This is a genomic window from Pedobacter cryoconitis (genome assembly GCF_014207135.1).
Taxonomy (GTDB): Bacteria; Bacteroidota; Bacteroidia; order Sphingobacteriales; family Sphingobacteriaceae; genus Pedobacter; species Pedobacter cryoconitis_D.
In genome coordinates this window covers 346,028-403,698 of sequence record NZ_JACHCC010000005.1, presented here as the reverse complement: position 1 = coordinate 403,698, position 57,671 = coordinate 346,028, and the positions used below count along the sequence as shown (strand labels likewise).

Annotated in this window: 48 protein-coding genes and 1 tRNA gene (1 of these 49 cut by a window edge); 25 read left to right on the top strand and 24 right to left on the bottom strand. The window is 40.5% G+C overall.

What is annotated here, in order from left to right; translation table 11 throughout:
• On the top strand, positions 1 to 1,049 hold the 3' portion of the coding sequence (locus HDF25_RS11490; RefSeq protein ID WP_184624901.1) for an efflux RND transporter periplasmic adaptor subunit. Its footprint begins 97 nt before the window's first position; only the last 1,049 of its 1,146 coding nucleotides appear in the window; its start codon lies beyond the left edge, outside the window; it ends in the stop codon at positions 1,047 to 1,049.
• A gap of 62 nt (positions 1,050 to 1,111) precedes the next feature.
• Here the strand turns inward: HDF25_RS11490 and HDF25_RS11485 are convergent, their stop codons facing one another.
• Positions 1,112 to 3,376, bottom strand: coding sequence for a family 20 glycosylhydrolase (locus tag HDF25_RS11485; RefSeq protein WP_184624900.1), 2,265 nt, complete (start codon positions 3,374 to 3,376; stop codon positions 1,112 to 1,114).
• 16 nt (positions 3,377 to 3,392) lie between these two features.
• Complete coding sequence (locus tag HDF25_RS11480; protein WP_184624899.1) at positions 3,393 to 4,265, bottom strand: 1-aminocyclopropane-1-carboxylate deaminase/D-cysteine desulfhydrase; 873 nt, start codon at positions 4,263 to 4,265, stop codon at positions 3,393 to 3,395.
• Between the two features lie 289 nt (positions 4,266 to 4,554).
• Between HDF25_RS11480 and HDF25_RS11475 the strand changes: the two genes are divergently transcribed.
• Complete coding sequence (locus tag HDF25_RS11475) at positions 4,555 to 5,586, top strand: RluA family pseudouridine synthase (RefSeq protein WP_184624898.1); 1,032 nt, start codon at positions 4,555 to 4,557, stop codon at positions 5,584 to 5,586.
• 4 nt (positions 5,587 to 5,590) lie between these two features.
• Positions 5,591 to 6,430: an aminotransferase class IV gene (locus tag HDF25_RS11470; protein WP_184624897.1), complete on the top strand. Its 840-nt coding sequence runs from the start codon at positions 5,591 to 5,593 to the stop codon at positions 6,428 to 6,430.
• A gap of 8 nt (positions 6,431 to 6,438) precedes the next feature.
• Here HDF25_RS11470 and fmt read toward each other — a convergent pair whose 3' ends face one another.
• Positions 6,439 to 7,347, bottom strand: a complete 909-nt coding sequence (gene fmt, locus HDF25_RS11465) for a methionyl-tRNA formyltransferase (protein ID WP_184624896.1) — start codon at positions 7,345 to 7,347, stop codon at positions 6,439 to 6,441.
• A 99-nt stretch (positions 7,348 to 7,446) separates the two neighbouring features.
• Here fmt and HDF25_RS11460 point away from each other — a divergent pair, with 99 nt between their 5' ends.
• Positions 7,447 to 8,496, top strand: a complete 1,050-nt coding sequence (locus HDF25_RS11460) for a DNA topoisomerase IB (protein WP_184624895.1) — start codon at positions 7,447 to 7,449, stop codon at positions 8,494 to 8,496.
• A 10-nt stretch (positions 8,497 to 8,506) separates the two neighbouring features.
• Here the strand turns inward: HDF25_RS11460 and HDF25_RS11455 are convergent, their stop codons facing one another.
• A complete protein-coding gene (locus HDF25_RS11455; RefSeq protein ID WP_184624894.1) occupies positions 8,507 to 9,256 on the bottom strand; it encodes a DeoR/GlpR family DNA-binding transcription regulator in 750 nt (249 codons plus the stop codon).
• A gap of 87 nt (positions 9,257 to 9,343) precedes the next feature.
• On the opposite strand from HDF25_RS11455, the gene HDF25_RS11450 reads away from it, so the two are divergent.
• Complete coding sequence (locus tag HDF25_RS11450) at positions 9,344 to 9,895, top strand: 5' nucleotidase, NT5C type (protein WP_184624893.1); 552 nt, start codon at positions 9,344 to 9,346, stop codon at positions 9,893 to 9,895.
• A gap of 20 nt (positions 9,896 to 9,915) precedes the next feature.
• Here the strand turns inward: HDF25_RS11450 and HDF25_RS11445 are convergent, their stop codons facing one another.
• Positions 9,916 to 11,142 carry an exo-beta-N-acetylmuramidase NamZ domain-containing protein gene (locus HDF25_RS11445; protein WP_184624892.1) on the bottom strand — a complete coding sequence of 409 codons (1,227 nt, stop codon included), beginning with the start codon at positions 11,140 to 11,142 and terminating at the stop codon, positions 9,916 to 9,918.
• Between the two features lie 79 nt (positions 11,143 to 11,221).
• Between HDF25_RS11445 and HDF25_RS11440 the strand changes: the two genes are divergently transcribed.
• Positions 11,222 to 12,442: an ABC transporter permease gene (locus HDF25_RS11440; protein WP_184624891.1), complete on the top strand. Its 1,221-nt coding sequence runs from the start codon at positions 11,222 to 11,224 to the stop codon at positions 12,440 to 12,442.
• A gap of 59 nt (positions 12,443 to 12,501) precedes the next feature.
• On the opposite strand, the gene HDF25_RS11435 is transcribed toward HDF25_RS11440, so the two are convergent.
• Positions 12,502 to 14,910 (bottom strand): alpha/beta hydrolase family protein, encoded by a 2,409-nt coding sequence (locus HDF25_RS11435; protein WP_184624890.1) that lies wholly within the window; start codon positions 14,908 to 14,910, stop codon positions 12,502 to 12,504.
• 185 nt (positions 14,911 to 15,095) lie between these two features.
• Between HDF25_RS11435 and HDF25_RS11430 the strand changes: the two genes are divergently transcribed.
• Positions 15,096 to 16,400 (top strand): DEAD/DEAH box helicase, encoded by a 1,305-nt coding sequence (locus HDF25_RS11430; RefSeq protein WP_184624889.1) that lies wholly within the window; start codon positions 15,096 to 15,098, stop codon positions 16,398 to 16,400.
• 126 nt (positions 16,401 to 16,526) lie between these two features.
• A complete protein-coding gene (gene bla / locus HDF25_RS11425) occupies positions 16,527 to 17,405 on the top strand; it encodes a subclass B3 metallo-beta-lactamase (RefSeq protein ID WP_184624888.1) in 879 nt (292 codons plus the stop codon).
• On the opposite strand, the gene HDF25_RS11420 is transcribed toward bla, so the two are convergent.
• From HDF25_RS11420 to mnmD, 5 genes are all read right to left on the bottom strand, one after another.
• Positions 17,383 to 18,225 (bottom strand): phospholipase, encoded by an 843-nt coding sequence (locus HDF25_RS11420; protein ID WP_184624887.1) that lies wholly within the window; start codon positions 18,223 to 18,225, stop codon positions 17,383 to 17,385. The genes bla and HDF25_RS11420 overlap by 23 nt on opposite strands.
• 6 nt (positions 18,226 to 18,231) lie before the next feature.
• Complete coding sequence (mazG, locus tag HDF25_RS11415; RefSeq protein ID WP_184624886.1) at positions 18,232 to 19,038, bottom strand: nucleoside triphosphate pyrophosphohydrolase; 807 nt, start codon at positions 19,036 to 19,038, stop codon at positions 18,232 to 18,234.
• A 92-nt stretch (positions 19,039 to 19,130) separates the two neighbouring features.
• Positions 19,131 to 20,243 (bottom strand): AI-2E family transporter, encoded by a 1,113-nt coding sequence (locus tag HDF25_RS11410; RefSeq protein ID WP_184624885.1) that lies wholly within the window; start codon positions 20,241 to 20,243, stop codon positions 19,131 to 19,133.
• Positions 20,244 to 20,330: 87 nt separating this feature from the next.
• Complete coding sequence (locus tag HDF25_RS11405; RefSeq protein ID WP_184624884.1) at positions 20,331 to 21,287, bottom strand: aldo/keto reductase; 957 nt, start codon at positions 21,285 to 21,287, stop codon at positions 20,331 to 20,333.
• A 102-nt stretch (positions 21,288 to 21,389) separates the two neighbouring features.
• Positions 21,390 to 22,073, bottom strand: a complete 684-nt coding sequence (gene mnmD / locus HDF25_RS11400) for a tRNA (5-methylaminomethyl-2-thiouridine)(34)-methyltransferase MnmD (protein ID WP_184624883.1) — start codon at positions 22,071 to 22,073, stop codon at positions 21,390 to 21,392.
• A 47-nt stretch (positions 22,074 to 22,120) separates the two neighbouring features.
• Between mnmD and HDF25_RS11395 the strand changes: the two genes are divergently transcribed.
• Both HDF25_RS11395 and HDF25_RS11390 read left to right on the top strand, forming a co-directional pair.
• Positions 22,121 to 22,459 (top strand): MmcQ/YjbR family DNA-binding protein, encoded by a 339-nt coding sequence (locus HDF25_RS11395; RefSeq protein WP_184624882.1) that lies wholly within the window; start codon positions 22,121 to 22,123, stop codon positions 22,457 to 22,459.
• 10 nt (positions 22,460 to 22,469) lie between these two features.
• Entirely contained in the window at positions 22,470 to 23,495 is a 1,026-nt protein-coding gene (locus tag HDF25_RS11390) for a hypothetical protein (RefSeq protein WP_184624881.1), read from the top strand.
• Positions 23,496 to 23,562: 67 nt separating this feature from the next.
• On the opposite strand, the gene HDF25_RS11385 is transcribed toward HDF25_RS11390, so the two are convergent.
• A complete protein-coding gene (locus HDF25_RS11385) occupies positions 23,563 to 25,602 on the bottom strand; it encodes a M13 family metallopeptidase (protein WP_184624880.1) in 2,040 nt (679 codons plus the stop codon).
• Positions 25,603 to 26,030: 428 nt separating this feature from the next.
• On the opposite strand from HDF25_RS11385, the gene HDF25_RS11380 reads away from it, so the two are divergent.
• From HDF25_RS11380 to HDF25_RS11360, 5 genes are all read left to right on the top strand, one after another.
• Positions 26,031 to 28,184 (top strand): S9 family peptidase, encoded by a 2,154-nt coding sequence (locus tag HDF25_RS11380; RefSeq protein ID WP_184624879.1) that lies wholly within the window; start codon positions 26,031 to 26,033, stop codon positions 28,182 to 28,184.
• 4 nt (positions 28,185 to 28,188) lie between these two features.
• Positions 28,189 to 28,734, top strand: a complete 546-nt coding sequence (locus tag HDF25_RS11375; protein WP_184624878.1) for a GNAT family N-acetyltransferase — start codon at positions 28,189 to 28,191, stop codon at positions 28,732 to 28,734.
• 50 nt (positions 28,735 to 28,784) lie between these two features.
• On the top strand, positions 28,785 to 31,457 hold the full coding sequence (locus tag HDF25_RS11370) for a valine--tRNA ligase (protein WP_184624877.1): 2,673 nt from the start codon (positions 28,785 to 28,787) through the stop codon (positions 31,455 to 31,457).
• A 142-nt stretch (positions 31,458 to 31,599) separates the two neighbouring features.
• The gene (locus HDF25_RS11365; protein WP_184624876.1) at positions 31,600 to 32,406 is read left to right on the top strand and encodes an AraC family transcriptional regulator; all 807 of its coding nucleotides are present in this window, start codon (positions 31,600 to 31,602) and stop codon (positions 32,404 to 32,406) included.
• 66 nt (positions 32,407 to 32,472) lie between these two features.
• A complete protein-coding gene (locus tag HDF25_RS11360) occupies positions 32,473 to 33,912 on the top strand; it encodes an alpha/beta fold hydrolase (protein ID WP_184624875.1) in 1,440 nt (479 codons plus the stop codon).
• Between the two features lie 15 nt (positions 33,913 to 33,927).
• On the opposite strand, the gene HDF25_RS11355 is transcribed toward HDF25_RS11360, so the two are convergent.
• On the bottom strand, positions 33,928 to 34,389 hold the full coding sequence (locus HDF25_RS11355; protein WP_184624874.1) for a type I restriction enzyme HsdR N-terminal domain-containing protein: 462 nt from the start codon (positions 34,387 to 34,389) through the stop codon (positions 33,928 to 33,930).
• A gap of 54 nt (positions 34,390 to 34,443) precedes the next feature.
• On the opposite strand from HDF25_RS11355, the gene holA reads away from it, so the two are divergent.
• Positions 34,444 to 35,469: a DNA polymerase III subunit delta gene (gene holA, locus HDF25_RS11350; protein WP_184624873.1), complete on the top strand. Its 1,026-nt coding sequence runs from the start codon at positions 34,444 to 34,446 to the stop codon at positions 35,467 to 35,469.
• 115 nt (positions 35,470 to 35,584) lie between these two features.
• Positions 35,585 to 35,989 (top strand): EVE domain-containing protein, encoded by a 405-nt coding sequence (locus HDF25_RS11345; RefSeq protein ID WP_184624872.1) that lies wholly within the window; start codon positions 35,585 to 35,587, stop codon positions 35,987 to 35,989.
• Here the strand turns inward: HDF25_RS11345 and HDF25_RS11340 are convergent.
• Together HDF25_RS11340 and HDF25_RS11335 are read right to left on the bottom strand one after the other, a co-directional pair.
• Positions 35,986 to 37,176: a sodium:proton antiporter gene (locus HDF25_RS11340; protein ID WP_184624871.1), complete on the bottom strand. Its 1,191-nt coding sequence runs from the start codon at positions 37,174 to 37,176 to the stop codon at positions 35,986 to 35,988. The two genes, HDF25_RS11345 and HDF25_RS11340, sit on opposite strands and share 4 nt — an antisense overlap.
• Positions 37,177 to 37,195: 19 nt before the next feature.
• Positions 37,196 to 37,717, bottom strand: a complete 522-nt coding sequence (locus HDF25_RS11335; protein ID WP_184624870.1) for an acyl-CoA thioesterase — start codon at positions 37,715 to 37,717, stop codon at positions 37,196 to 37,198.
• A 76-nt stretch (positions 37,718 to 37,793) separates the two neighbouring features.
• Here HDF25_RS11335 and HDF25_RS11330 point away from each other — a divergent pair, with 76 nt between their 5' ends.
• Positions 37,794 to 39,284, top strand: a complete 1,491-nt coding sequence (locus HDF25_RS11330) for an alpha-amylase (RefSeq protein WP_184624869.1) — start codon at positions 37,794 to 37,796, stop codon at positions 39,282 to 39,284.
• Here HDF25_RS11330 and HDF25_RS11325 read toward each other — a convergent pair.
• Positions 39,281 to 40,546 carry a DUF5103 domain-containing protein gene (locus HDF25_RS11325; RefSeq protein ID WP_184624868.1) on the bottom strand — a complete coding sequence of 422 codons (1,266 nt, stop codon included), beginning with the start codon at positions 40,544 to 40,546 and terminating at the stop codon, positions 39,281 to 39,283. The two genes, HDF25_RS11330 and HDF25_RS11325, sit on opposite strands and share 4 nt — an antisense overlap.
• The gene (locus HDF25_RS11320; RefSeq protein WP_184624867.1) at positions 40,546 to 42,462 is read right to left on the bottom strand and encodes an ABC-F family ATP-binding cassette domain-containing protein; all 1,917 of its coding nucleotides are present in this window, start codon (positions 42,460 to 42,462) and stop codon (positions 40,546 to 40,548) included. The genes HDF25_RS11325 and HDF25_RS11320 overlap by 1 nt, the downstream gene beginning before the upstream one ends.
• 155 nt (positions 42,463 to 42,617) lie before the next feature.
• Here HDF25_RS11320 and HDF25_RS11315 point away from each other — a divergent pair, with 155 nt between their 5' ends.
• Positions 42,618 to 43,646 (top strand): quinone-dependent dihydroorotate dehydrogenase, encoded by a 1,029-nt coding sequence (locus tag HDF25_RS11315; RefSeq protein WP_184624866.1) that lies wholly within the window; start codon positions 42,618 to 42,620, stop codon positions 43,644 to 43,646.
• A gap of 79 nt (positions 43,647 to 43,725) precedes the next feature.
• Here the strand turns inward: HDF25_RS11315 and HDF25_RS11310 are convergent, their stop codons facing one another.
• The 3 genes from HDF25_RS11310 to HDF25_RS11300 form a co-directional block, all read right to left on the bottom strand.
• Positions 43,726 to 43,908: a spore protein gene (locus tag HDF25_RS11310; RefSeq protein WP_184624865.1), complete on the bottom strand. Its 183-nt coding sequence runs from the start codon at positions 43,906 to 43,908 to the stop codon at positions 43,726 to 43,728.
• A 35-nt stretch (positions 43,909 to 43,943) separates the two neighbouring features.
• A tRNA-Cys gene (locus HDF25_RS11305) sits at positions 43,944 to 44,017 on the bottom strand.
• Between the two features lie 48 nt (positions 44,018 to 44,065).
• Complete coding sequence (locus tag HDF25_RS11300) at positions 44,066 to 44,815, bottom strand: TrmH family RNA methyltransferase (protein ID WP_184624864.1); 750 nt, start codon at positions 44,813 to 44,815, stop codon at positions 44,066 to 44,068.
• On the opposite strand from HDF25_RS11300, the gene HDF25_RS11295 reads away from it, so the two are divergent.
• Entirely contained in the window at positions 44,800 to 47,181 is a 2,382-nt protein-coding gene (locus HDF25_RS11295) for a BamA/TamA family outer membrane protein (RefSeq protein ID WP_317618203.1), read from the top strand. The genes HDF25_RS11300 and HDF25_RS11295 overlap by 16 nt on opposite strands.
• 166 nt (positions 47,182 to 47,347) lie before the next feature.
• On the opposite strand, the gene HDF25_RS11290 is transcribed toward HDF25_RS11295, so the two are convergent.
• The 3 genes from HDF25_RS11290 to HDF25_RS11280 all read right to left on the bottom strand — a co-directional run bounded on the left by HDF25_RS11290 (position 47,348) and on the right by HDF25_RS11280 (position 50,889).
• Positions 47,348 to 47,878 carry a hypothetical protein gene (locus tag HDF25_RS11290; RefSeq protein WP_184624863.1) on the bottom strand — a complete coding sequence of 177 codons (531 nt, stop codon included), beginning with the start codon at positions 47,876 to 47,878 and terminating at the stop codon, positions 47,348 to 47,350.
• A 12-nt stretch (positions 47,879 to 47,890) separates the two neighbouring features.
• Entirely contained in the window at positions 47,891 to 50,209 is a 2,319-nt protein-coding gene (locus tag HDF25_RS11285) for a patatin-like phospholipase family protein (protein WP_317618202.1), read from the bottom strand.
• 74 nt (positions 50,210 to 50,283) lie between these two features.
• Positions 50,284 to 50,889 carry a TspO/MBR family protein gene (locus tag HDF25_RS11280; protein ID WP_260409362.1) on the bottom strand — a complete coding sequence of 202 codons (606 nt, stop codon included), beginning with the start codon at positions 50,887 to 50,889 and terminating at the stop codon, positions 50,284 to 50,286.
• Between HDF25_RS11280 and HDF25_RS11275 the strand changes: the two genes are divergently transcribed.
• Entirely contained in the window at positions 50,884 to 51,435 is a 552-nt protein-coding gene (locus HDF25_RS11275) for an acyl-CoA thioesterase (protein ID WP_184624862.1), read from the top strand. The genes HDF25_RS11280 and HDF25_RS11275 overlap by 6 nt on opposite strands.
• Position 51,436: 1 nt before the next feature.
• Here the strand turns inward: HDF25_RS11275 and HDF25_RS11270 are convergent, their stop codons facing one another.
• Positions 51,437 to 52,213 carry a DeoR/GlpR family DNA-binding transcription regulator gene (locus HDF25_RS11270; protein WP_184624861.1) on the bottom strand — a complete coding sequence of 259 codons (777 nt, stop codon included), beginning with the start codon at positions 52,211 to 52,213 and terminating at the stop codon, positions 51,437 to 51,439.
• 281 nt (positions 52,214 to 52,494) lie between these two features.
• Here HDF25_RS11270 and HDF25_RS11265 point away from each other — a divergent pair, with 281 nt between their 5' ends.
• From HDF25_RS11265 to HDF25_RS11250, 4 genes are read left to right on the top strand one after another with little or no spacing between them, the layout of a single operon-like run.
• A complete protein-coding gene (locus HDF25_RS11265; RefSeq protein ID WP_184624860.1) occupies positions 52,495 to 54,081 on the top strand; it encodes a glycerol-3-phosphate dehydrogenase/oxidase in 1,587 nt (528 codons plus the stop codon).
• 43 nt (positions 54,082 to 54,124) lie between these two features.
• Positions 54,125 to 55,639: a glycerol kinase GlpK gene (gene glpK, locus HDF25_RS11260; protein ID WP_184624859.1), complete on the top strand. Its 1,515-nt coding sequence runs from the start codon at positions 54,125 to 54,127 to the stop codon at positions 55,637 to 55,639.
• Positions 55,640 to 55,662: 23 nt separating this feature from the next.
• Positions 55,663 to 56,391, top strand: coding sequence for an MIP/aquaporin family protein (locus tag HDF25_RS11255; RefSeq protein WP_184624858.1), 729 nt, complete (start codon positions 55,663 to 55,665; stop codon positions 56,389 to 56,391).
• Between the two features lie 26 nt (positions 56,392 to 56,417).
• On the top strand, positions 56,418 to 57,194 hold the full coding sequence (locus HDF25_RS11250; protein ID WP_184624857.1) for a hypothetical protein: 777 nt from the start codon (positions 56,418 to 56,420) through the stop codon (positions 57,192 to 57,194).
• The last annotated feature ends 477 nt before the right edge of the window (positions 57,195 to 57,671 follow it).

Genomic DNA, 57,671 nt, shown 5'->3' with positions numbered 1-57,671 from the left:
ATGAAAATAAGAATGTAAATAAAGATGTGGTAGAGCTGACACCTGAACAGATTAAGAATGCAGGGATCGTGACAGGAACACCACAGGAAAGAGAAATGCATTCCATATTAAAAGTTAATGGAGTTATAGATGTACCACCGCAGAATATCGTTTCTATAAGCGTACCAATGGGTGGATATGTGAAAAAAGCGACTTTGTTACCTGGCCAGAAAGTTCAGAAAGGTACTTTGCTGGCTGTTTTGGAGGATCAGCAATATATTCAGTTACAACAGGATTTCCTGACAGCGAAAAACAGGCTGGTTTTTCTGGAAGCAGATTTCTACCGTCAAAAGGAACTAAACATAACCAAAGCGAGCAGTGACAAATTATTCCAGCAAGTAAAAAGCGATTACATGAATCAGAAAGTTATACTGAAAGCTTTGGGCGAAAAACTCCAGATGATTAATATTAATCCTGCTAAATTAAATGAAAATAACATTAGTAATAAGATCAGTATTTACGCGCCGATTGGTGGTTATGTAACCAAGGTTAATGTAAATATGGGCAGGTATGTAAACCCGACTGACATCTTATTTGAATTGATCAATCCGGGAGACTTGCATCTGAAACTAACTGTGTTTGAAAATGATGCAGCGAGCTTAAGTTCGGGACAGAAAGTGTTATGTTACACTAACAAAAACCCGGCAGTGAAATACAATGCGACTATTCATCTGATAACGCCGAATATAGGTGAAGAACGCAATACTGAAGTACATTGCCACCTGGATAAACTCCCTAAAGAGTTAATTCCCGGAATGTTTATGAATGGTGAAATCCAGTTGAATAATGCAAAGGTATTAAGTGTTCCTGAAGAAGCTATTGTTAAATCAGATAATAAATACTACCTGTTTACTGAAGAAGCACCACGCAGGTACAAATTGATACCTGTTCAGGTCGGAGTCTCGATGAGTGGATTTACAGAAATCAAATCACCCTTGTCATCCAGTACTATAGTCACTAAGAATGCTTATACACTGTTAATGAAAATGAAAAACAGCGAAGAAGGCTGATAATTAATTTTCCATCCCTTTGGCAAGTAAATATATTGCCTGCCAAAGGGATAATATATCAGCTAGTAGATCACTACTTCGTCAGTAAAGACAAATCCTTTCTGTTCGTTTTTTCCGGTTATCCTGATATACCTTGCAGATACTCCTTTTAAATTAAAGACAAAGGTTTTGAACCTCAGAGATGAATCAGAGACCGGAACATCATTTTCCAGTTTTCTGATGGGTCTGAAATCTTTCCCGTCTTCTGAGACTGAGATTGAAACATCCGAAGGAATATAAACGCCGGGCCCGGTGAGTTGCATAAAACGGATTTTTAATTCATTCAGCGCGGTTCTGGTATCCATATCTATGGTGACATCGAAATTACCCAGAAAGCCCTGCCATTGACCATCACCATAAGTCAGGTCACCCGTTTCTCCGTTCACCAGAGTCAGTTCTTTTTGTGCAGGATACCCACTACTCCATGGATTATTATAAATCACTTTTTTACCAATAGCCTTATGGATATCAACCATTAACTCCTGTGTTTTTCCCTGTTGTATCTTGTTTTTGAATATCCCGGCCTTAACAACAGATGTGACATTTAGTTCAACAGGGGCTTTATACACAGCCGAACTGACAGAAGGAGAGCTCCCGTCAATCGTATATCTTATTTCAGGATGAAATTGCTCAGAACTGATACTGACACTGGCTTTCCTGCTCACCATGTCAAATTTAGACAGAATGCTCAATTCGTTTGAAGGAACATAATAATGGATACCAAAACGTTGTAAAAGTAAATAGTGTTTTTGCAGGCGTAACTGGAAATCATCCCAGTTTTTATTCTTCTCAGCTGTCCATCCAATCTCGGCCAGTGCAATCGCTCTGGGGAAAACCATATAGTCAGTCTGATTCTGTGTGGGCATGTATTCTGTCCATACATTAGCCTGAATCCCCAGGATATGTTTCCTGTTGGCCGCGCTTATTTCGGCAGGGACAGGGAAATAAGAGTAAACCTTCTTTAAAGGTAAATAACCGCCAATTGCTTCAGGCTGCCCGATCGGATTAGTTTGATAAGCATCAAAATACAGGTAAGCCCCTGGGGTCATAATCACATCATGTCCGGTATTTGCCGCTTCGATGCCTCCTTTTTCTCCGCGCCAGCTCATTACTGTTGCTGCAGGGCTAAGTCCCCCCTCTAATATTTCATCCCATCCAATCAGTTTTTTACCCTTGCTGGTTAAATAAGTCTCCATCCTTTTAACAGCATAACTTTGCAATTCATTTTCATCTTTCAGATGGAGATCTTTAATCCTTTTCTGGCATTTTGGACATTCTTTCCAGGCTGTTTTATCAGCCTCATCTCCACCAATATGGATATATTCCGAAGGAAAAATAGCAATTACTTCGTTGATGACATTTTGTAAAAAGGTAAATGTATCCTCATTCCCTATGCAGAATTCGGAGTTCTTGTAAGGTTTTCCAGAACAGGACAGGTTGGGATATACAGCCAGGACTTCCTCACTGTGTCCAGGCATCTCTATCTCCGGGATAATCGTAATCCCTCTTTTTGCAGCATATCTTACTAAATCTTTTGCTTCTTCCTGTGTGTAAAATCCACCATGCGCTTCAGGAGATCCCATCTCGACATACTGTCGTCCGCCGTCCCACCATTTCTTCCAGTTATCATCAGTTCTCCAGGCAGCCTTATTGGTGAGTTCCGGATATTTTTTAATTTCCAGTCTCCAGCCTGCACCATCAGTTAAATGCCAGTGGAAGGTATTCAACTTATATAAAGACATGATATCAATATACTTTTTCAGAAAGCTGATTGGATAAAAATGACGGGAAACATCGAGCATCAGTCCGCGATAACTGAACTGAGGCTGATCCTCAATGTATACCGCAGGGATTGTACGCCCGTTTTTCCGGGTATAAGCTATCTGCCTTAAGGTAGCAATTCCATTGAGCATAGCAGCCGGCTGATGCGCTGTAATTATAATCCTTCTGGTATCTACCTGCAGGCGGTAAGCATTTGGCGCAAGCGGATCTTTCCGGTCTGCCATGATCAGTATGATCCCTTGTTTAGGGATTAGCTGACCAGGCAGGAGTAATTTGGCTTTCTGGAAATGTATATACGGATGCTCGTGAAGTAAATCGGCAGTAGCCAGAAATGTTTTAGTGGCATATACTTCTTCCAGATTTGGATACAGATAAAATCCGGGTCTCTCCGTTTGTAATTGAGGTTTTGGAATTATAAACAGCGAATCCTGGGCAGAGGCCAGTTTTGGGATCAACTGAAAAAGCAGTAGGAATGAAAATATAAACAGGTGTTGCAGTTGTTTCATTTGGTTCAGGTTGTTTCTAAATAAGCTTATCTTTCATTCCCATTATTCCCAGCAATCCCCCGGTATGCAGAGCGATTATCTTTTCTCCTTCCCTAAAGTAATTTTTCTCTGCTAAATCATAAATAGCGAAGAATAGTTTAGCCGTATAAACAGGGTCGATCAATATACCATGTGCAGCAGTGAAATCCCTGATAAATTTCAGTAAATCTGGTTTTGTTTTAGCATAACCACCAAAATGATAATCTGTATGTAAAACCAGCTGGTCAGTTACCGGAACATACTGAGCAATTTCGTCCCGTATAAATTCGCCGCCTTTTAATACCGGAATGACATGAAGTTTAGCCGTCAGTCCTGCCTTTTGGATACCCTGCAATAAACCAGCAGCAGTAGTACCCGTGCCAGCAGCACAAAATAGATGAGCGGTATCCCCTGGTAATTCTGTAATGATTTCGGCACAGCCTCTGACTGCTTCGGCAGATGCTCCTCCTTCATCAATGAAATAAGTATCAGCGTGTTTCTCTGCATAAGCAGTATAACAGGCAGTTTTATCCTTATACGTTTCGCGGTCAGTAAAGATAAGTTCCATGCCATACAGTGAACAGAGCACCAGCATTTCATTATTCACCTGTTCTCCTCTCACAAAGGCGGTTGCTTTCAGTCCTGACCTGGAAGCAGCTGCTGCGGTAGCCACCAGGTGATTAGAATAAGCGCCACCAAAGGTAACCAGGTGATTTTTCCCTTTTGTACTGGCATCTTCCAGAATGTACTTCAGTTTACGCCACTTATTTCCGGAAATATAAGGATCTATTAAATCATCCCTTTTTATCCACAATTGTGATAAACGGGCGTGTCTTAACTGTTGTAAAGGACTGTACAGATCTGTAAACATAATACAAATATAAATCCTTTTGTGCTGCCGGAGGGATTCAGCTGGATTTGAAGGAGGAATAAAATGGCTCTTTTCAATGTCATTTTTAATTATATCTGTATAATAAGCTCTTCAGCCCTAATTTCTTTCAAAAATGTAATTGTTAAAGATTAGTTTTGTAAAATGGAATTATTATGGACTTGAAGCTGATAGCGCATCATAGACCATATTTCATCAAAATAACTGAGATCACAATTAACAGAAAAGCCGGTTGATGCAATGCTGTTAACAATAAAAAAATATACCCTAAATGGAGAACAATAACAACGGACTGGAATTAGAAGAGCAGGATTTATACGAACATTTTAATATTGTTGTAGATAAAGGGCAGTCCTTATTACGTATTGATAAATTTTTGATGCATCGTTTGGAGAATGCTTCAAGAAACCGCATCCAAAATGCAATTGAGGCTGGTAACGTATTGGTGAATAAAGCTACGGTAAAGGCAAGTTATAAAGTTAAACCAGCTGATGAGATTTCGATCGTATTTCCTCATCCACCAAGAGATACTGAAGTTTATCCGGAAGATCTTCCTCTGGATATTATTTATGAAGACGATGATTTACTGATTGTCAATAAAGCAGCCGGGATGGTTGTTCACCCCGGATTTAACAATTATACAGGTACACTGGTTAATGCACTGGCTTTTCACTTCGAACAATTGCCGCAATTACCCGGTAATGAAGGCAGGCCAGGATTAGTTCACCGGATTGATAAAGATACTTCCGGTTTACTGATTATCAGTAAGAACGAAATTACCATGACTAAACTGGCTAAGCAGTTCTTTGACCATACAATCACCAGAAAATATATTGCGCTGGCCTGGGGGGATATTAAAGAAAGTGGTACTGTTACCGGTTTTATCGGCCGCAGTGCTAAAAACAGAATTGTCATGGACGTCTATGATGATGAGGAAAAAGGAAAATGGTCAGTGACACATTATACTGTTCTGGAGCGTCTGGGTTATGTAACCCTGATTAGCTGCCAGCTTGAAACAGGACGTACCCATCAGATCAGGGCACATATGCAACATATTGGCCATCCATTATTTAATGATGCCAATTATGGGGGAGATAAGATCCTTAAAGGAACAACGTTTACAAAATATAAACAATATGTGGCAAACTGTTTTACCTTATTACCAAGACAGGCTTTGCATGCGCAGACTTTAGGTTTTATACACCCGACAACAAAAGAATATATGGAGTTTGAAGCGCCGCTTCCTCCGGATTTTGATTCTGTACTTAACAAATGGAGAAACTACATCGTACAGCCACACTAATTTAATGCAACAGGAATATATTTTACATAACGACCAATTCATTGCGATAGACCAGACTATCCTGACAGCCAGAAACAGAGGTTTCAGGTATGGTGACGGGTTATTCGAATCTATGAGGATGTCAGGTGGTAAACTGAAGTTTGCCGATTTGCATGCTGATCGTTTGCAGGCGGGAATGAATGCATTAAAGATGGATGGGGGAATATTGTTTGACGATTATTTCCTGAGACAGAAGACCGCAGAACTATGCAAAAAGAACAAATTAAAGGATAATGTAAGATTCCGGCTTTCTGTCTACCGTGAAGGAGATGGATTATATACCCCGGACAGTAATAAATCAGGTTATGTACTGGAAGCCGGAACCCTGGCACCGGGTGGTTATGAGCTGAATAAAAAGGGACTGATCATTAATGTTTATGATGAGATCACCAAACCAGTGAATAAGTTGTCGAGTTATAAAACCAGTAACTCTCTATTGTACGTCATGGCTGGTTTATTTAAACAGCAGAACAGACTCGATGAAGCTTTGATCCTAAATCAGCATGGCTTTCTTTGTGAGAGCATCAGTTCTAACGTATTTGTTATATACGACAAACATATTTATACCCCGGCTCTTTCAGAAGGCTGTATTGCCGGGGTGATGAGAAATGTGGTGATGCAGGTAGCGAAGACTAATCAGATCCCGATTACAGAAGCACAGATTAATCCTGAAGTACTTAACGAAGCTGATGAAGTGTTCATTACAAATGCCACATCCGGTATCCGCTGGGTGATGGGTTATGGCCGGAAGCGTTATTTTAACGAAGTCACCAAAACTTTAAGTTCTTTACTCAATGCGTTATAGCTTTTAAGCTATAAACGCATTCCTCTTAAAAATTCATCAATCATCATCCTTTTTTTGCCTTCATACTGTACATCCAGTAAAGTAATAAAGCCATCACTGGCTGCGAACTTTAAAAAAGTTTTACCATCGGTCAGATAGGAACCCGGGGTGATTTCTGGGGCTATATCTTCATATCCCGCTTTGAATATTTTGATTGTCTTTTCATTCAGTTCTGCGAATGCTGTCGGATAGGGGCTAAGGCCTCTGATCAGATTGTAAATAGTTTTTACTGAATTGTTCCAGTCTATTTTACAGAAATCTTTAAATATTTTGGGTGCATGTTTCAGCTCGGCCGAAAATAACTGAGGCTGCTCACTGTAGTCATTGGCCTGGATAGCTTTTACTGTTCTGACCAATAATCCGGCACCAGTCTCCATCAGATGATCGTGAAGGTCACCGGCAGAATCATCTGCTGCAATAGCTACTTTTTCTGAAAAAATAACATCTCCTGTATCGATTTCATGTTTCAGGAAGAAAGTTGTTACACCACTTTCAGCTTCACCATTAATGATAGCATGGTTAATCGGCGCTGCACCACGGTATTGCGGTAAGAGCGAAGCATGTAAATTGATAGTTCCTTTAGCAGGCATATTCCAAACGATCTCAGGAAGCATGCGAAAAGCCACGACAACCTGTAAATCTGCATTTAATGCTTTCAGTTCTGCGATGAAATCAGGGTCTTTTAATTTGAGTGGCTGTAACACTTTTAAACCCTTTTCGACTGCATATTTTTTGACAGCACTCTCCTGTAATTTTTGCCCTCTTCCAGCCGGTTTATCCGCTGCGGTAACTACACCCGCTATTTCAAACCCAGCTTCTACCAGTGCATTTAAAGAGGCAACGGCAAAATCGGGTGTTCCCATGAAAACTATTCTCATCTCTGTTTGTTTTTTTATCTGAATATTGAAGGGGTTACCCATCCTTTGGTTCAGCTAGCAAAATAACTAAAAATTTAACGTTAATTCTGCTTAATCTATATGGTACAGACACCAGAAGAAATTAAAGAAATAGGTTTAGTGTACGTTACTGACAGTATGCCTGGGTTTTACAGGAAAGGAAGAGCCCAGAACTTCTACTACGAAGATCAGCAGGGAAAGAAGATCAAAGATGAAGTTCAGCTAGAAAGGATCCGGGCATTGGTATTACCCCCGGCCTGGACAGAAGTGTGGATTGCTCCTGTAAAGAATGCCTATTTGCAGGCAACCGGCATTGATGCAGCTAAACGTAAGCAATATCGTTACCATCAGAAATGGACCTCACGCCAGTCTGATCTTAAATATTACCGTTTACTCGAATTCGGGCATGCTTTGCCTCAAGCCAGAAAAAGAATTGCCCTTGATCTCAAACGACCGGTCTATGATGAAAGAAAAGTTTTAGCCATCTGTGTACAGCTTATGCAGAAAACACTTATCCGGGTTGGCAATGAAACCTATGCACAACTTTATGGCAGTTATGGTTTGTCAACACTAAGAAACAAACATGTGAGGGTAAATGAAAATGGTCTCAAACTGAAATTTGTGGGTAAAAAGGGAGTGAAGCAGGAAGTGAATCTCAGTGACCGCAGTCTCGCCAGGATGGTGAAAAGGTGCATGGAGATCCCGGGCCAGGAACTGTTTCAATATTATACAACCGGTCAGGAGCATCGGGGGATAGATTCGGGAATGATCAATAATTATATCCGCGAAATTACCGGAGGCGACTTTACGGCTAAGGATTTCAGGACCTGGGGGGGAACTCTCGAAGCTTTCCGGCAAATGGCCGTTTGTACCGCAAATGTAGAAGAAGACCGGCCCAGGAAAAAAATCATTACAGCAATATTGAAATGTGTAGCAGGTAAACTGGGAAATACTCCGGCTGTATGTAGAAGTTCCTACGTATATCCATTATTGCTGGAGGCCTTTGAAACCGATCAGCTGGCTAAGTTCCTGAAAAGGATATCAGTTGGTAAACCCGGTACTGTAAAGGCGATGGAAAATGAGGAAAGGGTATTGATGCAGTTCCTTAAAGTATCGCAAAAACAAAAATAGTTAAGCCTTTTTACTCCAGTTTGATCCCAATACCCTTGTAATTTTGAAGTGTTTCATGATCCGGATCAGTATCGGTGATAATAATATCAATATCGCTGATACTGGTAATATAGTAAGGTTCTGTTGTATTCAGCTTTTCTAAAGTGGCCAGTGCAATGATTTGTTTCGAAGTTTCGACCATGGCTTTTTTGACCTGGCTGTCTTCATAACTTATTCCAGTCACACCTGATGTCAGGTCAATGCTGCAGATACCCAGGAAACAAACGTCTGGCCTGAATTCTCTGATCACTTGTATAACCTCAAAACCGGAGGTAGAAAAGGATGATTTATTTAACCGGCCACCCAGAAAGATAACCTCTATCAGTGGGTGATCTTCCAGTACGCTGGCTACAGGAAAGCTATTTGTAATCACTGTAATCTGTAAATCGCGCGGCAGGTGTGTGGCAATGGCCAGAACTGAGGTTCCCGAATCAAATAATACTACTTGTCCGTTTTTTAAGAATTTGACTGCTTTTAAAGCGATAATTTCTTTATGGCTTACGTCATAATGCTCTCTTTCCCGGAAATGAAGTGGAATAGGGGAATGCGAAATGGCCCCACCGCGAACAGCTTTGAGTAATCCCTGATCTGATAATTCTTTGATATCACGTCTTACAGTATCTTCAGAGACCTCTAATAGGGTACTGAGGTCTCCTAATAAGACTTTTCGCTCTCTGCGTATATGTTCAATAATCAGTTGTAATCTTTCAGCCTTAATCATATTGATGCAAATATAAGCAATCTTATGAAGATAAATGTTGCATATTATTGCATAATATTGCTACATTTGTTGCAATAAACTGCCAATATGAATAAAGATAGAAAAACAATAGCCATCGATATGGATGGTGTCCTTGCTGATATAGAAGTCCAGTTTATGGATTGGTATGAAAGTGAATATGGAATCCGGGTACGTGCAGATGAAAGACTAGGTGTACCAGAGCCCGAAGGTTTCCCTGATCAGAATGCCATCAAAAGATATGTATATACCCCAGGATTTTTCAGGACTATACCCCTGATGGAGGGAGCAGTTGAAGCTGTCAGAACCTTAATGGAAGATTACGAGATTTTCATCGTATCTGCAGCCATGGAATTTCCGCAGTGCCTGTCCGAAAAAATGGAATGGTTACAGGAACATTTTCCTTTTATCAGCTGGAAGAATATTATTTTTTGTGGAGACAAGCGTGTTATAGCGACTGACTATATGATTGACGATCATTGTAAAAACCTGGATTTTTGTATGGGCAAACCCATTCTGTTCCATGCTTCACATAATGTAAATCAGCATCACCACCTCAGGGTTAGAAGCTGGAATGAAGTGTTGGATATATTTGAAAAAGAGAACGCTGCAAAAGCGTAGGTTAATATTTGCTGTATCCCTTAAGGATACAGCAAATATTTTTTTCTCATCAGCTTATACTGACTTAGTCCGGGTTCCCAGCTGGCCCTGATTTCTTTTTCTGATTTACCTGCAATAATCTGCTCCTTTAAGCTGTAAACTCCTGCAAGTTTATCAAAATTGTTCATCTGTTTACTCAGTTTATAATTGAAGAAATCTGCTTTGTCGGGATAAACACGGTAAAGTTCAATCAGCCATTTGAGCTGGAGTTTTTTTTCCTTTCTGATTGTTTCTGAATTATAATTTCTTAAGTCCAGACCGTAACATTCCTGATCCTGGTGTAAAGGAGTTTCTGCCATTCCTTTAATACTTTTGGGTGTAAACGAGAATTTATACTTTCCTTTCAATGCCGGCGCACCTAAAAGCGTAAACGGGTACCGGGTGCCCCGGCCCTGGCTGATATAAGTGCCTTCAAACAGGCATAAGGTAGGATAAAGCAGGATAGACTGTTGGGTATTCAGGTTCGGAGATGGTTTAACAGGTAATTCGTAAGCCATATCGTGGTTATAATTAGCTACCTTGATAATGGTCAGTTTACATTGTTTTTTGTCTTTCAGCCAGCCTTCACCATTAAGCATCTGTGCATATTCGGCAACAGTAAGTCCATGTACAATCGGGATTGGCTGTATACCTATGCCCGATACCAGTCTTGCATCGAGAATCGGACCATCTATATAAAAACCATTAGGATTTGGTCTGTCCAGGATGATCAGTTCTTTGTTATTTTCTGCACAGGCCTGCATGACAAATTGCAGGGTGTTGATATAAGTGTAAAAACGAACACCAACATCCTGAATATCAAAAACCATGATGTCTACATCTTTCAGGTCTGCCTGCGTTGGAGTCTGATGTTTGCCATACAGGGATATTGCTTTAATACCCGTTTTCTGATCTGTTGCATCATCTACTTTTACCCCGGCACTGGCATCTCCCCTGAACCCGTGTTCAGGCCCGAATATTTTGACAATATTTACCCCGCGTTTTAAAAGACTGTCTACCGAAGTAGTTTGTCCGATCACAGAAGTAGGGTTTACGACCATACCAATACGTTTTCCTTTGAGTAAAGGCAGATACTTTTCTGTCTGGGCAGCTCCTGTCAGAATTTCTGCAGGGGGAGTCTTTTTTGCGGCAGGTTTGGGATTAGCACAAGCCTGAATACTCAATATAACCAGGTAAACGGGTATTATTATTGTAGTTGATAGTTTCATATTGAGCTTTTTTTTCTAATTATGATTGATTTAAAAATCAAATAACCATTTTTGCTAAGTTACAGTTTATTAAAAAAATTTGAATACAGAATATTTTATAGCCTCGCGCATTGCCATAAAATCAGAACGTACATTTTCTAAGTTAATCGTCCGTATAGCTATTGCGGGTGTGATGCTTAGTCTTGCAGTAATGATGCTGTCCGTTGCTATCATCAAAGGTTTTAAAACAGAGATCCAGGAAAAGGTAAGAGGTTTTGTCGGTGATGTAAGGATTTTTAAACTGGATTTAAATAACTCATTTGAACAGACACCATTCATTCCCGCCGCCAAAACTATAACCGATCTTCAGAAAAACAAGGATATAGTCTATTTTCAATCCTATGCTACAAAACCAGCCATCATTTCTGCAAATGATGAAGTAGAAGGAATCAATTTCAAAGGTATAGACAGTACCTATAACTGGGATTATATCCGTAAACATTTAGTCAGTGGCAGGGTTATTAATTTTGCTGATAGTACCAAGGCAACCAGGGAGATCCTGATTTCATCGTTTACTGCGAACCGGTTGAAATTAAAAACCGGGGATAACTTTATTATGTACTTTGTACAAAACCCTCCGCGTAAACGTCCTTTCAAAATTGTAGGAATTTATGATATCGGTGTAGAAGAAATTGATAAAAGCTTTGCGCTTGGAGACATCAATATCATCAGGCGTTTAAATAACTGGAAACCGAACGAAATCGGCGGCATAGAAATTAAACTGAAGGATTTCAACAGGCTGGACCCCGTATCTGATCAAATTTATGCTTCGATGGAGATTAACCTCAAATCAGCTTCGGTAAGAGAGTATTTTCCTAATATATTTACCTGGTTATCCCTGCTGGATGTAAACACCAGGGTATTACTCATTCTGATGATGATTGTGGGTGTGATTAATATGATTACAGCTTTACTGATTATGATCCTGGAAAGGACTAATATGATTGGAATGTTGAAGGCTTTCGGGATGACTGATTACAGTGTAATGAAGATATTCCTGTATAATGCTATGTACCTGGTTGGAATAGGTTTATTGCTCGGTAATATCCTGGGCCTTGGATTAGGGTTTTTACAATACTACACCCATTTCTTTAAGCTGAATCAAAGTTCCTACTATCTGGCTTATGTACCTATCGAATTGCACCTGACTGATGTACTGCTATTAAATGCAGCTACACTGGTTATTTGTATGATCGTTCTGATTCTGCCTTCCTTACTGGTGAGCAGGATATCTCCGCTGAAAGCAATCCGTTTTAAATAAAAAACGGATTGTACCATTTGGTACAACCCGTTTTCAGATGTCCGTTCCCGGACTGGTTTTTACTTTGCTTTTTTTACATATTGATCTAACCAGGAATTCATTTCCCATAACATGTGCAACAGGTTTTCTTTACCACGGTAGCTATGTGCTTCATAAGGTAAGGATACAAATCTTGTCGTACCACCAAATCCTTTAATCGCGCTAAACAAACGCTCAGAGTTGATGGGGAAAGTTCCCTGATTATCATCAGAATCACCATGTATCAATAATAAAGGTGTTTTGATTTTATTCGCATAACTGAATGGGCTCATTTCATAATATAATTGAGGAACATCCCAATAGGTACGGTCTTCGTTCTGGAAGCCAAATGGGGTCAATGTTCTGTTGTAAGCACCACTGCGGGCGATACCAGCTTTAAACAAATTGGTATGCGCAAGTAGGTTGGCAGTCATGAAAGCTCCATAACTATGTCCGCCTACTGCCATTCTGTTCCTGTCTCCCACACCTAGATCTGACAACTTATTGATCGCGGCTTCTGCATTTAACTGCAGCTGCTCTACAAAAGTATCATTCGGTTTTTTACCTTCTTTTGCAACAATTGGCATTTCGGCATTATCCAGAACAGCATAACCTTGTGTTACCCAGAAAATAGGGGAAGCCCAGCTAATGGTCGTAAAGCGATCTTTTGAACCTCTGATCTGTGCTGCATCAGCAGCCGAGTTAAATTCACGTGGATATGCCCATATCAGTGTAGGTAGTGGGCCGTCTTTCGCTTTATCATAACCTTTTGGTAAATACAGGTCTCCTGTCAGATCTACCCCGTCGGCACGTTTATAAGCTATTTTCTCTTTGGTAACTCCTTCCAGACCTGGATAAGGATTAGTGAAATCAGTCACCTTGCGGTCTGCTATTCTTAAAATCAGGTTTTTGATATAGTAGTTAGGTACCTCTTTCTGAGATTCTTTTCTGGTGAACAAGATTAATTTCTCCGGATCAATTACGTCGGCAACATATTCATAAGTGCCTTCGGTACTACGCCAGATAATTTCATTCTTTTTAGTGGCCAGATCAAATTTTGCCAGGAATGGAAGATCTCCTTTTGGTGAAGAACCAGTCATGTTGTTCAACAATAATTTAGTTCCGTGATCAACTGTCTGAATAACCTGAAGACCAAATTTGTTTTTTTCAGTTACAGGATCTCCCGGGTTATTGTATTTGTCAGTCTCGTTCAGCTCGTATAAAGTTTCTATAGTTCCGGCTTCAGGATTATAACGGCTTACTTTAATCGTTTGTTTACTGCGTAATCCTTCTCTGACTAAGGCTAGCGTTGCATTGCCCCAGGTTGTGCTCTGGTAACGGTTTTGTGTTTTAAATAGTTCTTTAGCTTGTCCTGAAAAAGGTGCGCTTAAAGCATAAACAGCATCATGAAAAGGAACCTGTTTTTTGATTAGTCCACTGTCTAAAGGCAGAGCCCAGGTAATGGTCGCAGCTTCATCGTCTCTCCAGTCGTAGCTGCGCGGAACATTCTGAGTATTGTCATAACCCGATGGGGTGCTCTCCCTTGAAGGAAGTTTAGCGAGTGTTTTAATCGGTTTACCAGCCAGATCAGTAATTTTTACAGTTGATGGGAAACCTGAATAAGGTACCTGGTAAGAAAAAGGCTTATCGATAGTTTTTTCCAGCAGGTATTTTTTATCAGGAGAAACATTTATAGCAGTATAAATAGCAGGCTGACCAATTAAAGTCTCTACACCATTTTTATATTGTACCAGTTGGGAAGTTGCAAAAAACTCAAATAACTGCTCGTCATAAGGAGTTTTAATTAAATCCTGATAAGTAGGATTTGGGGAAGCTTTACCCAGGTTGAGCTGTACTGCCGGACCTTTAGGCATCAATGATTTAACAGGAACTGCTGCTGCAGATTTAGTAGCTGTTCTGTATAATAGTGTAACATCATCTACCCAGGTTATACCACCTCCAAGTACCACATTCAATGGTTTTTTGTTCACTTTGACAGCTTTTAATGTCGCAATGTCTATGATATACAAATCAACACCTTTAGCAGTAGTCTGTGTGAAAGATATTTGAGTTTGTGAAGGGTTCCAAAGCGTATGTGCTGCAAATAAAGGAGCTGGGAGGCCAGCAATTACAGCAGTTTTACCAGTTTTGATATTTTTTAGCGTATAACCATTAATAAATGTTTGCCTGCTTGGCGAAAAATTATTTGGGTTGATACGTAAACCGGCAATGCGGAATTCGGGCATAGCCAGTTCTTCGACAGACGGATAGGAGTTACGGTTGCTTAATAACATCCATTCCGCTTTGCTGTCAATGCTTACCGAAGGAGTCGGTTGGGCAAGTAACAGGTCGGCTATGGCTTTGGGAGGTTGCTGGTAATTGACCGCATCCTGCGCAAATACACCAATCGAGGTGCTTAGTAAAAAGAGGCAGAGTAAAGATTTCTTCATGTTAAAAGGTTATTTGTTAATCCGGTAAAACTACAAATTACCAATCCCTGATTGTCCTGAATCGTATCAAAATGTTGATACAATAAGCAATTCCTTGTACATTTCTTCGGGTTTTGTACAGATCATACCGGATATTGGGCTTATTTCCGTAAATTTGGCGGAATATCAATTTTAACTGAAATACTGTGTCGTTAGATAAATTAAAACTAAGTAAGCCCCTGATCACCGCGATGACTGATGCCGGGTACTTAACCCCAAAGGAAATCCAGGCTAAAACAATGTCCAGGATTCTTGGAGGACAGGATATACTGGCTGTTGGTCCTGAAGGATCGGGTAAAACAACAACTTATATTCTGGGTGTTTTAATGCGTTTAAAGTATACCAAAGATGATGCACCTAAAGTGTTAATCCTGGTAGCTGATAAAGACCGGGCTATTGCAGTGATCGATCAGTTTATTTCTTTAAGTAAAAACAGGGATCTTAATATTGTTGGTCTTTACGGGACCGGTGGTGTTGAAGCAGAGGTTAATGAACTTGTTTTAGGTATCGATATTGTTGTCGCTACGCCAACAAGAGCCAGAGCAATTTATCTGAAACTTGGGTTGAACCTGAGTAAACTGCAGACTTTCATCGTAGATGATGCCGAGCTGATTATTCAGCAGGGCATGCAATTACCAGTTTGTGAGCTGGCCAGAAGTGCAGGTAAATGTCAACATTTGGTTTTCACCGAAGTGATCCATGAAAAACTGACTAAGATGACAGATCAGTTCCTGAATTTCCCTACAGTAATTGAGGTTGAAGATTTTGGGGATACACAAGCCGAAACAGTAAGCCAGGTGCTTTACCAGGTTCCGAATTATAAAACCAAGCTTAATTTACTGCGTAATCTATTGCGTGATGATGAGGTTTTCAATAAAGCAGTCGTTTTTGTAAATTCAAGACTTACAGCACAAAAGGTAGCTAAGAGTATTGAAAGCACTAAAGAAATGGAATTCTCGATGTTCAGACCATTACATTTTGATGAAAATGGTTTTGATAATTTTGAAGATTTCAAAGAAAGTGCTGAGGCAAGAGTACTGGTTGTTGCGAATCAGAATGAAGGTCCGTTGGATTTAAGCGGAATTCCGTTCATCTTCCATTTTGAAGTTCCTGAAGAAAAGGAAACTTTCTTAAGCCGTATTATTAAAGATAAAGAAAGCCAGGAAGAAGTTGTTGCGATTACTTTTGCAACAGATATGGAATTGGTTCAGGTGAAAAAAATTGAACAGTCAATAGGTAAAAAACTAGAGCTGATGGAACTGCCTGAAGAGATTCTGATAGAAAAAACACTTAAGCCAAAAGGGTTTGATAAAAACAGAGTCGTGAAGGAAAAGAATGAAGAGCCTGCAGGTGGTGGTGCTTTCCACGAAAAGAAAGAAAGTAACGCTAAAAATTATAACTATGGGATAGGTCAGAAAGCTAAGATGACCATGAAGAAGAAACATTCCTAAATAACATATAAAGATAAGATTGCTGTTTTCTGGTATTCGTTTTTCATTAGGGGATACGACCAGAAAACAGCAATTTTTTTATACATGTAGCCCGTTTGAATAGCTATATTCGTCATAAATATCCTTATGCTTAGACATTCATTCAAAATCGCCATACTGCTCACCAGTCTTTCGTTTTTCAGCCTGCATGCAGCTGCTCAAAAAGTAACAGAGCCTCAAAATACTAACCCAGAGTGGTCTAAGCCTTATCCACCGTTTAGGATTGCAGGTAATCTTTATTATGTAGGTTCATACGATCTGGCTTGTTATCTTATTGTCACCCCTAAAGGAAATATTCTCATCAATACCGGGCTTGCCGCTTCGGCATCCATGATCAAAGCCAATATTGAAACACTGGGATTCAAGCTTGCTGACACCAGGATTTTGTTAACCATGCAGGCACATTTTGACCATATGGGGGCAATGGCCGAGATCAAAAAAATGACTGGTGCCTATATGATGGCAGATGAAAAAGATTCGGTGGTCATGGCTGACGGAGGTAGCTCAGATTACGCATTAGGGGGAAATGGCAGTACCTATGAGCCTGTTAAGACCGACTTCATCTTACATGATAAAGATGTAGTGAGGTTAGGTGATATGCAGTTGGTCATGCTTCACCATCCGGGGCATACCAAAGGTTCCTGTAGTTTTCTGTTTGATGTCAAAGATGAAAAGAGGTCTTACAAAATCCTGATTGCTAATCTACCTACCATCGTGACAGAGAAAAAGTTTGCTGAGGTCACAGCTTACCCTGATATGGCCAAAGACTATGCTTATACATTGAATGCGATGAAGAACCTGACATTTGATATCTGGCTTTCTTCGCACGCGAGTCAGTTTGAATTGCATACAAAACATAAACCCGGGGATGCCTATAACCCTGCAGCTTTTATGGATAAAAAAGGTTATGATAAGGCAATCAGTGAGTTGCAAGCTAAGTTTGCTAAAAAGTTAGCGTCTGAATAAAAAGCCATTGAGGAATGATATCACTGGTATACAATGGTGTATAGATTTCATGCTGTAGCCCTTCAATTTCCCAGAACAGGATTTTGGAGGATTTGAGCCCCTGCATTTTCTGATAAAGGAGACGGTCTCCGGGGATAGGGTTCTCCTGGTCATCATTTCCGTGTATCAGCCATAAAGGAGTGTTTTTGAGCTTAAAAAACCCTTCCTGCATCGGAATCCCTGATATAAAAACACCAGCTGCAAATAAATCCGGTCTTGCCATTAGCGCATTATTAGCAGTAGATGCCCCCATAGAGAAACCAATGGTATATATCCTGTTAATATCTACTGGTAAAGCATTCTTTAGCGAATCTACTAATTGTATTGCGCTGCGTACACCAGGTGCAGGAACCGAGGTAAGTACGCTATCAGCATTTTTGACATAATTTGATGAACGCCCGGCAAACTGTACGGCAAGGACATAAGCCGGATAACGCTTACGAATAGCATCCTGCGCCCAAAATTTTACTAAAACATCAAGTTGGGCAGTATTGTCAGTTCCTATGCGGCCCGAATTGTGAAATATCAGGACAAGTGGATACTTCTTTTGTGCTGTCACTGTATCCGGGGCCAGTATTCTGTATCTGATCAGCTCTTTATTGTTGCCTGTAAATTCACCCGCTCCAAACAAGTTGTTGCTGATACTTACTATATCTTTCCTTTTGCTTGCTGCAAGCTGTTTATCTGCCGGAGGTTTAACCAGCAGATGTGATGAAATACGCTTATTTGAAATAGCACAGCCTGTCAGTAGTATCAGAATAAAGAAGAGAGAAGCCCTCATGTTGATTTACAGGTTTTTGGCTTCATTCCAGTACACGTCCATTTCTGCTAAGGTCATATCCTGAAGGGCCCTTCCATTATCTTTTGCTTTACTTTCTAAGTATTGGAAGCGTTTAATGAACTTTCTGTTTGTTTTTTCCAGGGCATTTTCCGGATTAATCCCGATAAACCGGGCGTAATTGACCAGAGAGAAAATCAGGTCCCCGAATTCAGATTCTGCTTTATCAATATCAATTGCCGTATTATCGATGACATTGTATTCATCTTTGAACTCCTGAAGTTCTTCTTCCACTTTTTCCCAGACCTGAGTTTTGTTCTCCCAGTCAAAACCAATTCCCCTGGCTTTTTCCTGAATCCTGCTGGCTTTAACAAGAGCCGGAAGCGAGGCTGGAACACCACCCAGTACTGATTTGTTACCTTCTTTAAGCTTGATTTGCTCCCAGTTGCGTTTGACATCATTCTCATCCTGTACTTCTACATCGCCATAAATATGAGGATGACGGTTGATTAGTTTATCACAAACACTGTTCAGGACATCCACAATCGTGAAGTCATTCGTTTCTGAAGCTATTCTTGCATAGAAAACAAGATGCATCATCACATCTCCCAGTTCCTTTTTGACTTCAGACAGGTCACCATCCAGAATTGCATCGGATAGTTCATAGGTTTCTTCTATAGTCAGGTGACGCAAAGTTTCCATGGTTTGTTTTTTGTCCCATGGGCACTCTGTTCTCAGGGTGTCTAATACAGTTAACAATCTTAAGAAAGCTGAAGAAGGATCGGCTGCGGTTAACGGGGCGATGTGATTGGCCATAACAGGAGATATTTGAATTGAAAGGTGCTAAAATACCAAACCCATTCTATTTAAAAGAATGGGTTTGGCAGATGTGTATGAAATTTTGTTGATTATTCTGGTTCTTCCAGTTTTATCTTTTTGGTAATACGATACGTCTTTCGCTTGCGGTTAGGTTTTTCCTGTTCACCCAATAGTATACCCCAGGGTTTTAATTCGTCGATACGGTCAAATATAATTTTAAGGATGGCCAGATACGGGATACATAAAAACATACCCGATATCCCCCAGATCATTTCCCCGACAACGATTCCGATGAAGGCAAATAATGCATTGATTTTTACCTTTGAACCGACTACCAGTGGCATCAGGATATTACCATCCAGCGTATGTACAGCTACAAAGGTGATGATGACAAACAAAACTTTTGTAGCACCTGCCGTCGCAAATGTAATCAGGATGCTGATTAATAAGGATGAAAAAATACCGATATAGGGGACCAGATTGAAAATACCGGTGATCAGCCCGAGTAATACAGCGTATTTTATGCCAAGGATGGAAAGTATAACTATCATTAATGTGGTAACAATCAGCACCTGAAGAAACAAGCCTAAAATATATCGTTTAATTATGTACTGAATTTGCTCCACAATTTGTTTCACTTTTTCTGCATGTTCTTCTTTGAAAACAGTAATCAGGAAGGTAAAAAGGATACGGCGATAATTTAAAATAAAGAAGGTAAAGAGTAAAAGAAAAGCCAGGAACAAAAGAGTTGATGACAATGTGGTTAGGGTTGCACCCAGTACAGTGGCGCTTGAAGACAATGCACTTTCAGCTCCATTCTTTATGTAGTCAATTTGTTTATGTGCGTTTACATTGAAAGTGTGGGAAACCCAAAGTTGCAGATCCTCGAAAGAATGTACTGCCTGTTGTTTTAATAAGGGCCAGTCCTGTCCAAGGTTGCTGAGTTGGCTTGCCAGGAAATAGATAATACCTGAGATTGCAGCTATCATTAGCACCACTGAAACAATAGAGGCCAGACTTCTTTTAAATCTCCATTTAGTTTCCAGGAAGTTAGCCAGTGGCAACAGCAGCAAAGCCAATAAAAATGAGGCTAATAGCGGAGCTAAAAGACTATGACCTAAAATTGCCAGGTAACCCAGGCATATAATAGAAAACAAGACCAACGCAAGTTTGGCATAAAATGGAGGAGAGGTAGATTTCATAGCAGGTGAATTTATAATAATGTCCTGCTAAAAACAAATGCCCTGCCAATTATTTTGGCAGGGCATTATAATATTGTTAAGAGCTGATTATGACCAGGCACTTGCCTCGTCCAGAATGGATATATCTTCAGTGCTTAGTTTTAAAGTAGCTGCTTTTGTCAGGTTTTTCAGTTGATCCAGACTGGTTACACTTGCAATAGGTGAGGTTACAGATGGCCTGGCAATTAACCATGCGATGGCTACACTTGCCAGGGAGGCATTGTATTGTTCTGAAACTTCATCCAGTGCTTTTAAAATCTTAAACCCTCTGGGGTTCATGAACTCTTTTACCGCACCACCCCGCTGACTTTTGCCAAGGTCGGCTTCAGAGCGATATTTCCCTGTCAGAAATCCGCTGGCTAAAGCATAGTAATTGATAACGCCGATCTGGTGATCCATACAAATATGTTCCATCTCTTTTTCAAAACCTTCTCTTTTGTATAAATTATACTCCGGCTGGTAACTCTGATATTTGGGCAGGCTCAATCTTTCGCTGGTTTCCAGGGATTCTTTAAACCTCTCCGGGCTAAAATTCGAAGCGCCTATCCAGCGTACTTTTCCTGCTCTGATCAATTCATCATAAGCTTCCAGAGTCTCCTGTACAGGAGTCTCAAGGTCATCATAGTGCGATTGGTAAAGATCTATATAATCTGTTTTCAATCTTAACAGTGAGGCATCTACTGCGCTCAGGATATATTTTTTGTTGAGAAACTTCTTTCCGCTTAAACCCATATCGCTGCCTACTTTAGTAGCCAGGATAATGTCGTTGCGGTTGTTGCGTGCTTTTATCCAGTTTCCAATAATTGTTTCAGATTCACCACCTTTATTTTCCGGTACCCATCTTGAATAGACATCGGCAGTATCGATGAAATTAAATCCCGCAGCTATAAATCCATCCAGAATTTCAAAGGATTTCTTCTCATCTAATGTCCATCCAAAAACATTTCCCCCAAAAGTTACCGGCGAAACCAGTAAGTCTGTATTACCTAATTTTCTTTTTTCCATTTGTCTTTTTCCAATTTAGGAATTCTCCGATAACAGAACTCCATATTCTCAATGAAACAAATCTATAAGGCATAAGTTCAAACTTAGTCCGGATTTTGTAAATTAAACTTCTTGTACTGTAAGTTTAATTGCGCGCAGCATTTCTCTTTTTCCAGGGGCACCCGGAAGTTTCTCTACTTTCATCCCGAAACTCTTTAGAGCCCGTTTTAATTTACCTGTAATCGCATAGGTCACAAAGATCCCGTTAGGTTTTAAGAATGAACATACGTGACAAATGATTTCATCTGTCCACATTTCAGGCTGATGCTGGATTGAAAAAGCATCAAAATAGACAAGATCAAACAGCTTTTCAGATTTAAAGGCATCCAGGGTAGTATGCGCTATGGTTAATTCCTGATTGGCATTTAGCTGAGTGGCTGAGCATAAGGCATCAGCATAGACATTCATCAGGTTGTTCCAGATAGGAGCAGGAACATACTGGTTATATTGTGTAGAGATCAGCTCTTCTTTAGTCAGCGGATAAGCTTCTATTCCTGTGTAATTTAATGAAAGGCCCTTTTCGTCCGCATAAGCAGAAGTAAGCAGGAAATTCAGGCCCGTACCAAAGCCGATCTCCAGTATTGAAATTGGTTGTCCCGGGAAACTGAGCTCGGCCTGTTTCAGGCCAGCGTCAATAAATACATGTTTACTTTCCTGTAATGCACCATGTTTGGAGTGATAATGTTCGCCAATGGTTTCATTATATAAAGTGTTCGAGCCGTCTGCTGTTTGGGTGATAATATTCATTTCTGCAAATTTACCTGAATTACTTAATTTAGCACCAAATTATTATAATGGATATTGAAATGTTCAGAGAAACTGTTCTCAGCTTTCCAGGCACTACCGAAGAAATTAAATGGGAGGATAACCTTTGTTTCATGATCGAAAAAAAGATCTTTGTGATGTATTCACTAAGCTCCGGAAGTCTGGCCCTTAAAATAAATCCCGAAGAGTTTGAAGAGCTCATCGCAAGAGATGGAATCCGGCAGGCCTATCACCTGGCCAGGGGACAATGGATTGGAGTCAGCAGTTTTGACGTGATGCCGGTATCCGAGTTAAAAAAGAGAATCGCTGAATCCAGGGCACTGGTATTAAGTAAGCTACCCAAAAAAACACAAGCACAATACATTTAAAATACCCTATATGATCAAAAAAGTTTACCTGATTATTATTGTCTCAATATTTTCAAGTACTATAACATTTGCACAAGGAAGCCTTGATATCCATTTTAACGGAATGGGCTTTATGGATAACCGGGAATACAAAGATTATGTTTCCAGATCCAATACTTACTCAGGAACCAGATTAGCCCTTGACCTTGGTCTTAACCTGGACAGTAACAATCACTTTATTGTAGGGGTAAACGGAATACATGAATTTGGTGCCAAACCCTATTTTCTGAAAGTAGATCCTGTTGCCTATTACAGCTATACGAGCAAAAACTGGTTGTTTAATATTGGTGCATTTTCACGTGAGGGATTAATCAGTGATTATCCCCGGGCCCTGTTAAATGATACTTTACGTTATTACCGCCCAAATATCGAAGGGATGCTGGTTAAATACCAGAACGACCATTTTTCGGAAACACTATGGATTGATTGGGTGAGCAGACAGACCACTACAGATCGGGAACAGTTTTTATTTGGTTTTTCCGGTAAATACAGACCTGTTTTAAGCGGGCCGTTTTATGTGTCCCATTATTTTATGCTGTTGCATAATGCTTATACTTCTGTGGAACGCCCGGGTGATCATATACAGGACAATGGTGGTCTCCAGGTCAGACTAGGGTTAGACTTCAGTCATAAAACAGTGCTGGATTCATTAACTATCGAAGCAGGCGCAATGGCCTCTATTGAAAGAATACGTGATGTAACTGACCTGAAAACACCCAAAGGGTTTATTGCAAGTGCTTATCTTGGGTATCGCCGTTTTGCGTTGTACGACGAATTCTATAAAGGCCAGGGTTCTCATATCGTTTATGGAGATCAGTTTTATGAGAATAAGACCTACAACCGTCTTGATCTGATCTTCACCCCATTGATCTTCAAAAATATTAAAGGATCATTTATCCTTAGTCTGCATAATGACCCCAGGAACATGAGTAGTCAGCAGGCCTTCAGATTGACTTATGATCTTGGCCGGAAAGTTTTAGCCAGGTTCAAGCCTTAACAGGACATAAAAAAACAGGCATGCTAATTATAGCATGCCTGTTTTTTTATGATCTCAGTAGAACGGATTACCAAAGGCGGATCCTGTCTTCTGGTGCTTTGTATAATTTATCTCCTGGTTTCACATCAAATGCTTTATACCAGGCATCCATATTTACCGGCGCACCGATAGTTCTGTATTGTCCCGGAGAATGCGGATCAGTTTTAATTAACTGTGCAGCACTTTCAGCTAAGATATTACCTCTCCAGACCTGTGCCCATGAAAGGAAGAAACGCTGATCAGGAGTAAAGCCATCGATTTTTTCTTCTGACTGCCCTTGTTTAGTCATTTTAAATGCAGTGTAAGCAGCATTTAAGCCTCCAAGGTCACCAATGTTTTCACCCATGGTCAGTTTACCGTTCACATGAATGGTATCGAGTACTGCATACGAATCAAATTGTTCGCCCAGTGCCTTTGTTTTCGCTTCAAATTTAGTACGGTCTACGTCAGTCCACCAGTTACGCAGGTTACCATCTTTATCATACTGGCTTCCGCTGTCATCAAAACCGTGAGACATCTCATGACCGATTACCGCACCGATACCACCATAATTAACAGCGTCATCAGCATTTGCAGCAAAGAAAGGGAACTGTAAAATCCCGGCAGGGAATACAATCTCATTCATCGTAGGACTGTAATAAGCATTTACTGTTGGAGGTGTCATACCGAAACGGGTACGATCTACCGGTTTACCCAGATGGCTTATCATTTCCTGATATCCCCAGGTGCCTACATTTCTAAGGTTCTGGAAATAAGTTTTACGGTCAATGTTCAGACCTTCATAATTTTTCCATTTGTCAGGGTAACCGATTTTCGGAACAAAAGCATTTAGCTTAGCCAGAGCTTTTTCTTTAGTGGCATCGCTCATCCATTCTAATCCCTTAATTCTGATTTCAAATGCTGTACGCAGGTTTTTGATCATCTCTGTCATACGGGCTTTAGCTTCCGGCTTAAAATATCTCGCTACGTAAAGCTGGCCTAGTAATTCACCGATAGCACCATCAGTTGCAGACGACATACGCTGCCATCTTGGTGTCTGTACTTTTTGTCCGGTCTGAACCTGGGTGAATGCAAAATGAGCTTTAACAAAAGGAGAACTTAAGTCGGAAGCTGAATTTTTAAGTACATTCCATTCCAGGTAAACTTTCCAGTCTGCTACAGAAACACTTGTCAGCATATTATTCAGGCTCACAAAGAATTTAGGTGTACGTACCAGAATGGTATCCTGTCCTTGTACCAATAACTTAGGTAAAGTAGTAGTCCAGTTAATGTTTGGTGTAGATTTATTCAAATCAGCAACCGTGAATTTATTATACGTTTTATAAGGATCACGCATTTCAAGGCGGGTCATCTGCGCTTCGGCCAGTTGTTTTTCAATAGCCAGTACAGTATTTGCTTTTTGTTTAGCTTCAGTAGCAGAGCTGCCGGTCAGCGTAAACAAAGTAGTCATATAATTCAGATAAGCCTCGCGGATTTTTAAAACCCTGCTGTCATCTTTCAGATAATAATCGCGGTCAGGTAAAGTTGTTCCGCCCTGGCTAAGCTGCGTCAGATATTTGTTTACATTTTTTTTATCCTGATCTACATAAAAGCCATACATCGGAGAACCTAGTCCTGAAGTCCGCATGGTAACCACCTCATCCAATACACCTTGTATATCTTTGATTTTACTGATCCTGGATAAATCTGCTTTAATAGGCGTATAACCCAGTTTTTCAATAGTTATACTATCCATAGCGGCAGCATAGAAATCGCCTACACGTTTCTTTACCGATCCTGCGGGTGCAGAGCGGTCCGCAGCGGCATCTTCCACTACAGTTTTAACGGCATTAATATTGAAATCTCTCAGTTCATTGAAACTTCCCCATCTTGTTTCCTTGGCAGGTACAGGGTTGTTTTTGATCCAGTTTCCACTGGCATATTCGTAAAAATCATTTCCAGGTTTTACGGAAAGATCCATATTGGCAGGATCAATAAATTTTTGAGGTACTTTTTGTGCATAGGAAGAATAGCTTGCTGCTACTATTCCCAGAACTGCAAAATAACTTTTCAGGTGTTTTGTATTCATTTTTTTATTTAATAAGCTTTGTCTTCCTGTATGCCGGTTTAAACCGGGGTTCTGGGGAAGGCAGAATGTGCGCTCAAAATAATGAATCGGCTAAACAAAAACCCTGTCTAATAGGATCAGCAGGTATTTGCAGTTTGTGATTTGCGGATAAATGGCTCGTACAGAGTATGTAACCGCCTAATGCCAGGAAAGGTGTAATGAAAATATTACTTGTTGAACCAGTAATAGAGTTTGGTTAAACCCAGTTTCTTGATGATTAATCCAGGAAGAAGAAATACTTTGATCGCTTTCATAATACACTATTAACATATTTTAACATTTATTATTGTGTGGATGCGAAAAATTATATTACGAAGGAATTTCCAAATTCCGTGAATATTCACCCCTATACGCCATAATTGCTATATTTGGCCATCAAATTTAAATCAATGAAGAAACTAGTTTTATTCCTCCTGTTGCTTTCTGCTACAGTAATTGTCCATGGCCAGCAGAAGAATCTGAGTATGCTTGATGCGATGGCTAATGTACGTACTACACTGGCACCGCAAAGCTTAAGAGGTTTACAATTCCTTTATGGAAAAGAAGATTATGTCTACATCAAACCCCTGAATAATGAAATGGCCTGGTTTACAGGAAATGCAGGAAAGAAGGAAGATCAGCTTTTCCTGACCCTGAAACAGCTTAATCAGAAATTACGTGTTGCACAGCAGGATACACTGGCTGCAATGCCAGCTATTCAGTTTAACAAAGGGAAAGAATGGATTTTTGCTGTCAATGGAAAGCAATTGGCATACAACCCTTCAGCGAACACCTTTACGACTTTGATGGACCGTTCACTGGCAGGTAAGGACAAGGCCGAGCGAAGCGTGGCAGGATACACTGCTTATCTTGAAAATTACAACTTGTTTGTGAACGATGGTCAAACAGCAAAACAGGTGACTAATGACGGAACTGCTAATGTCGTTTATGCCTCTTCAGTACACCGGGATGAATTCGGGATCTCTAAAGGAACTTTCTGGAGTAATAATGGGAAACAACTTGCTTTTTATCGTATGGACCAAAGTATGGTAGCAGATTACCCAATCATTGACTGGACCAGCCGCCCTGCTAAAAATATCAATATTAAATATCCGATGGCCGGAGATAAAAGCCATGAAGTAACTGTAGGTGTGTACAATGCCCAGACACAAAATGTAGTTTATCTGAAGACCGGAGAGCCGGCAGAGCAATACCTGACTAATATCGCCTGGAGCCCTGATGATAAATATGTTTATATCGCTGTTTTAAACCGTGGACAAAACCATATGGAGTTAAAGCAGTTTGATGCACAGACCGGTAATTATATCAAAACACTTTTCGAGGAAAGAGATGCTAAATATGTAGAACCACTGGTTCCTGTAAAGTTCCTGAAAAATGATCCGCAGCAATTTATATGGCAGAGTAACCGCGATGGCTGGAACCATTTGTATTTATACAGTGCAAACGGTAAACTGATTAAACAATTAACCAAAGGTAACTGGGAAGTACTCGAAGTGAAGGGTTTTGATACCAGCGGTGATAACCTGTTTTATGTATCGACAGAAGAATCGCCTATTACCAGGAACCTGTATGTTTTAAATATCAGATCTGGTAAATCAAAGAGAATTACCACAGGTACTGCTGTACATAATACAGAAGTCAGTTCTTCGGGAAATACAGTCCTGGATCGTTTCAGCACCACAAAAAATCCAGGTACTATTGATCTGGTTGAGGTGAAAACAGGTCAGAGAAAACAACTGCTGCAAGCTGCTGATCCATTAAAAAACTATGCTTTAGGTGAATCTTCTATTTTCACCATCAAAGGGAAAAGCGGTGATGACCTGTATTGCAATCTGTTTAAACCAACTCACCTGGACAGTACTAAAAAACATCCGGTTATAGTTTATTGGTACGGTGGTTCACATGCACAGCTGATTTTGGATCAATGGAATGGCGGGGCCGGAAATTACTGGTTCCAGTATCTTGCTGAACAGGGATTTGTCGTGTTGGTGATGGATACCAGGGGAAGTGATAACCGTGGAAAAGCGTTCGAACAATCTATGTTCAGAAAAGTCGGAGATGTACAGATGGAAGATATGATGACTGCGGTTGATTACCTGAAACGTTTACCTTATACAGATGAGAAAAATATGGGGCTTTTTGGCTGGAGTTTCGGTGGTTTTAATACTGTAGACTTTATGCTGAACCACCCTGATGTCTTCAAAGCAGCAGTGGCAGGCGGAGCAGTCACAAACTGGAATTTTTATGAGGTGATGTATACAGAACGTTATATGGATACCCCGCAGGAAAATCCCGAAGGTTATGCTGCTACAAACCTGACTAATCAGATCCAGAAGCTGAAAGGTAAATTGTTGCTGATTCACGGATTACAGGATAATGTTGTCCTTCAGCAGAACACAGTTGAACTGGTAAAGAAAGCAGTGGATAACAATATACAGGTTGATTATATGATCTATCCTGGTCACGAACACAATGTTTTGGGTAAAGACAGAACACATCTTTATCAGAAAGTAACAGATTATTTTATGCAAAATCTTAAATAGTATAATGGTAGTATTGAAATTTTTTACGGAGCGGTTAAAGTTAAGATTAGTGGAAATGGCAGATCTGGAGGCAATTCATGTACTTCATCATCTTGCTGAAACAGATCAGTACAATACTTTAGGTATTCCTAAAGATCTGGAAGAGACAAATATTATAGTGGATGGCTGGATCCTGGATCATCAGAAAAAGACGATTAAGAATTATACTTTCGCTGTAGAGCTGGAAAAAGGAGGTTTTATCGGATTGGTTTCGCTTAAATTGTCCTCTTCTAAATTCAACAGTGCCGAAATCTGGTATAAGATTAATGTCGATTTCTGGAATAAGGGGTATGCGACCGAAGCGATCCGGGCAGTGATCCGGTTTGGGTTTGACCGGCTGAAATTACATCGTATTGAAGCAGGCTGTGCAGTTGAAAACCTGGCTTCTATCCGTGTACTGGAAAAAGCTGGGATGACCCAGGAAGGCAGAAAACGCCAGATCCTGCCTTTGGTAACCGGCTGGATGGACAGTTTTGAGTATGCCATTCTGGATGAAGAATGGAAAGCCTAAATATTTTCCCCCAAAAACCTTATTTTTGCATTTTAATCAGCACCCTATAAATGAGCATTTCTACTAAATACGATCCCGCCGAAACCGAAGATAAATGGTACAGCTACTGGCTGTCAAAAAAGTTTTTTCACTCTGAACCTGATGAACGTGAGCCTTACACGATTGTAATCCCTCCACCAAATGTCACCGGTGTATTACACATGGGCCACATGTTAAACAATACCATTCAGGATGTCATGATTCGCCGTGCCCGTATGCAAGGTAAAAATGCCTGCTGGGTTCCGGGTACTGACCATGCTTCTATTGCTACAGAAGCAAAGGTGGTAGCCATGCTGAAGGAAAGAGGAATCAGTAAAAAAGATCTGACCAGAGATGAGTTTATGGCTTATGCCTGGGAATGGAAAGAAAAATACGGAGGTATTATTCTGGACCAGCTGAAAAAACTAGGCGCAAGCTGCGACTGGGACAGGACACGTTTTACTATGGAAGATGATCTTTCTGAATCCGTAATAGACTGTTTTATCGATCTGTATAAAAAAGGTAAGATTTACCGTGGTGTACGCATGGTCAACTGGGACCCGGCAGGTAAAACAGCTGTTTCTGACGAAGAGGTAATCCGTAAGGAAGTGAATCAGAAGTTATATTACATCAAGTATTCAATTGCGCCTGCTATTGGTGAGGAGACTGAGTACCTGACTATTGCAACTACACGTCCTGAAACCATTATGGCTGATGCAGCAATCTGCGTTAACCCTAATGATGAAAGATATACACATCTGAAAGGTAAAAAAGTATTTGTTCCCCTGATTAACCGTGAGATTCCGGTTATCCAGGATGAATACGTAACGATGGAATTTGGTACCGGCTGTCTGAAAGTAACACCTGCACATGATCTGAACGATTATGAACTGGGTGTGAAACATAAACTTCCGGTTATTGATATATTAAATGACGATGGTACTTTAAACGAACTGGCCGTGATCCTGGTTGGAGAAGATCGTTTTGCTGCCCGTAAAAAAATTGCGGTCCTGCTTGATGAGGCTGGACACCTGGAAAAAGTAGAAGACTACAAATCACAGGTAGGATTTTCAGAACGTACAGATGCTGCTATTGAACCTAAACTTTCTTTACAGTGGTTCTGTAAAATGGATGAAATGGCCAAGCCTGCGTTAGAAGATGTACTTAACGGTGATGTTAAGCTCATTCCGGAGAAATTCGTGAATACTTACCGTCACTGGATGGAGAACGTAAGAGACTGGAATATCAGCCGTCAGTTATGGTGGGGACAACGTATTCCGGCCTGGTTTGATGATAAAGGGGACTGGGTAGTTGCTAAAACAAAAGAAGATGCTTTAGACGAGTTTCTGAAGCTGAAAGATATTGACGGTAAATTTACTCAGGAAGAGGCTCATGGATTTAAACATCAGCTGGCTGCTTTTATCAGACAGGATGACGATGTACTGGATACCTGGTTCTCTTCATGGTTATGGCCGATGTCAGTATTCAATGGTTTAAAAGATCCTGGAAATAAAGATATCAACTATTATTATCCGACAAATGACCTGGTAACTGCACCTGAGATTTTATTCTTCTGGGTAGCCCGTATGATTATGGCAGGACATGAGTTTATGGGCAAAAAGCCATTTACAAACGTTTACCTGACTGGTATTGTACGCGATAAATTAGGCCGTAAAATGTCTAAATCATTAGGTAATTCACCTGATCCGATCGGTCTGATCGAAAAATATGGCGCCGACGGGGTAAGGGTAGGTCTGTTATTATGTTCACCTGCCGGTAACGACCTGATGTTCGATGAGAGCTATTGTGAACAGGGAAGAAACTTCGCTAATAAAATATGGAACGCCTTCCGTCTGGTTAAAGGATGGGAAGTGGACGAAAGTTTAGCGAATCCTAATGAGCAGGCTATCTTATGGTTTGAAAACCGTTTCAATGAGGCATTAGCTGAAATTGAAGACAATTATAAACAATACCGCTTATCTGAGGCTTTAATGTCTACTTATAAACTGGTTTGGGATGATTTCTGTGCCTGGTACCTGGAAATGGTAAAACCTGTATATCAGCATCCGATAGATCCTGTCTCCTTGAAAGCCACCATCGGTTTCTTCGAGAAAATATTAAGCCTGTTACACCCTTTCATGCCTTTCATTACAGAAGAGTTGTGGCATGATGAGATCTTTGGTGAAAAAGGCGAAATGGATTGTATTATCGTAGCTCCTTATCCGGTAGTTGGTTCAGCTGACCTTCCTTTATTAAAAGATGTAGAGATCGTCAAAGGAATTGTTGCTGAAGTACGGAGTATCCGTAATACCAAACAAATTTCTCCTAAAGAAGCCCTGCCATTAAGTATCAGGGTTAATTCAGGGCTGGCTTACGACAAGTGGTTAACCATTATTTCTAAACTGGCGAATATCAGCGAAGTTGATTTTGTCAGTGATAAAGTAAGTGGAGCTTCAGCCTTCATGGTTGGAAATGATGAATTTTTTGTCCAGCTGAATGAAACGATTGATGTCGATGCAGAACGGGAGAGATTAAACGGAGAGCTGGTTTATTTACAGGGTTTCCTGAAATCTGTAGATGCAAAACTGAGTAACGAAAGATTTGTGCAGAATGCCAAACCTGAGATTATCCAGAATGAACGCAATAAAAAAGCTGATGCCGAGGCTAAGATGAAGATCATCGAAGAGTCTCTGCAAAGTTTGTAAGCTTAATTAATAAGTTAATGCCGGATCCGGGCTGTGTTCTTTTAAAGAGAACAGGTCTGAATCCGGCATTTGTTTTTTGTCCACATAGGATAGAATCCGGAGCCTGTTTAGTATTTTTATTAGAAATCTCTGATTCAGGTTTATGGTTGAAATATTTCAGAATATCCGTAGAATATATGTTTTCAGTAAACCATGTGGAGAACTGGCTGATTACATTGAATTTTTTTCAGAATCAATCACAGATACATCCACCTATGATTTAAAAGCTGAATTCTCGTCAGTAAAAATGTTTCCAAGCTGGACACCTACTTTTTATATCAATCTGGGTACGCCTTATTATATCGATTTAAAGAATACCAGATATAAGATCGGGAGTGACGATGATATTTTGATATTACGTAATGAAGATGTAACCAGACACAAACTTCCTGCAGATAATATATTCACCGTTAAGTTCTATCCCGGAGGCCTGGAGGCTATTTTAGGTTTAAATCAGGCTGGATTGATTAACCAGATCATTAATCTCAGTCATATCCTGCCAGCAGAATTACTGGTGAAGATAAAACAACCGGTCAGTTTTGAAGAGCGGGTAGAATTGATGCAATCGTTTCTTTTGACGGCTTATTTTAAAAATCATCAACAGGATCATTACCTTCGGATGGTTAATGATTGTATTGGTGAATATCATGCTACAGCGATGCAATTAAATACTTCAGCTGTTGCCGAAAGGTTATTTATCACCTCCAAAACTATTAATCGCTATTTTAACAGGGTGATAGGTATTTCCCCAAAAAGCTATTTTTCAATTCTCAGGGCGCGAACAGCTTTAACGGCGTTTGTCAATCATAAAGACGAATTTGTTCCTTTGGATTATGGGTATTATGATTTGAGCCACTTTCATAAAGATGTGATTAAGTTCACAGGACAAAAATTAATGAGGAGCAAATAGTAATTGTCCGTTTTTTACTTTTTCAGGATAACCGCAAACCTTTTCTTTGTGTAAAAACCAATCCTCATGAAACCATTTTCTATTGTACTTCTTTTTCTTTTGATGGTTTGTCAAAATGTTTATAGTCAGCAATATAAAGTTGCGATAGAACCCTATCCTGGTCTGGTGAAGGCCGATGCCCGTTTAATTTTAAAAACGGGTTACCTGGTTGTACCTGAAAACCGGAATAGGCCTGATGGACGGAAGATCAAAGTCCCATTCTTATTTGTACGTAAGCCCGAACAGGACCCGCGAAAAAACATCTTATTATACACTACAGGAGGACCAGGATATAGTACAACTGCCAATATAGATAGCATAAGCTATAATTCCGGTTTTTTAAAGTATGGTGGCTTTATAGCCTTTGACCAGCGTGGTACCAAAAGAGCGCAGCCTTGTCTGGATTGTAACGAGGTAGCCGGAGCAATTAAACGCAGTTATACAGAAGGGAAAAACAGGGATAGTCTGGTTCTGGCGGCAGTCAGCATATGCCGGGAACGCTTTACCAGTCAGGGTGTAGACCTATCCGCTTATAATACCATGGAGAGTGCTGAAGATATCAATGATCTTAGATTAGCCTTAAACATAGATTCGCTTAATCTTGTGGGTATATCATATAGTGGAGGACTGATGCTGACGATGGTAAGGAACCACCCCGAAGGAGTCAGGAGCCTGATTTTAAATTCTCCGCTTCCTGGTTATGTGAATTTCGAAGAACATGGTTTATTGAATATTAATGAAGCGCTGGAGCAGGTGTACCGTAATTGTAAGGAGGATTCTTTAGCTACAGGATATGAAAATTTAAAATCCCGTTTCCAGCAATACCTGATGACTGTTACGGGTAAGAAATTCACAATCTCCTATAAGGAAAAGGGGAGCAGAGATAGTATTCGTGTTGCTTACACCAAAAATGAGTTGCTTGATGCGGTTGTTAACCGGTTAAATACAAGGCAGGTTAAAACTGTACCCGCTGTGATGCTTGACCTGATCAATGGCAAACAAGATAACTATGTAAGGGAAGTGCTCGATGGGTATTTCAATGGTGATGCTGCTATTTCTCTTGGAATGCGGTATTCTGTTTACTGCTCCGAACAAATAGCCTATTCGGACCCTGATCTGGAAAAACAGCAGGATCTGGTCGTTCCATGGCTTGCCGGATATTCCTTTAACAATGTGACTCACGCGATATGTGATTGCTGGAAAATAAAACCTGAACCTAAAATTGCCAAGGCTCCTGTTTATTCTAAAGTCCCTGCATTGATTTCGGCTGGTGATATAGACCCGGATTGCAGACCTTTTTATAACAGATTGATTAAACGTTATATTCCTGGTAGTCAGCTTCTGATCATACATGATAAGGGACATGCTCCTGGTTTTACTGTAGATGGAACTGACTATATGAAAATTTTCATGGACAATCCATACCAGAAAATCATTTCTCAATCGAAGAATGTAATTGTGGAATAAGAAAGGATTTCCTTTTTATAATAAAGAATACTCAGGAAGTTCCTCGAAAAACAGGAACTGCGAGGCCAGATGGTCAATCTGTGCGTAACAATGCTTCAAGCCATTGGTCACCACAAGCCATTTGGCTTTATGTACCGAATTATATCTGGCAGCCTGATCAAATACCCCCTGAGAAATTTTAATGGACGGAGCTTTACACTCTATGACCATGATTCTCTCACCACCTGTATTAAAAATAACAATATCTGTTCTTTTCTGAAGCTGGTTTAAACTCAGCCCGCCTTCAATCTGTATCAGCGATTTCGGGAATTTCTTTTCTTTAATCAGATAATGGATAAAGTGCTGTCTGACCCACTCTTCAGGTGTCAGGACAAGATGTTTCCTTCTTATTTCATCAAAAATAAAATACTGTTCTTCCTTCTGGGTGATCCGGAAAGGATGATGTGGTAAATTCAATGCGGTGGGGGTAAATGCCATTTGTGCAAAAATAACCTTTAAAAATTAGTAATTAGCCGTTACATTTGGATAATTATGACTGCTGCTGATATTATCAAAGACCTCAAAGCTAAAAAATTCAAGCCTGTTTATCTTTTGCATGGTGAAGAACCATACTATATCGACCAGATTATTCATTATATGGAAGACCATATCCTGAATGATATGGAGAAAGGGTTCAACCAGACTGTATTATACGGTAAAGATACAGATATGGCTACGATTTTAAATGCGGCGAAACGTTACCCGATGATGTCCGACTATCAGCTGATCGTCGTCAAAGAAGCCCAGGACCTGAGATGGTCAAAGGAAACAGAAGGCAGCAGTAAAGAAGCTGAGTTTATCCAGAATTATTTTGAGAAACCACTGGCCAGTACCATTCTTGTACTGGGGTATAAATATGCCAATTTTGATAAACGTAAGAAGATATTCAAATCAATTACCAAAAGTGGTGTTGTATTCCAGTCTGATCCGGTAAGGGATTACAAGCTGGCACAATGGATTGAAGAGCTCGTGAAAGAAATGGGGGCGAAGATTGCACCTCAGGCATCGGCTTTAATGGCCGAATATCTTGGGGCCGATTTATCGAAAATATCCAACGAGATTGAAAAATTACTGTTGAATATCAGTAAAGAAACTATCATTGATACCGATCTTGTACAACGGAACATCGGGATCAGTAAAGAGTATAACGTTTTTGAATTACAGAAGGCACTGGCAACCCGCAATGCGCTGAAATGTAACCAGATTATCAATTATTTTGCCGATAATCCGAAAGCCAATCCAATGGTAATGGTGATGGCAAACCTGAACAGCTATTTTTCCAAAATACTAAAATATCATTATTTGCAGAACAAAGGGGATGCCGCGAAAGAACTGGGCGTAAACCCTTATTTCGTTAAGGACTATGAAGCTGCGGCCAGAAGTTACAGCCTGAATAAAACATTTGATATTATCAGTCTGCTCAGAGAATATGATCTGAAGAGTAAAGGCGTTGACAGCACCGGTAATATAACCGACGGTGAGCTTTTGAAGGAACTGGTCTTTAAGATGATCCACTAGTATTCAATTTGTGTTATTTATTTAACCACATATCCTTTCTCTTTTATTAGTTTTGGATTCAAATATTTAAAACCGGGGAACCTCTTTCCGGGTACTATAGCATAACAGATACACGATGAATTATTTCTTAGTCAAATCAGAACCATTTAAATATAGCTGGGAACAGTTTAATAAAGACGGACGTACTTTTTGGGACGGTGTACGCAATTATCAGGCACGTAATAACCTCAAATTAATGAAAGAGGGTGATCTTGTTCTTTTTTACCACAGTAATGAAGGTAAAAATGTAGTCGGAATTGCAAAGGTAGTCAGAGAGTTTTATCAGGACCCTACTACTGATGATGCCAACTGGGTAGTGGTTGACCTTTCTCCTGTAGAGGCGCTGAAAAATCCGGTTTCATTGGAACAGATTAAAGCTGAAGAAAGTCTTAAAGATATCTCACTGGTCAGACAGGGACGTTTATCGGTCATGGAACTGAAAGCTACTGAATTCGATAAGATACTTGAAATGGGTAGCTAGGCAGGCTGCTCAGCTTTGACCATTTTCTTACTGGCCAGCAGGCCGATACTCATCACTAAACTCGATCCCAGTACAACAAGGAAGAGAAAAGAAGTGCCTATCTCAGGTATTTTTAAGGATGGGGGTAAATTATAATACAACAAGATACTGATCAGTCCGCGGGGAGCAATAACGCTCTCCGTGCCACTGTTCTCTTTCCTGAATAATTTCAGATAGATGATCCTGATCAGATAGATCGTCATCAAAATGAAGATCCCGTTCATAATGGTGATCCCATTATTCAACTCATAGATATTCATCGTAAAGCCAAAAATCACAAAGAAAAAAGTCCGGATAATAAAGGCTGTTTCTGCGGATAACTGATGCAGCTGTTCCAGGTCCTTAGACAGGTTCTGATAAATGAAAAGACTTCTGAAATACACATGTTCAATGGTATCCGCATTATTCAGGAACAGACCAAATGAAAGGATCAGCACCAGAGAGGACAGGTGATAGGACTGCCCTACAGCATAGACCAGGATCAGGATAGAAATGATCAGGAAAAATTTAATATGATGTGATATCTTTCCCATCAGATACAAAAGTAAAATACAGGCAATTACGGATAAGATCAGGATGAGACCGGTACTCATGGCTAGCCCAGTAAATGAAGAGACTGAGATATGCGGATTGGAGACGGCGAAATTAAACAGGATAATCCCCAGAATATCTGAGAATGAAGATTCGTAGATGATGAACTCTTTACTTTTGCCGGTTAAGGCAGCTGCCGATGGAATGGCAATAGCCGAACTGATTACACTGAAAGGGATGGCATTGGTAAAACAATGATAGAAATCCTGTCCTGTGATCTGCCGGATAATTAAAGTGATCACCGATACAGTGGCCGCCAGGATGAAAAAAGCAGAGAAAAAGGCTCCCCTGATTAATTTATTCTTTTCTCTTTCATATCTGAGTTCAAGCGCGCCTTCAAAAACAATCAGGATCAGACCCACTGTACCCAGCGTTGGCAGAACTTTTAGAAAGTCAAAAGTCTGGAAGTGCAGCTGATCAACCAGGACGCGTAATCCGATGCCCAGTAACAGCAGCAGTAAAACCGAAGGTAATTTTGTTTTGCTTGCAACCAGATCAAATAAATAAGAAAATATGACCAGTCCGCTCAGAATAATCAATGTAGTGTACGTGGTCATATTTTAAATTTAAGCTGGATTATTCGTTGAAAAATAGGGCCTTTAATTCGATAGCATCATTAGGCTTCATTTTACCAGCCAGAACCAGGCGTAGTTGTCTTCTTCTTAACGCACCGGCAAATAATTCTATTTCGTCTTCTGTTTCAGGTAACAACTCAGGAACAGGAATTGTTCTGCCGCTCTGGTCTACAGCCACAAAAGTATAATAAGCTTCATTGGATTTTACACGGCTTCCTGAAGGAATATTCTCAGCCCATACATCCATGCGAACCTCTAAAGAGGTATGAAAAGCACGGGTTACTTTGGCTTCAATCGTAATCACGTCGCCTAATTTGATTGGCTGTTTAAATGATACATTATCAACCGAAGCAGTAACGACAATCCTGTTACAGTGTTTCTGTGCGGAAATCGCAGCGGCGATATCCATCCAGTGCAGTAATCTGCCACCCATTAAATTGTTTAGTGTGTTGGTATCATTGGGTAGAACCAATTCATTCATAACTGTGAAAGAGTTGGTAGGATTTTTAACTATTGTGCTCATATTACTGCAAAAGTAAACAAAATAAAGACTTCGTGGTTATCCTATTATTTCCATCTCATTAAGCTGATGTCTGTTTATGCGTAATCAAACCTTGCTCCAATATTTCCATTGGTATTATCACGACGAAGAAAAATTATGGCAAAGAGCTGCAAGTCAGGCTGCCTCACTGAAAGAAACAGGAATAACCGGTGTATGGTTCCCACCTGCCTATAAATCTACTGAAGGGGCTAATTCTCCCGGGTACGATTGTTATGACCTGTATGATCTGGGAGAATTTGATCAGAAAAACAGTATACCCACCCGCTACGGAACAAAAGAGGAATATACGACAGCCATCAATGCGCTACATGAACAGGGTATAATCGTTTTGGCCGATGTGGTATTTAACCATAAAGCAGGGGCTGATGAGCTGGAAAAAGTAGCTGTCCGCAGAGTGGCAGAAGAGAACCGGGAAGAGTATATCTCTGAGGTTTTTGAAATTGAAGCCTGGACCAGATTTACTTTTCCGGGCAGAAATGGAAAATACTCTGAATTCATCTGGGATAAAAGCTGTTTCAGTGGAATTGACTGGGCAGAGGACTTACAGGAAACGGCTATATTTTCTATACAGAATGAACATGGTGAAGGCTGGGGCGATGTGCCTTCAAAGGAAATGGGTAATTATGATTACCTGATGTTTAATGATATTGAATTCAGGAATAAAGCGGTTCGTGAAGAACTGAAAAGATGGGGGGAATGGTATTACGAAAGTTGTGGGATAGATGGGTTCAGACTGGATGCCGTCAAACATATTGATTCGGATTTTCTGATAGAGTGGGTGGATCATCTGAAAGCAAAATTTAACAGGGATTTCTTTATTGTTGCTGAAAACTGGGTCATAGACGATGTGAAGCACCTGAGAGATTATATTGAGCTTACCGGAGGAAAGATGCAACTGTTCGACTCCATGCTGCACTATAATTTTTATGCTGCGGGAAACACTGGAAATGAATATGATCTGAGTAAAATATTTGAAAATACGCTGACAGAATCTAATCCCCAGCGGGCCATTACCTTTGTGGATAACCATGATTCACAACCTTTACAAGCCATGGATTCGTATGTTGATTTCTGGTTCAGGCCATTGGCCTATGCGCTGATCCTGTTCAGGCAACAAGGGATCCCCTGTGTATTTTATCCCGATTTGTATGGGGCTGAATACACTGATCATGATGCCGAAGGAAATGAAGTTCATGTGGAGCTGATTGGGGTGAATGATCTTCCACTGATGCTCAGGATCAGGAGAGATCTTGCCTTTGGTTTTCAGCGTGATTACCTGGATCATCCTGATTGTATTGGGTGGACAAGGGAAGGTATACCAGATGCAGCAGGATCCGGACTTGCAATTGTTTTAAGTAATGGCGGAGATGGTGCCAAAAAAATGGAAATGGGCAAAGGCCATGCAGGCAAAATATTTGTCGATGCCCTGGGGCACCGGGCAGAAGAGATTGCTATTGATGAAAACGGCTGGGCAGAATTTTTTTGTAATGCCGGTAGTGTATCTGTCTGGGTTATAAAAGCAGGCTAGTGCTGTATTGTACTGAATAAACTGTATCCGATCAGTTCATCCCATCTGCTGCCAGGTCTGCGGTAATAAACAAAAGCCTGGTAGTTGTTTTCTGTTTCAAAGAAAGAACCTTCCAGCACAGTCGTATCGACATTTCCGGTCGTCTTATCTTTCCAGACATATTGATAATCGTAGAGACCTTGTTTTAAAAAGAGATTAGTATAGAATCTCTTTTTGGAGGTATTATAAGTTAACTTGTTTTCGTCAGTCAGTGTATAATTGTTGAACCTACCAACCACATAGATATCTCCATTGGTTCCCGGAGCTGCAACATTCAGCGTAAACTGAACCCGTCCATAATCACTGTCTGTATCGTTATCCCTGTTGTCCTGGTTACGAATAAAGAAAGCGCCATTCTCATCAATCTGTTGTGTATACCTGACTGCACTGCCATTGACATCGGTGAATAACAGAATATTGTTTGTGCTGTCAGTAAACAGGTCCTGTACATGTTCAGCTTTGTAACGCAGACTGCGGAAATCGAATTTTCTGAATTCATTACTTCCTTTAAAATCGTTTCCATCCAGTTCATTATAGATCAGGGAGCCCGGCTTAACATAAGTCGGTTTGGCATTTAGTTTTGCTGTCAGCGGATTTCCGTTCTGCATTAAAACCAGTTTAACATCCTGATATGGGTTCTGGATTGGATTAGGGTGCACTACAGTAATATTGATCTTCTGATTGCTTGTCCTTAAGGATACCTCGTTACTTGGGGTTACCTCTGATTTGATATTGACCTGTTGATCGACGATATAAAAACGCTGAGAACAAACTGCTTTTTTAGGATCTCCGTCTTCATAGACTTTTAACAGGTAATTACCCGAGATCCTGGGTTTGATCTGGTCGTTAGGAAAAGTAAGCGTGTAGTGTGTGAATTTCTGGAGTGTTTTGGAAGAATAGGCATAGTCGATGATCCGGTCTTCATTCATGCCGTCCAGATAATCCAGGACAGATAAACCGGAAGATTTCCAGTCGTAGGTACAATGTTCTACGGTATACCAGTAATTTTTACTTCCGCCCCGCAGGTCATCAAAAGAAAAACTCAGTTTTTCTGATGAACCAAGGGTGAGCTCGGGAATGGATTGCTCTTTTTGTGTGTTGTAAAGCTGTACAGTTTTAATATACGGCGAATAAACCTGGTTGTCGTAGGTGAATTCCTGTTGTGCCTGCACAAATTGCAGACTAAACAAACACAAAAAGAGCAATATTCCTGATTTGATCATTAGTTACTTTCTAATTCCATAATTTCAGCTGCAAGATTCTCCCATTTTTGCTGGGCATTATCTAACAGTTGTTTAGCGCTAACATATTTTTTATTTGCTTCGGCCAGTTTTGTCTGATCGCTGTATACTGCTTCATCAGCCAGTTCAGTCTCAATGGCTTTTACATTTTTTTCAAGCTCTACGGTTTCCTGTTCTATCTTCTGTAACTGGTCATTCAGTTTTTTTAACTGCTGCTGACTGCTTACGGTAACAGGTTTTGCTTCCACCTTTGGTTTGATTTCCTTCTCTTGTTTGACAGGGATATTTTTTGCCGGTGGAATTACTCTTTTGCTGTTCCAAACTTCATACTCTGCATAAGTGCCTGGGTATTGTTTGATTTTTTCTTCTTCAATGAACCATATTTTGTTGGCTACATTATCTAAGAAGTACCTGTCGTGGGATACCGCTATAAATGTTCCTTCAAACTGCTGCAATGCCTGGATCAGAATATTTACTGATTGTATGTCCAGGTGATTGGTTGGCTCATCGAGGATCAGGAAGTTGGAATCTGTAGTCAATGACTTGGCCAAAGCAACCCTTGATTTTTCTCCTCCTGAAAGGACTTTAATTCTTTTAAATACGTCATCACCTGTAAACAGGAAACAACCCAGAATAGAACGAAGTTCTGTATCTGTATGTTTAGGCGCAAAAGCCTGTAATTCTTCGAGGATAGTATTGCCCAGGTGTAAAGACTCCAGCTGATGCTGCGCAAAGAAAGTAGTCGTTACGTTATGGCCTGTTTCACAGGACCCTTCAAATTTTTCTACACCGGCAACCATTCTTAAAAGGGTTGACTTACCTTTACCGTTGGCACCGATTAAAGCAATTTTATCACCTTTCTCAATTACTGCTTCTGCATCCTCAAGGATATCGATGTTCGGATATTTCTTGGTTGCATGCTCAATCCGGATCACGTGACGGCCCGATGGCTTGGTAAATTTAAAACTGAAGTTTACTGTTGGGTTATCATCATCAACATCTTCGACACGTTCCATTTTATCCAGAGCTTTCATACGGGATTGTGCCATTTTAGCTTTACTCGCCTTAGCCTTGAAACGTTCAATCAGTTTTTCTTCCTGTTTGATTTTAGCCTGCTGGTTTTTGAATTCTCCTTTTTGGATTTCTCCGCGCAGAGATTTCTCTTCCAGGTAATAGGTGTAATTTCCGGCATAGGTAGTCAGTTTTCCTTTGCGTGACTCCACTGTACGGTTTACAATCTTGTCCAGGAAATACCTGTCATGGGAAACAATGACGATAGCGCCTTCAAATCCGGCCAGGTAACCTTCCAGCCATTTAATAGAGGGTAAGTCCATGTGGTTGGTCGGCTCATCCAGTAACAGGATGTCAGGTGTCTGTAAAAGGATTTTAGCCAGCATGACACGCATACGCCATCCCCCTGAAAATGTATTCAGCGGACGGTGCTGATCTTCTGTACTGAATCCAAGACCTGCAAGGATCTCATTTGCTTTGTATTCAATGCTATATCCGTCCAGTGCTTCAAACTCCTGCTGTTTATCGCTCAGTCTGTTCAGTACCTCTTCGGAATAATCTGTTTCTATTTTTCTTAAAAGTTCTTCAATCTCATCATGTATCTGGTTCTGGCGTGTAAAAGCCTCCATTGCAACATGTAAAATGGTATGGTGAGATTCATAAGAAAGTAAATCCTGGTTTAAATAGCCTATTTTTAAATCTTTAGACATGGAAACCGAACCTGATGAGGGTGCGTATTCTCCTACTATTATTTTTAAAAGTGTAGATTTTCCCGTTCCATTGGCGCCAATAAGGCCAATTCTCTCTCCCGGTTTGATATGCCAGTTCGCCTCGTCGTATAAAGCCCGGGAACCTATAAGGAATGTTAAGTCGTTTATCGAAATCATGTTGGTGCAAAAGTACGATTTTTAGGCGCAAATTGTTTGTACACTTGCATATAGCAGCGAATTTCTACGTTTTTATTACAAGATTATGCTGTTTATGACCTAAAAGATGAATCGTGTAATTGTAATCCTATGAAATCGTTCCTATCTTCGCGTTTATGTATCGTCTAATCAAGCCTATATTTTTTAAATTTGACCCTGAAAAAGTTCATTATTTCGTAGTCCAGAGACTAAAATGGTTTCATGAACACTTTCCTTTGGGCAAAACTATCATCCGGAGCAGTTTTGATATCCATATCAAAGGTCTGGAACGTGAGGTTTTCGGAATAAAATTCAGAAATCCCGTAGGTCTTGCTGCTGGTTTTGATAAAAACGGAGAATATATTGAAGCGCTGAGCGATCTGGGCTTTGGTTTTATTGAAGTAGGAACAGTGACACCATTACCCCAGCCGGGTAATGATCAGCCGAGGATGTTCAGGCTCACTGAAGATGAAGCTATTATCAACAGGATGGGTTTTAACAACAAAGGGGTAGATACGCTTGCTGAACGGCTCAGGGTCCTGAAGTTAAAAGATAAGAGTATCGTGATTGGCGGAAACATCGGAAAGAATAAAAATACGCCAAATGAAGACGCTGTTTCTGATTATGTAAAGTGTTTTGACCGGTTATTCGATGTGGTAGATTATTTCGTAGTGAATGTGAGTTCTCCGAATACTCCAGGACTCAGGGCTTTACAGGAGAAAGAGCCTTTAACCTTGTTGTTGAAGACCCTACAGGAGCGTAACCATAAAGACGGGGTATCAAGACCAATTTTATTGAAAATTGCACCAGACCTGACCAATGAACAACTGGATGATATTGTTGAAATTGTGATGGAAGCAGGTATTGCTGGGGTTATTGCAACCAATACAACCATTAGCAGAGAAGGTTTACATACGCCGGCAGAGATAGCTGGTGAAGCAGGAGGATTGAGCGGCAGGCCGTTGACCTTACGCTCTACAGAGGTCATCCGTTACTTAGCGCAGAAATCGAATAAAGCTTTTCCTATCATAGGAGTAGGAGGGATTCATTCTCCGCAGGATGCAAAAGACAAACTGGAAGCAGGTGCTTCGCTGGTTCAGCTATATACAGGATTTATTTATGAAGGTCCTGGAATCGTGAAAAGAATTTGTAAAGCTTTGGTTTAGTCAAAGCTTTACAAATTCGGCATAAAAAAAACCTTTCTGAGTGTTCAGAAAGGTTTTTTTATGCTCGTGTTTTAGGAACTTATGCTCTTAAAGCAGCAGAAAGTTGATCTAATAAAAGATTGTTTTTAAATAACTGATCTTTTTTAGATTGTTGTGAACGACTACCTAATTCAATGTTTGTAGCCAGTTTCAAAGTTTTAACTTCTAAACGTGAAGTTGTTTTATTCTTTCTGTCTTTTCTTTTTAGTCTTGTAACTGCCATGGTCTTAACCTTTATTTTTTTAATTTATACAAATCTGGAGGTCGAGAGCGGATTCGAACCGCTGTACAAGGTTTTGCAGACCTCTGCCTAGCCACTCGGCCACTCGACCTGTTTAAATTCAGGTTGCAAAAATAGCAATTAATAGTTAATGTGCAATTTATTTCTCAAAATTTCTTCGAATATCTGAGCAAAAGATGGCTGCGGATACTGCAACGTTCAATGACTCAGCCTCTCCAACCCTTGGAATGGTTACCGGATAATTTATCATTTTATTGATTTCAGGGCTCACTCCTTGTCCTTCATTCCCTAAAACTACCAGACCTTCTGTTCCCCATTGGGTTTCATAAAGACTATTTCCATCCAGCATAGCACCAAAAACAGGAAGGTTCAGGTCTTTCATCCATACTGTCAGATCCTGATAACTTACATTTACCCGGCATAGAGAACCCATAGTTGACTGCACCGTTTTGGGGTTATAGACCTCAACGGTATTCAAAGAACAAATCACATTTTTAAAGCCAAACCAGTCGGCTGTACGGATAATCGTTCCCAGATTTCCGGGATCCTGTACACCATCCAGAACCAGTGAGAAATTATTGCGGAGTGTACTTCTGTCGAATATCCGGGTTTCGGGGATATAAACCAGTGCCAGAATGCCTTGTGGCGCCTGTAAAGTACTAATCTTCTCTAATTCGGCGTTGTTTACTTCAAATAACTTTATATTTGGTGGTAATTTTGGTAGTAAAGACTGGTGTTGTTCCAGAAAATAGATACTATGAATCTGGTAAGATGAAGGGATGAATTCGATAATCGATTTAATTCCTTCGATGATAAACAATCCGTGCTCTTTACGAAATTTTTTTTGATGTAATGATTTTATAAAACTTACCTGTGACTTTGAAAGCATATTCTATTGATAAAAAGAAATTCCAGTTTCCCGCAATATTACTATTTATTATTCTTTTTGTTACCGCCTGCTCTTCTACAAAATTTATAGAGCCGAACCAATCGATTGTAAAAGTAGTTCATATAGACAGCATTCCTGATAAATTAAAGGAGGAAGCGATGAACTATATTCAGAAAGATATCCGCCCTGCTTCCCGTCTTGGGATCAATGTAGGTTTATACAATGTTTTTTACACTTTGTTCAAGACTAAGTCAGTCGGTAAGAAGGCCCCGGTACTGGATAGTACACTGGTCGAGATTTCCAGAGGGCAGGTAGAGAAGTTTCTGATGAGCAAAGGTTTTTTTATGGCCAAGGTCAAAGCAGAGATCAAAGTGAAAAACCAGCGTGCCCAGGTAGATTTTATTGCTACCCCGGGACCCGCATTTTTTATCAATAAAATCACTTACAATATTCCGGACAGTACTATTAAAGATCTGTATCTGTATAAAAAGAGTTTTGTCACCCATTTACATGAAAAGGTTCAGTATGATGACGATTCTCTTTCATTGGAAAGGGAACAGATTTACCAGATGATGAAACAGCATGGGTATTATGATTTCTCCCGGCCTTACGTGCGGTTTGAGGTCGATACTGCTTTGAATAAGAGTAAAGCTAATGTGACGCTCTTTATCGATACTCCTGCTGGTAATGCTAAACATATCCAATATGTGATTGGTGAAACCAATATCATCATCGCTCCTTCAAGTGCTGGTTTTACAGATTCGATCACCTTAAATCCGCGCATTGCCAAAGGGGTCCGTTTTACAGATCAGTCTAAACGTTTCAGGAGAAATCCGATAGTGAGGTATGACTTTTTGAAACAAGGTGAGACTTATGATATTTCTAAGGAAAACCTCACTTACGATCGTTTGTATGGACTTAATGTCTTTAAGAATGTAAAGATTGAGTATACCAAAGCAAAGGATAGTTCGAATAAACTAGACCCCTGGATTCAGTTAACCCCTCAAAAGAGGATGAGTAACAGGATAGAGGGAGAGGTTCCTTTTAATGCAGGTACGGTTGGTTTTACGCTCAGCAATACCTATACAAATAATAATATTTTCCGCGGAGGAGAACGTTTTGAATTTCAGATCAAAGGAGGACTTCAATCCAGGATAGGACAGGGAGGTTCGTTGTTCAGTGATATTTATCAGCGTGATTTTTCATTGAGTGCCAATCTGGCTGTACCCAGGCTGATGGTTCCCTTTAATATTCCACTGATGGGTAAGAATGGGATGCCATATACGACCTTCTCTACGAGTTATGTGTATGCGCTGCAGCAGGATTTCTTTGTGCGCAGGGTTTTCCTGAACTCTATCACCTATGATTGGGTAGAGACTAAATCGAAATTGCATTCTTTTACGCCGTTGAATTTTGAATACAGATTTGGCGGGTTGCTGATTGATACAACTACTGCGAGCGGGCAAGCCCTTGTTTTGGCCAATGCCTACAATATAAACCTGCTGACCAGGAAAGATCTTACTTTAGGGATGAAGTACGCTTACTCTTTAAATGCAGACAAATTATTACTGAACAAAAGTTTTGTTTACTTTAGGGGGAACATCGATATGGCAGGTAATATGCTGTATGGGCTATCCCGGATTATAGATGGTAAACATAATCCTGCTCAGGGAGATTACGCTAATATTTTAGGTTTGCCTTTTAACCAGTATATCCGCCCGGAAATTGATGTAAGATGGTATAAAAGCCTGGGAGTGGATAAGCAGTTTGTCGCACGTATCAATGCGGGGGTGGGTTATGCTTACGGTAACTCTACTGATGTCCCTTTTGAGAAATTGTTTTTTGCTGGTGGAGCGAGTGGGGTCAGAGCCTGGCAGGCAAGAACCCTGGGCCCCGGGAATTATAACCGTGGAATAAGTATTCCAGATGAAGCAACGCGAAAGACATTGTATGGTATAGATCAGTTGGGACAGATGCATATTGAAGCTAACCTGGAATACCGTTATAAACTGATTGATAATTTCTTTGGTGCGAAGCTGAAAGGAGCTGTATTCCTCGATGCTGGTAACGTTTGGAATATATCACCTGGAAGTACACATCCTGAAACTTATTTTAAGTTTAATAACCTGCAAAATCAGCTTGGGATAGGTACAGGGATGGGATTAAGGTACGATCTGCAATACTTCGTATTTAGATTTGACGTAGGTCTTAAATTGAGGGACCCACAGTTTGAACCTTCTCAGCAATGGGTGATTGAGAAGTTATTTAGTGGAAGGAAAGCGTTTCAGGATAAATATTATTCACAAAACAGTCCGGATCAGTACCGGTTTTTTCAATACAATTTCGGAATAGGGTTGCCTTTTTAATATGAACCCTTTGATAAAAGGCTACGTATAAACCATGATAGAAGGAGTGCGAGGCCACCTTTTTCCTAAGGCAAAAGGTGGCCTGAACGTGGGGTAATGGTGGCCTTATGGTGGCCTTTTGTCGAACAGTCTCAAAGACTACTCCCCACTAAATATACAGTGAATTCTAAATTAAATTTTTCAGGCTGTCAAATATCGTTTCGAAGAAAGTCGAAAGATTGAGTCCGTTGCTATGGTTAAAGTAAATAAAAACCAGGAGAATAACTACAGCCAGGATGATCAGTTTACGGAAAGCAAATGCAATGAAGACAAGGAACAGTGGGATAAGAACCAGCCACAGGCTATTGATGGTGAAAGGATTCAGGCTCCCGTCTTTTTTATAAACATACAACAACTTACTGTGAGTGCCTTTATCGTTCTGATGTTTGACATAAACAAAAGCTGATTTGTCTAGTTGTAGAGGGAGTACGGCTACGCCATCATTGAATTTAAGCGTTTGAGTAAATCCACTGACTGTAAATGTATATAAACCATTGATCTTCTCCAGAGGTTGGTCCAAAGAATCCGCTGCGATGATGGCAAGTTTGCTGTTTTTTAATAAACTCTCTTTGACAATGAAATTGTTGATGTCTGCTTTTTGAGCATAACCAGAAGTTGACATCAGTAAGAAGAGCAGGCAATAGTAAATTGATTTCATTGATTTTGTTTTTTACTCTATAGAGCGTTTATTGTAAATTAGATATCCCAAATGTAGTAAAACGCCGTTTCTTTTTATCGGATCGTCATATAAATTATAACTCAGGCTGACCGGGCCAACTGGTGTGTGGTAGACAAGGCCGGCTGTTCCTGCATAATGTATATGGTTAAATGTGTGGGTATTTTTAACATCCTGGAACCCATTTTGTGCAAATTCCTGGTAGGGAAGGAAGAGAAAGGCTTCCACTCTTAAGTCCAGGTTCTTTTTAATCTGGTAGACGTTTTTCAAACCTCCTGCAAGATAGGTGGTAGCCCTGAATTTTTCCAGAAAGAGTGATCTGCTGTCCTGTAGGGGATAAAAAGCCGGTGCTGCAAGTAAAGTGGAGTAATAATTGGAGAAAAGGGGCTGATTGGAAATCACGCCTTCTGCCAGATAGCCCAGCGTGTACTTGCCCTGATGAAAGAAGTAATTTTCGTCACTCATCTTGATGTTTATCCATTCTCTTTGCTTTTTGGTCACTTCGATGTCTCCTGATAAGTCAGTAGTCCTTGAAATATTTCCCGGTGTATAAAATTCGCGGCCGGTATAGTAGTTGAGGCTGAGCAGGAAGTTCCGTCCTCTGTTGGCGTACTGTTTACGGTTGAGGGTGTTCTGTTCAAAAGCCAGGGTAGATCTTAATCCGATGAAAGTAGTTTTATCGAGTATGTCACCAATATTGAAGGTATTAGTAGGACTGTAATGGTCATTATTGCTAATGAATGAAGTGCTGAGCGTAATCCTGGTATTGCGGTTAAGCGGGATACCCCCTTTGAGCTCGATTTTTCTATCAGATTGTTCTATATACGTAGGATGGGGGTTCTCGATGAAAATCTGACTGGTATTGTAAAAATTAAAGTGATTGTAGGTCATTTCACCACTCAGGAAAAAAGGGAGTTTTGAGGGATAGTCAATACGGCCATTTAGCTGCACAGATTCATAAAAACGACCTGAATAAAAGTTTGTTCCGAAGGTATAAGCCTTGCGGTCCAGGTAATTATACTGTAAGCCAAGAAATACATTACTGATCGGTCTGCTGGAAATGTTTCCGCCAAAATCAAGTTTGAAACTTCTTTTGGGGCGTGCTACAATTCCGAAAGTATAGCTGTCGGATGTTGGGTTGTAGGTTATTTTAGGGTAAATAGTTTCAAAAGTTTCATCAGCCACCAGTTTATAATATCCCTGCTTGATGTCATCTAAATCAAAAGTTGCTTTATCACTTTTGAACAAGCGTTCTATATAGCGTTTCTGCTGATTATTTACACCGGTAACTGTGACGTCACTAAAAACTAACCTTGGTTTCTTGTTATTGAAGGTATTCCTCCGGAGGACTATATCTTCTTTGCTGACTCTGCGTTTAACTTCCTTTAGTATTCTTGGCATATCGGCCATAGTGGCATCGTAGCCCTGTTTGATCAGTTCGGCAACAGGGGTGAAATTGCTTGAGCTATAGTCCTGAAGGTCGGGTTGGATATAAATACCGTTTTTTCCAATAAGTGTGGAGTCTGACTTGGAGAGGAACATAAATAACATCAGGCGGTTAATTAAACGTTCATCATCGTTTTTTGGGTATTCTTTGAAATTCTTGGAGGATACATTAGCGCCGATGATATAATCAGGCTTGAATTCTTTCTGCATGACATCGACCGGAAAGTTATTGTATAAGCCGCCATCAAAAACATATTTATTGTCCAGTTTGATAGGCCGGTAGATTAAAGGAACTGTCATCGTTGCGCGGACAGCTTCTGCCAGGCTTCCATTCTTCACTGTAATGCTGGTTTGTGAAAATACATCGGACACCATACAGCGGTAAGGAACAAAAAGATTGTCGAAATTGTCTTTTGATATAGCCGAAGCCTGTGATAAGAGTTCAATTAAAGCAAAATTTAACGGGATGTCGTTGATCAGATTCGATCTGAAACTAACTCTTAAAGCGGTGTCGATAGAAAGTTTTGCGGTAATCAGGGAGGCATTCGGGCTGCTTTTCTGAAAGAAAAAATTGTAATCGCTTTTGAAACGACCGCTTACCCAATCCTGAAAATCGGGGGTCAGTGCTATCTTTTCAATTTGTTCAGGTGAATATCCGGCGGCATAAAGTGCACCTACGATTCCACCCATTGAGGTTCCGGTGATGTAATCAACCGGGATATTATTTTCCTCCAGTGCTTTGAGTGTGCCAATATGTGCGAGTCCTTTAGCCCCGCCTCCACTGAGCACAAGGCCAACCTTCTGTGCATTGACCTGGAAGGTACAGAAGCAAAGTAAACCGATGAGTAGTTTTTTAATGGAGATCACTTTCCTAAATTACAGGTTTTCTTTTAGAGCCTGTTGAAAAATTATTCAATTAATTCAGGTAAGCGTCCTGACGATTAATTCAGCGCGTAAATATGGTAAGTAAGTAATGTCGCAAAACTCACCCATAAAAAATAAGGGATAAAGAGTAAACCGGCCGTTTTGTCAATTTTATAGAATACAATGCCATTCACCAGGATTGCTGCCAGCAATGCGATAATTTCAATCAGAGATGCGCCAATCAAATGATGGTAAAAGAATAAATAAGACCAGCAGAGGTTAAGGATCAGCTGGATAAAATAGATGGCTATGGTTCTTGGAAAATGGATGATCTGCTTTCTTTTGGACCATATCAGATAGGCTGAAATCCCTATAACTATAAAAAGAGCCGACCAGACAGGGCCGAATAACCAGTTAGGCGGATTGAATGATGGTTTTTGAAGTCCTGGATACCAGGTGTTTACTGATTTTATGGTGATTAGCCCGCCAATTGCCCCAAAACTTAGTGGAATGAGTAAATTGATTACAAATGGAAGAAATTGAAAGCGGGTTTTAGTAGCGGTCATGGATAAGGATTTGTTTCTTCCCGGATCAATAATCATGCCCGTCAGCTTTGTCAGCTCTTCAAAAAAGGCTAAATTGCGGTCATAGAGATAAATTTTAAACAGCCCTCTGATATGCAAGATTTTAAACCTGTCGCAAATTCCCAGATTACTTTAACTGAACTGATGATCCCGTCGTATTCAAATTTTGGCGGTAAAATACATGGCGGTATTATCCTTAGCCTGATGGATAAGGTTGCCTATGTCTGTGCTGCAAAACATGCCGATGGATATTGTATAACTGCTTCCATTGATGTGGTCGATTTTCTAGCCCCGGTCGAAGTTGGAGAGCTGGTCTCTCTGATGGCTTCAGTGAATTACGTAGGAAAAACTTCTATGATTATTGGGATCAGGGTCGTTTCTGAAAATCTGAAAACACAATCAGTCAAACATACCAATACGAGCTATTTTACGATGGTTGCCATTGGAGAAGACAACAAGCCCAAAGAGGTACCGGGACTTACGCTGAAAAGTAAGGACGATATCAGACGTTTCTTCCAGGCGATGAACCGCAGGGAACTTAAAAATACTTACAAAAAAGACGAAGCAATGCTCAAGCAAACAGCTTATGAACATCATAGCTTTATGGATGCACTAAGCCGTGAACGCTGTAAAATTGAAATGTAGTTTAGTTTTTTTCCTTGACTATAGTTACGCTGATACCTTTATTTTCCATTAATTTGACCAGTGCCGGCGATATACCATCGTCGGTAATGATATGCTGGATCTGATCCAGTGAGCAGATTTTTCCCAGACCGCGTCTTCCCATTTTAGAGCTGTCGGCCAGTACTACTGTAACCTGTGCTGCATTAATCATTTTCTGGTTCAGACGCGCTTCCATCAGGCTTGTGGTTGTCAGGCCGGTTTCAATATCGACTCCGTCTACACCTAAGAATAACATACTACAGGATACATCAGAAAGGATCTGCTCTGCATAGGGCCCCATGACCGAGGAGGAGTTTTGTCTTAACTGACCGCCAAGCTGTAAAACTTCTACATGCTGGTGATGGGATAATTCGAGGGCAACATTTAGTGCTGAGGTAATTACAGTCAGATGTTTTTCGGGATGTATAGCTCTGGCCAGGGCTAACATAGATGTACCTGAGGCGATAATGATGGAGTCGTTGTGTCCGATCATTTCTGCTGCGGCTGTGGCTATCAGTCTTTTTTTGTCAGCATGCATCTGCTCCTTTTCAGCAACCGGTCTGTCGTTGGTATAAGGATTTGTTTTTGAACCTCCTCCGTGTGTTCTGAATAGTAATTTTTTGTCTTCCAGTAGTTTAAGGTCTTTCCGGATAGTCACATCCGAAACTTTCATTTGTGTACTGAGTTCCTGTACATTCACAAATCCGGTCTCATGGAGCTTCTTTAAAATTAACTGATGTCTTTCGGTAATACTCTTCATTCCGGTTTTTGTGTTGGTTGCTGATGATCAAAAATAAACAATATCCGTAAGTTCTGGCCAATAATTTCAGTCAAATATTTTAATGTTTGTTTCGTTTTGTTTCGATTAATGGTTGGTTAGGTTGCTTGATAGGTTGTTTAATGGCTTTTTTGTTATGTTTTGGCCTGTTTGTTAAATATATTAGGTTCTTAATGATTTTAATTTGTTTTGAAATGTTTTATTTTATAGATTTGATATAGAAAGCGAAACTAATCGTTATAAAACATAAGGAGGTTGCATCGATGAACAAAAGCAGGAAAGAACTTATAGAAAATATTGCTGATCCGGGTAAAGTATGGGATGTTATTGTAGTTGGTGGGGGAGCAACGGGTTTAGGAGCTGCGCTTGATGCAACGAGCCGCGGTTATCAGACATTATTGTTGGAGCAGGTTGATTTTGCAAAAGGCACTTCCAGCCGTAGTACCAAATTAGTTCATGGAGGCGTGCGTTATCTTGCACAGGGGGACATAGGACTGGTTCGCGAAGCATTGTATGAGCGGGGTTTACTTTTGAAAAATGCGGCTCACCTGGTGAAAAATGAATCATTTATTATTCCTAATTACGAATGGTGGGGAGGCGCTTTTTATACGATAGGTCTGACAATTTATGATCTTCTGGCTGGTAAACTTGGATTTGGCCGCGCTAAACATATCTCGAAAAAAGAGGTCATCAGTAAATTACCCACTATCAAACAGGAAAACCTGTATGGTGGTGTAGTTTATCATGACGGACAGTTTGACGATTCCCGTCTTGCTGTAAACCTGGCCCAGACCAGTCTGGAACAGGGGGCTACAATCTTGAATTATATTCGTGTATCCAGCCTGATTAAAGATGCAAAAGATAAAGTAGCCGGTGTAGTTGCTGTTGATGCAGAATCAGGGATTACTTATACTATAAAAGGAAAAACTGTAATTAATGCAACTGGTGTATTTGTGGATGATCTGCTGCAAATGGATAAACCGGGTAAAAAACCTCTGGTCAGGTCAAGTCAGGGTGTACACCTGGTTATGGAGCGTTCGTTTATGCCTGGAGAAGATGCGATTATGATTCCGAAAACGGATGATGGAAGGGTCTTGTTTGTTGTGCCATGGCATGATAAACTGGTAGTCGGAACTACTGATACTCCATTGGATAAACATAGTCTTGAACCGGTAGCCTTAGAAGAGGAAATCGATTTTATTATGCGGACTGCTGCCAAATACCTGGTTAAGGTACCTACCCGTAAAGATGTATTGAGCGTGTTTGCAGGTTTACGTCCTTTAGCAGCACCGGAAGACGGTTCTTCGAAAACTAAAGAGATTTCGCGTAGTCATAAACTGATTGTTACTGCATCGGGCCTGATTACCATTACTGGTGGTAAATGGACGACCTATCGCAGAATGGGAGAGGATACGATCAATAAAGCTATTGAGGTTGGTAGACTCAAAAATGTTCCTACAAAGACAAAAGAGCTTTCTATTCATGGCAGTAAAAAAGACGTAGACCGTAAGAACCACTTATATGTTTACGGAAGTGATCAGGAAGCTGTGCTGGCTTTGGGAGAGGAGAATCCACAGTGGAGAGAGAAATTGCATGTACGGATGCCTTACCTGAAAGCCGAAGTGATCTGGGGTGTAAGACATGAAATGGCACGGACTGTAGAAGATATTCTTGCCAGAAGGGTAAGGGCGCTGTTTCTGGATGCCCGTGCCGCGATTGATATGGCCCCTGCTGTAGCCAAATTAGTTGCCTCCGAACTCCATTATGATGAGAACTGGGAGAAGGAACAGGTTACTGCTTTCAGAAAACTTGCCCAGTCTTATTTGCTGGAACCTTATACACCTGAATAGTAATTATTTAGCATCAATTAAAACCAATATAAACCAATATTTTATGGAAGATTACATTTTGGCTCTGGACCAGGGCACAACAAGCTCGCGTGCTATTATTTTTGATCATAAAGGACAGATCAAATCTATGGCTCAAAAGGAATTTACCCAAATTTTTCCACAATCAGGCTGGGTAGAACATGATCCTAATGAAATTTGGTCAACTCAGGCCAGTGTAGCAGCAGAAGCAACCGTTAAGATGGGAATTAACGGATCAAATATTAAAGCAATCGGAATTACTAATCAGCGTGAAACGACCATCGTGTGGGATCGTGCTACCGGAGAGCCGGTCTATAATGCTATAGTCTGGCAGGACAGACGTACAGCTGCTTTTTGTGATCAGCTAAAAAAAGACGGTAAAACGGATATGGTCCGTGCGAAGACCGGATTGGTTATTGACTCTTATTTTTCAGGAACTAAAATCAAATGGATATTAGATAACGTGAAAGGTGCACGTGACAGGGCAAATGCAGGTGAACTGGCTTTTGGAACTGTTGACAGCTGGCTGGTCTGGAAATTTACCAGGGGGCATGTCCATGTAACTGATATCACCAATGCAAGCCGTACGATGCTTTTCAATATCCGTACGCAGCAATGGGATGATGAATTGCTGGAGTTGCTCGATGTTCCGAAAAGTATGCTTCCGGAAGTTAAACAATCCAGTGAAATATACGGAGAAACTACAACTACAATTTTTGCTTCCAAAATACCTATTGCAGGTATGGCAGGAGATCAGCACGCGGCTCTTTTTGGCCAGATGTGTATAGAAAAAGCCATGGTTAAAAATACTTATGGTACTGGTTGTTTTATGCTGATGAATATCGGTGATCAGTTTATTGAATCAAAAAATAACCTGCTGACTACTGTTGCATGGAAAATTAATGGTAAAATACAATATGCTTTTGAAGGAAGTATATTTATCGGTGGTGCTGTAGTTCAGTGGCTGCGCGATGGTCTGGGGATTATTAAAAAATCGGCTGAAGTAGAGAAGCTGGCTGCAACTGTAAAGGACACGCAAGGGGTTTATTTTGTGCCTGCTTTCGCCGGTTTGGGAGCGCCTTACTGGAAACCTGATGCCAGAGGTACAATCGTAGGATTAAGCAGAGGTACAACTTCCGCTCATATCGCCCTGGCGGCTCTTGAATCTATTGCCTATCAGACAATGGATGTTCTGAAAGCGATGGAAGCTGATGCGGGAATGGAAATTAAGGAACTAAGGGTTGACGGAGGTGCGACGGCAAATGATCTGCTGATGCAATTTCAGTCAGACCTGCTAAACTGTAAAGTTATACGTCCGAATGTGGTCGAAACTACAGCTTTGGGGGCAGCTTATTTAGCCGGACTGGCTGTCGGTTACTGGAAAAGTGTAGAAGAGATACAGCAGTTATGGCAATCAGAAAAGGAATTTGTTCCGGCAGCTGACAGATCGGCTATGCAAAAGGGGATCAAAGACTGGAAAAGAGCTATTCATGCAGCACAAAGCTGGAATGATGAACTTCCTGAGTCTGATGCAGTTTAATTATTCATATTAATATTCATAAAATGACTCCATTTATTGCTGAGTTAATAGGTACTATGTTACTTATACTCCTGGGCGATGGCGTAGTGGCCAACGTTGTGTTAAATGATACGAAAGGAAATAATAGTGGCTGGATGGTAATTACCACAGCCTGGGGACTTGCTGTTTTTGTCGGTGTAACTGTGGCAGGGCCTTATAGTGGTGCGCATCTGAATCCCGCAGTAACTATCGGTCTGGCCATAGCCGGGAAGTTTGCCTGGGCGAGTGTGCTGCCTTATATTGTGGCGCAAATGCTAGGCGCGGCGATGGGTGCTTTTCTGGTTTGGGTAATGTATAAAGATCATTTCAACCGTAATAATGATCCTGGTGCTATGCTTGCTGTTTTTTGTACAGGTCCGGCAATCCGTAATTACGTTTCCAATATATCCAGTGAAATTATAGGCGCTTTTGTGCTTGTATTTACTGTCTTTTATATAACCGGAGCTGAGATTACGCCTACAAAAGTGCCGATTGGCCTGGGTTCGGTGGGTGCTGTTCCGGTTGCTTTTCTGGTATGGGTAATTGGTCTCTCACTGGGTGGAACTACGGGATATGCAATTAATCCGGCAAGGGATTTAGCTCCGCGGATAATGCATGCTTTGTTGCCGATGAAGGGAAAGGGTGGAAGCGACTGGTCTTATGCCTGGATTCCTATTATAGGACCGATAGTTGGTGCAGCAATAGCAGCACTTGTTTATATGCAGTTTCATTAATTATCTGATCTCTTAAACATATTTTTATGAAAACTATTTATAGAGGTAGCCTGGTGGCTATGCTGGGGCTGAGTCTTTGCTTTTTTGCTAAAGCTCAGGATGTAAAAACCCCGAAAACAGACACCGTAGCGGTGAAAAAATATACACCTTTTAATGTGAATCTACAGCTCCGTAACCTATATATATGGCGTGGGTTCAGGGTTTCCAATAGTCCGATTACGGATGTAGATATGCATTATACCACCAGGGATGGCAGTTTTGCTGCGGGTATCTGGGGTGGGGCAGGTCTTAACGGGCAGTATAAGGAATTTGATTATTATGTGAGTTATGCGAAGCATGGATTTAATTTTTCTGTCTGGGATATTAACAACTTTACAGATTTTCCGAATGCCAATCTGTTCGATTATAAAAGAGCAACTACATCGCATTTTATTGATGTAACAGCGGGATATCAGTTTGGGGATGCTTTTCCGATCAGTATAAACTGGAGTACGATTGTACAGGGCAGGGATACCCATATGAACAGTGATGGCTCTTTAGCCAATAATTATTCTAATTATGTGGTGCTGGATTACAGGATATGGAAAGAAGGAACTACTAATCTTCATCTTTTTGCCGGCGGTGGGTTTGCTTTTGGAAGGCAACAGAATTTTTATGGGTCTAAACCAAATATTGTCAATTCTGGGATAACGTTTAACAAAGACCTGGTCGTTTTTAACTATCATATGCCAATTGCTGCCACAGCCATGTTTAGTCCCGAACATAAACAAGGAGCATTACAATTGATTATCAACGCATTTTAATACAATGATTCTACCTATGGGGTCATTAAAAAACCAGCCAATTGGCTGGTTTTTTTTATTTAATAAGTAATCAGGTACTCTGTTTTTCCGGATCTTTATACTGTCGGGGCAAACGCATTCTAAAGAATGACAGATAAAAACAAAATAGCTGGATTGTAAGAATGACAAAGAACCCTGAAAGGGTTCCGTGTCATTTGTGTTTTTCCATAGGTAGATGGATAACTTAGATCAATAATAAGCTTATCATTTGATTAATCATTTCATTATTACGTGAACTGCCGTTTTCCCTACGTGAATAGTAGATTTTATTTACAATTGTGATGAAAATGGTAGTTTATCCATTTAGTCTGCGGCTGAGGCCGGATGGAGAGAGGGGGCTGTAGAAACAAAAGAAGGGCCCCCGTTAATTCTCGTTTAATCGAATAGTTTCAAGATCACCTCGTAAGTATGAAAAAACGAGATTAATTCTTAATAAAG

Coding starts and splice junctions, on each gene's coding strand:
- HDF25_RS11485 (WP_184624900.1), bottom strand. CDS start 3,376: ATGAAACAACTGCAACACCTGTTTATATTTTCATTCCTACTGCTTTTT.
- HDF25_RS11480 (WP_184624899.1), bottom strand. CDS start 4,265: ATGTTTACAGATCTGTACAGTCCTTTACAACAGTTAAGACACGCCCGT.
- HDF25_RS11475 (WP_184624898.1), top strand. CDS start 4,555: ATGGAGAACAATAACAACGGACTGGAATTAGAAGAGCAGGATTTATAC.
- HDF25_RS11470 (WP_184624897.1), top strand. CDS start 5,591: ATGCAACAGGAATATATTTTACATAACGACCAATTCATTGCGATAGAC.
- fmt (WP_184624896.1), bottom strand. CDS start 7,347: ATGAGAATAGTTTTCATGGGAACACCCGATTTTGCCGTTGCCTCTTTA.
- HDF25_RS11460 (WP_184624895.1), top strand. CDS start 7,447: ATGGTACAGACACCAGAAGAAATTAAAGAAATAGGTTTAGTGTACGTT.
- HDF25_RS11455 (WP_184624894.1), bottom strand. CDS start 9,256: ATGATTAAGGCTGAAAGATTACAACTGATTATTGAACATATACGCAGA.
- HDF25_RS11450 (WP_184624893.1), top strand. CDS start 9,344: ATGAATAAAGATAGAAAAACAATAGCCATCGATATGGATGGTGTCCTT.
- HDF25_RS11445 (WP_184624892.1), bottom strand. CDS start 11,142: ATGAAACTATCAACTACAATAATAATACCCGTTTACCTGGTTATATTG.
- HDF25_RS11435 (WP_184624890.1), bottom strand. CDS start 14,910: ATGAAGAAATCTTTACTCTGCCTCTTTTTACTAAGCACCTCGATTGGT.
- bla (WP_184624888.1), top strand. CDS start 16,527: ATGCTTAGACATTCATTCAAAATCGCCATACTGCTCACCAGTCTTTCG.
- HDF25_RS11420 (WP_184624887.1), bottom strand. CDS start 18,225: ATGAGGGCTTCTCTCTTCTTTATTCTGATACTACTGACAGGCTGTGCT.
- mazG (WP_184624886.1), bottom strand. CDS start 19,038: ATGGCCAATCACATCGCCCCGTTAACCGCAGCCGATCCTTCTTCAGCT.
- HDF25_RS11410 (WP_184624885.1), bottom strand. CDS start 20,243: ATGAAATCTACCTCTCCTCCATTTTATGCCAAACTTGCGTTGGTCTTG.
- HDF25_RS11405 (WP_184624884.1), bottom strand. CDS start 21,287: ATGGAAAAAAGAAAATTAGGTAATACAGACTTACTGGTTTCGCCGGTA.
- mnmD (WP_184624883.1), bottom strand. CDS start 22,073: ATGAATATTATCACCCAAACAGCAGACGGCTCGAACACTTTATATAAT.
- HDF25_RS11395 (WP_184624882.1), top strand. CDS start 22,121: ATGGATATTGAAATGTTCAGAGAAACTGTTCTCAGCTTTCCAGGCACT.
- HDF25_RS11390 (WP_184624881.1), top strand. CDS start 22,470: ATGATCAAAAAAGTTTACCTGATTATTATTGTCTCAATATTTTCAAGT.
- HDF25_RS11385 (WP_184624880.1), bottom strand. CDS start 25,602: ATGAATACAAAACACCTGAAAAGTTATTTTGCAGTTCTGGGAATAGTA.
- HDF25_RS11380 (WP_184624879.1), top strand. CDS start 26,031: ATGAAGAAACTAGTTTTATTCCTCCTGTTGCTTTCTGCTACAGTAATT.
- HDF25_RS11375 (WP_184624878.1), top strand. CDS start 28,189: ATGGTAGTATTGAAATTTTTTACGGAGCGGTTAAAGTTAAGATTAGTG.
- HDF25_RS11370 (WP_184624877.1), top strand. CDS start 28,785: ATGAGCATTTCTACTAAATACGATCCCGCCGAAACCGAAGATAAATGG.
- HDF25_RS11365 (WP_184624876.1), top strand. CDS start 31,600: ATGGTTGAAATATTTCAGAATATCCGTAGAATATATGTTTTCAGTAAA.
- HDF25_RS11360 (WP_184624875.1), top strand. CDS start 32,473: ATGAAACCATTTTCTATTGTACTTCTTTTTCTTTTGATGGTTTGTCAA.
- HDF25_RS11355 (WP_184624874.1), bottom strand. CDS start 34,389: ATGGCATTTACCCCCACCGCATTGAATTTACCACATCATCCTTTCCGG.
- holA (WP_184624873.1), top strand. CDS start 34,444: ATGACTGCTGCTGATATTATCAAAGACCTCAAAGCTAAAAAATTCAAG.
- HDF25_RS11345 (WP_184624872.1), top strand. CDS start 35,585: ATGAATTATTTCTTAGTCAAATCAGAACCATTTAAATATAGCTGGGAA.
- HDF25_RS11340 (WP_184624871.1), bottom strand. CDS start 37,176: ATGACCACGTACACTACATTGATTATTCTGAGCGGACTGGTCATATTT.
- HDF25_RS11335 (WP_184624870.1), bottom strand. CDS start 37,717: ATGAGCACAATAGTTAAAAATCCTACCAACTCTTTCACAGTTATGAAT.
- HDF25_RS11330 (WP_184624869.1), top strand. CDS start 37,794: ATGCGTAATCAAACCTTGCTCCAATATTTCCATTGGTATTATCACGAC.
- HDF25_RS11325 (WP_184624868.1), bottom strand. CDS start 40,546: ATGATCAAATCAGGAATATTGCTCTTTTTGTGTTTGTTTAGTCTGCAA.
- HDF25_RS11320 (WP_184624867.1), bottom strand. CDS start 42,462: ATGATTTCGATAAACGACTTAACATTCCTTATAGGTTCCCGGGCTTTA.
- HDF25_RS11315 (WP_184624866.1), top strand. CDS start 42,618: ATGTATCGTCTAATCAAGCCTATATTTTTTAAATTTGACCCTGAAAAA.
- HDF25_RS11310 (WP_184624865.1), bottom strand. CDS start 43,908: ATGGCAGTTACAAGACTAAAAAGAAAAGACAGAAAGAATAAAACAACT.
- HDF25_RS11300 (WP_184624864.1), bottom strand. CDS start 44,815: ATGCTTTCAAAGTCACAGGTAAGTTTTATAAAATCATTACATCAAAAA.
- HDF25_RS11290 (WP_184624863.1), bottom strand. CDS start 47,878: ATGAAATCAATTTACTATTGCCTGCTCTTCTTACTGATGTCAACTTCT.
- HDF25_RS11275 (WP_184624862.1), top strand. CDS start 50,884: ATGCAAGATTTTAAACCTGTCGCAAATTCCCAGATTACTTTAACTGAA.
- HDF25_RS11270 (WP_184624861.1), bottom strand. CDS start 52,213: ATGAAGAGTATTACCGAAAGACATCAGTTAATTTTAAAGAAGCTCCAT.
- HDF25_RS11265 (WP_184624860.1), top strand. CDS start 52,495: ATGAACAAAAGCAGGAAAGAACTTATAGAAAATATTGCTGATCCGGGT.
- glpK (WP_184624859.1), top strand. CDS start 54,125: ATGGAAGATTACATTTTGGCTCTGGACCAGGGCACAACAAGCTCGCGT.
- HDF25_RS11255 (WP_184624858.1), top strand. CDS start 55,663: ATGACTCCATTTATTGCTGAGTTAATAGGTACTATGTTACTTATACTC.
- HDF25_RS11250 (WP_184624857.1), top strand. CDS start 56,418: ATGAAAACTATTTATAGAGGTAGCCTGGTGGCTATGCTGGGGCTGAGT.